Below are 49,855 nucleotides of genomic sequence, written 5' to 3'. Positions count from 1 at the left end.
CTACAGGCTAAGCAAGCTGGGGATACAACGAAATGAATTTTGAGAAAATATTATTTCTGTCCCACTCCCTAAAATCTATAGTTATTAGACTCTTAAAATAAATTACATAAAGATTTCGCTATATTAGTGTATGCTGCATCTTCCATTGGTGGATTGTGTAATCCAGCTCTCATATCTCGATAATAGCGTTGTAACGGACGATCCATTTCCAGACTTTTTGCACCAACAATTCTCATCGCTAAATCAACAACTTCTAACCCTTGGTTCATCACTAGCACTTTACTAGCAGATGTTTCATTCCATAAGTGTGGTTGATTTTCTGAATAATTATATCCTTTTGCGGTACTCCATAAAAAGTGACGTGCTGATAATAGTAAAGACTCCATTTTCCCAATGTTTTGTTGTACAGTTGGTAAATGGCTAATAGTTCCTTCTATACTATTTGGGCCATAACTCGTCGCAAAGTCTATGGCATAATTTCTTGCCGCCTGTGCAATTCCTAAATATGTACTTGGAATATGTAATATCCAGCCATTCGGTTGTGGCTTTCTTTTTGACTCTACGAAAAAGTCATTAGGTATCCATACATCATTCAATACTAAATCGTGACTTTCTGTAGCTCTCATACCTACCATATTCCAATTATCTGCAATTTCTACACCATCAAATTCTCTTGGTACTAAGAAAAAACCTACTTCCTGTAAATCATCTACATATGCAGCTACAATATAATGGGTCAATGCTTTACTCATTGATGTGAACGTTTTAACACCATTTAATAAGTAACCGTCATCTTGTTTTACTGCATGTGTCGCAGGTCTGCCTCCGCGAGTTGGGCTCCCTGTATCCGCTTCACTTACCGCTCGATTAACAAGAGCTCCATTTTCGATATCTTTTGCAAAGCGATTAAGCACGTCCTGGTTCCACATCGTTTGTTCATATATTTGACCTATAACACTTAAATGCCAACCAATAGATAATGCTGTTGCACCGTCAATAGCACCTAAATATGTTTGCAAAACAACCATATCTTCAATAGTGGCACCTTCTCCACCATATTCTACAGGTAGCGTTAGTAAACTATAACCTTCATTAACTAGCCATTCAATATTCTCATAAGGGAACCTAGACTGTTTATCATTCTCTGTTGCTCTTGCTTTAAACGTCTCTTCTATTGATTGAAATTTTTTTATCCATTTCTTTTGAATATCTGTATTAATCAGAACTGAATCGATCAATTATATCACCTGTTCATTGTCATTATTATTTAAACCTAGTTTATCACTCGACATTACAAATTGAAAGTTAACCACTTAAGGGATTATAAACACAAAAAGACTTAAGTCAATGAGATTAAATCTCTCAAAACTTAAGTCTTTTATGAATAAACGTTGATTACTTAATGTACTTCTCTAATTCAGCAATCAGTTTATTTATTTTGTCTCGTTGTTCATCTGTTACATAAACAATAACTATTCTTTCATCTTGTATGCTACGTTTTTTTGAAAGTAACTGTAAATCTTTTAACTTCTGTAATGCTTTAGTTAAGTAATAAGGTTTAAACTCTGAATACGTTGCAATTTCCTTTGAAGTTATTTCATTCGTTTTACTTCTCGCAATATAATTTAAAATATAAACCTCTTCATAATTTAAATTATATTTCTTTTTAGTATCTTTGAAGAACTTTTTAACTTGAAATGTTGCGTTAACTAAATCATTGATGTCTTTAATTTGTCCCATATTCTAAACCACTCCTCTGATGTACGTCTTGTTGCTACAAGGTTCATGTCTACTATTTATTACTTACCAAACATTTCTTATGCTATAAAATTTATTTTATAACATTTATGTATAATATTTCAATATTTTTATGAAATTCAAATGATATTAATTATCAATAACAAGTTACATCAATTAAATTATATATAATCAATTAGTCACTATAGGTATTTATTTGGAGATAAAAAAAGAGGACTGGGACAGAATTCTTTATAAAAATTCGTCGTCCCACCCTTACAAGAATGACCAGAACTGAGGAAAGCATGAATTAAGCGTCTTCTCATCTCAGTCAGCTACTGCGAATTTGCAAAATAGCAACATTATATTATTTATGTTAAAGACTCACATGTTTTTTAGCCTCAGCTAATTGTAATAATAATATAATTATAACAAGCGTTGCTTCCTTTAGAATCATAGTAACGTATTTTAGGTTTTATTCAACTTTTTGATTATTTAATTTTAGACTCCACATAATCAACGAATGCTTTAACGTCTTTAGTTTTGATTTGTTTCATTGGTACTTTTCCAATATTAAAAGTAAACAAAATACCTGTGCCATTAAAATGTATTTCTTCTATTTCATTATATGGGATATTTCTATAATAGAATTGACCATTCATATCTACATTCATAATTAATCTTTCAGAAGTAGCAATAAATGCTCCTTCAAATTCACTTTGGCCTTGAACATTATACTCAATGACACCTAATACTGAAGGGCCTTTTGACTCTGTTGGAAACAAATCGTTGGGATTCACATTATCTAGAATCATGAATTCATTCTCCTTACATATTATGATATTTTATTGTACTTCATTTGCTCTTGGAACTTATTGTAACATCTAATAAATAATTGATTTGTTTCATATGCTCGTGATTCAATAAATTTTACATTTACAATACGTTCATCTATCGAATTACGATACTTTTTTAAATACCCTTTTTGATAAAGATCATTAATAACCACGTTCATACATATTAAATATCGATATGACATTGCCTGAATTTCTTTTAATGAAATAACTTGTCGACTAGATAGTAACTTACCTAATAAAAACAATTCATCCAAACTCAAATTAGACTCCTTTGCTATATTTCGAACTTTGTAAAGTGCGTCAAAAATGGTTATAACATGCCCTAATTGATTGTATTGGGCTGTTATTTCTATTAAATAGTCAAAATTCTTCCCTTTTATCATTTCACTAACTTCCATAAACATAATGTTCAGTTTATCTTGACAGCTATTGGATGGGAGAAATAATATACGTCTTTGGTCATTATCATCACGTAATTTAGTGATCCATCCTAAATGATATAAATGCTCTAAATGATGTCGTAATTGTCTTTTTGAAATGGTTTGATAAGTGATTAACTCATCTATATAAATGCCTTGATGATGAACATGAAAATATTTAATGATTTCATACAATGTTTTTAATTGCTCAAATTTTAATTGGTAACTATACTTTAGCACCTCACCTACCGCTTTCATAAAAACAAGATAAAATAATAATGTTTCTAGCTTATTTTTATTCATCATAGCTATCACCTCATAGCACTATTTCAGGATTGGACGGTTAAGAGTTTCCATGCTAATTTGATAACAAATTGTCTAATCATAGCCCCATATTTTAAAACTGCATTTGAAACTATTGAATATATAACTCTATATTTACCCAATCTATTAAAGATAGACATTGACTTGATTTCTTAAATAAACAACATTATCTTTATAATTTATCAATTGAAAGGTCATGTTTACTTGTACTCAATCATCATGTTTGACTTATATCTATTATTATTCGGTTGAACTGTAATTATCTTTTGCTTCAGCAATTAATAATTGTGTTTCTTCATCTAATGGTATTTCTGATTGATTAAATGATTGATATTGATGCGATTGATTCTTAGTTCTGATTTGACCAGGTGTGGTGCCGTATTTTTTATTAAATAAAGCAATGAAATGTGGAAAATGGTTGAATCCATGCTTATATGCAATATCTTGTATTAAATGATTACTTTTTAAAATGTCTATCAAACATAATTTTAATCTAACATCATTAATATATTGTGTAATATTATGATAAGGTGTGTGATACTTGATGACTTTACTAAGTTCCTTGGCTGACATATTGAGTGCATTAGCCATATCTTGGCGACTTATCTTATTACTGTGCTGTTTAATAATATACTCATGTACTTTGTCAACTAAGGCATTATCTAGTTTGTAATGAGTGCGTTGATTTCTCTGCAAGTATCCTAATTCTACACATAAGTGTTTTACCAGCTTATCTTTTATTTGTAATTTATCTGACTTATTACTTTCAAAATCAAGTAAATTTAAAATAAAGGGTTCTAATTGTTTTCTTTCAATAGAGAGAAATTTATATCCATTAGACTTAATATAATCATCAGCATATTTCAAATAATCTTTGAATGCTATTTCAATACTAGCGATAATTGCTCCATCCTCATTCTCAATCGAGTAAATATCATTTAACATTACAAATAATAAATCTCTCTCTTTCATTTGAAACTTTTTTAAATTTAAAATTACTCTCCCTGACCCCTTTAGCCAATAGATTAATTTAATATTTGATTCCTTTTGACTACTTATCTTTATATTTTTTAAAAGCTTTACCGAAAAGTTATCAATCATACGAACGTCCTTTCACTTTATAATATATAAAGATATGACATAAACAGAAATAATAAATTATCCCCCATAACGCTAATAACTATTGCTGCATTAATAACGATTTTCTAATTAAACGCTTTTTTTGAATGCCTATCTTCATATATAATTGTATGTTTTATTTCGGTATTAGCAGTAGCAAACTTTTAACTAATTATATCATTTTATTATCTTATACAAATGTTTTTGTATATTTTTTATAATGTTTTTATGAATAATCCCCAATAAGAGCTTCTTTTATAGCATTTCAGAGTAATAATACAATTTAATTAATAGATCTTTTGTATATATATAATTTTAAAACAATACAAAAATAATGAATTCTATTAATTTTATATCAAATTTATTTTTGCTGTTACTTTACAAAAATGTTACAAGAAAATGAGTATCTTTTTCATATATTTTTTTAAACACTGTTATGACAACGTTTTTTAATATTACAAAAAATTACTTATTGTATTTAACTCAACACTATTTATTAGCAAAAAATTACAAAATGATAACAAAGCACACAAAATGATTTTTTTCTGATAAAGTATGTCTTGTCGTTAAGAAACTTATTAAAAACTGGACTCAAGGGTCATCAAATGACTATTAAATATAAAATATTAATTTAATTCTCAGGAGGAAATTTTACAATGAAAAAAATCGCTACTGCTACAATCGCTACTGCAGGAGTTGCAACTATCGCTATCGCTGGACATGGTCATGAGGCACATGCAGCAGAACAAGGATATAACCCAAATGATCCAACTTCATACAGCTACTCTTACACTATCGACCAACAAGGTAACTATCATTACACTTGGAAAGGTAACTGGAGCCCAAATCAAGTAAATCACTCTAGTCAATCTAATTATTCATACAACAACTATTCATATAATTACAATAACTATAATAACTACAACAACTACAGCAATAACACTCAATCATATAGTGCAAATAATCAACAAACTGGTGGTTTAGGTGCTAGTTACTCAACTTCAGATCGTAACATTAAAGTAACTACAACTACTGCTCCATCATCACAATCAACTGGCGTTTCAATTTCAAGAACTTCAAGTTCAGGTAGTAACTTATATACCGCTGGTCAATGTACATATTATGTATTTGATAGAGTTGGCGGTAAAATCGGTTCAACTTGGGGAAATGCTAATAACTGGGCAAGCGCTGCAGCTGCTTCAGGTTACACAGTAAACAATTCACCATCAGCTGGTGCTATTTTACAAACTTCACAAGGTGCATATGGTCACGTAGCATACGTTGAAAGTGTTGGAAGTGACGGTTCAGTTACAGTATCAGAAATGAACTATGGTCATGGTGCTGGTGTTGTTACTTCACGTACTATTTCAGCTAGCCAAGCTGCTTCATATAACTACATTCACTAATTTTATTAATAAGTATAAAAGCGATCCAAAAATGGATCGCTTTTTTGCGCTTACTTTCAGACTCAAAGATATATACATTAAACAACATGCATCTCCACTAGTTTAAAAATCTTATTATGAGATATAAATAGCCTCCTGCCGTATAATTAAAAACAAAAAAGATTGGAAAGTAATAATCAATACTTTCCAATCTTAATCTATTTCGAACAAATTCATTCTTTCTTGATTTGTTATATCTATTACTACATAATTGTTGATAATAAATTCGTTTGTCCATCGTTCATGGATCCAATTCTCGCTACAAAAATATCTTTGTAACGTTTTAACATACTTAAATACATCCTTTTCACAAATGATTAAACATATTTTTACGAATTTTTTACATAACTTTTGTTATCTAATTTTCTAATACCAATTCCAGTAAAGCCGTAAATAATTGCTAATACTGCACACAAGTAGCATGGAACTGTCCAAATAAAGAATTGATCTACTGATACTCCCAGTTGTTGTGTGTAGTATATGCCTGAAGTTCCCCATGGTATTAACGGCAACACCATCGTACTTGAATCTTCTAAAGTTCTTGATAAATTTGATTTATCTAAATTCCTACTAACAAACATGTCTTTCATTAAGACACCCACCATAATAATTACTATAGATGCTACACCAGCTGTAAATACTAACATTAAACAGCAAATGACTGTTATTAAGATAAGCGTTCCTACTGAATGTATACCTTTAGAAACCGTTTTTAACATGACATCTAAACATCCCGATACTTCAACAATACCTGCAAATGCATACCCACAAAATATTGTCACTAGTATTTCTGTCATACTCATCATTCCACCTTGTTCTAATAGGGATGTTGCATTGGTAGAAAGATTGGAATGTCCAGTCATCGCAGGTGTAAATCCATTAAACATAGCTTTAAAACCATCAACTATATTAAAATGATTATTTAATGTTCCAATAATAACTGCACTTAAACTTGATGCTAACATAGATGGTACAGTAGATACGTTACAAACTAAACATATGATTATGACTAATAACGGCACCCACACCCAAATATTTATATTATAGATACCATCAAGTTCATTCAGTAACTTATTAATTTGTTTCGTATTCACTGACCCTTTTGAAGTTAACCCTGCAAAGAACCAAACTATTAGTCCAATAATTGAAGCAGGTATCGTTGTCCACATCATTGATCTGATATGAGAAAAGATATTTACCTTAGTTACTAAAGCAGCTAAGTTAGTTGTATCTGATAATGGTGACATTTTATCACCAAAGACCGCACCTGCAATAATAGCACCTGCTGCCATACCCATATCGATATTCAACTGATGCGCAATTGATATCAACGCAATACCAGCTGTTGAAGCTGATCCCCAGGCTGTTCCAGTAGCTAAACTACAAATAGCCGATATTAAAAAGGCAGAAACTAAAAAATAATGTGGATTTAAAAACTTTAGACCGTAGTATATTAAAGCTGGAACAGTTCCAGAATACATCCAACTTCCAACTATTATACCTACAGCTAGTATAATAAATATTGCAGGCATAGCCGTCGTTAATCTTCGTGTAATCCCCTCTTCTAAATCTTTCCATTTTAAGCCTACTCGCCAAGCTATCAAAGCTGCATATGCAGATGATATGAGTAACAGTACCTGAATGGGAATATTAAATTTTATAAAGCCTATTGTCACGACAATAACCATAACGATAATTGTAGATATTGCTTCCAAAAATGATGGCTGTCTTTTCATACACATTCCTCTTTTCCTTTTAGTTAATTACCTCTTTTCATAGTTAGATGTGCATTTAATCATAAATAGAATGTTAATTAAAGATTCATTTTTAGTAATCTAAATTTGTTAATTATTCTAAACCAAGTTTTTCTAAACCAAGTTCTTCTACTTTTAGACCTTCATCGAAAAAGTCACGTTCTAAAATTGTTGATGCAATCATAATAACAGCATCTATATTAGGCGTTTCAACATCAATTGCACGCCCTAAACTTGACCACAGTACTAGTCCATATGCAATATCTTCAGTTAAATAACGATTTTGTACTGAATTAGGCCCTGGTATTTGAGAAAACACAGGACTTGTATTAAACAAACGATTTAATGGTTCATCTTCGTCTTTACGTTCTAAATAGCCTCTTTGAATACGTGCTTCTTTGGCTGTTAAAAGTTCAAATCCTAATTTACGCCCTAGTGTTAAACGTTCCAATTCAATTGCATGTAATAATCTTACTGTGTGCTTCGTAATACCTTCTTTATAGAGGGCAAATGAATCAGCATAATCAATTCTTCCTACATTTAATAACGTTGGACCAGGATGAACCTCTGGGTTTCCGTTTTCTAAATTTGTCTTCCATAGATTTTCTTCTTTAACAAGATACGGATATATTTGACTTACTTTTTCAAAGCTGTCACTAAGTTCCTTCTTATTATATGTAGAAAAGAATACTTTACGTACATTCAATGATAAGTCTACGCGTGCATTTTCAAAGTCAACGCGCGTACCGTAAGTAAGTGTATTAGCTTCAGCAAACTTCGGCTCTATCTCAATATGTTTATCTTCAAGTACATTAATAAATCGAATTGACGCCATGGCAGCTGCAATATTGAAGAAAATAAGTTGATCACTTGTTACATGCTCAGCCATAATTTCCGCATAGTATTCAATATATGATGATGGAATGATAACTTGAATTATCTCAGCATCTTTCAATACATATTCAATGTCATCACTTATGTCTGTAAATGGTACAAATGATTCTGTACCTTCATTATTAAAATCAAATCCACCCTTTTCTAATGCGTTATTAAATTTTTTAATGGATGAATTTCGACAATATAATTTCACATCATGTCCTTGATTTACCATATCTACTGCCGCTGTAACTGCACCGTTACCTGATCCTACTACCGCTATTTTCATAGTTATAACTTCCTTTCTTAATCAAATCAGCGTCTCTGCTTTTCATTTAAAAAATAAAGGGAGCAGGTTAGAAATCTAATAAATGTAAATAGATTTCTTTATATCCTCAAATACAACCATTTATTAAAATGATCATATTTAAGCCCCGCTCCCGGGCAAAGTTGGCTAGAATAAAAATATATCTTAAATCAACATTACTTCTATTCAGTCAGCTAATGCCAAATCCTAATAATGAGTTTTACTAATATCATTAGTAATCAATTTTTATACAACGCTAAACTATATCCTATTTTTCAAAAATTAAACACAACTCAATTATTTATATTAATTTTAAAATTAACTAATCTTTTTTAAGTAACTTTGTTATATTAATTATGAAACATAACTTTTTAATTGAGAGGAGTATTATTATGTCGGATTATTATGATCAATCACAAGACTCTACGGTAAAGAGAGATAATGAAGATGATGCCCGATTAATGTCTATGTTAATTTTCCTATTGGGGTTCTTCACTTCTGTAATAGGTCCAATTATTATTTGGGCTATCAAGCGTAATGAATCACGATTAGTTGATAAAGCTGGAAAGAATTACTTCAACATGCTTATTTCTTATTTAATTTGGAACTTTGTTGTTGGTATATGTATGGTACCTGTATTTTTCATATATATAGTTAATAATGAAGCAGCGATCATTATCGCTACAATATTATTATTTGTTCTTTCATTACTATTAATTGTACTTACTATCCTATATGTAGTTTTTCATATCGTTGCATGCGTTAAATATTTTGGTGGAAAAGAGTATGTAGTGCCTTTATCAATTCGTTTCTTCAAATAAGTTGTACAGCATCTAATATTACAAAGGGTTGTAACAATAATCATTTGTTAACACAAACTAAATATATGATTAATGTAGTATACATGCATAATTCAAGCTATATTACAGTACGTAACCTTGAACTACTCTTTATTACGGAGTTGTTCAAGGTTTTTGTATTTCATTTACGAAATCATAACATTGCACACAGTGCTAATAGAATCTGATAAAGTATGACTTGTCGTTGGGAGCGACAAAAAAATACAAATTCAAAGTCTATTCAACATATCGCTATTTTTAACCTATTGTTGAATACAAATTTTGGGAGGACTTTTTACTATGAAAAAAATATTACAATTTCAACTTTAACAGCAGGCATTGGTGTATCAGCATTAGGATTAAATGCTAACCATGCAGATGCTGCAGAATATATTCACAATTCAGCACCACAACATAATCAATTCGGACAACAAAGTCCACATGGTCAAAATATGCAATTTAGTCATCAACAAGGACAAGGTTATCAACAACCTCAATTTAATCAACAATCTTTCAACTATAATCAAAGCACTACAACTTCAACAACGTCAGATGAAAGTTCGTCATCTAGTAGTTCTTCTACAACTACTTCTTCTTCAACTCAAACTACATCTTCTACATCAGGTAATTTATACACAGCCGGCCAATGTACTTGGTATGTATATGACAGAGTTGGTGGTAAAATCGGTAGTACTTGGGGAAATGCTAATAACTGGGCGAGTGCAGCATCAGCATCAGGGTACACTGTAAATAATACTCCAGAAAAAGGTTCAATTCTTCAAACATCTGAAGGTTCTTATGGACATGTTGCGTATGTAGAAAGTGTTGGTACCGATGGTTCAGTAACTGTTTCTGAAATGAATTATTCTGGTGGACCATATGTCAAAGATACACGTACAATTTCAGCTAGCCAAGCTAGTTCTTATAACTACATCCATTTATCATAATTTTAAATAAAGCTTAAATGATGCTAATCATAAATATAGGATAACATTATACTATAGAGCTGCATTGTAAATTCACAGTAGCTAAATGGTTGAAAAGTCGCTTTAAATCAAGCTTTCTCAATTCTAATCATTCATGTAGGACTAGAGGCTGGGACAAAATAAAATGTCTCAGCCTACTTTATCATTTTGTCAGTAGCTGACTGATTTGAAAATGCGCTTGAATCAAGCTTTTTTCAAACCTAGTCATCCTTGCCTGGTAGGCGGGGCCCCAGCAAACAGAATTTCCTAAAGAAATTCTACAGGCTAAGCAAGCTGGGGTTACAACGAAATAAATTTTGAGAAAATATTATTTCTGTCCCAATCCGAAGTCCTTTTTAAGTTTTACAAATTGAATAAAAAGTAACGCTTTGAGAGAATAAGCATATTAGTCTTTATTTTATAAGGAGTGTGAAGGTATGCAATGGCTTAAAGTCATCTTAGCTGGCATAATTGAAGTTATTTGGGTAATTGGATTAAATAATGCCCATAATTTTGCAACTTGGTTATTTACATTAGTTTTTATTGCACTAAGCTTCTACTTGATGATTTCCGCCTCTAAACAACTTCCAGTCGGTACAGTTTATGCAGTATTTGTGGGAATAGGAGCTGCTGGTACAGTTATTGCAGATATGCTTTTCTTTGGAGAACCTTTTACAAAAATGAAAGTTGTATTACTGCTTCTGTTATTAGTTGGCATTATTGGACTTAAACTGTCAACGTATGACTCACCTAAGGGAGGAATGTAATATGTCATGGCTATATTTACTCATTGCAGGATTATTAGAGGTACTTGGTGTCATATGGTTAAACCAATATGCACGCTCAAAACAAAAATTTTATATTGTTTTAATGGCAATTACGTTTATTTTTAGTTTTAGTGTATTAAAATTAGCTATGACAACAATTCCAATGGGAACAGCATATGCTATATGGACTGGTATTGGCACAGCTGGAGGAGCTATTGTAGGAATGTTATTTTACAAAGAATCAACACATTTTAGCCGTATCATTTTTATTTTCTTGATACTCTTCTCTGTAATAGGCCTTAAAATGATTTAATAAAATTGTATGAATTACATTTGTATACGTTTTCTCCTTTTATTATACTTAAAGAGAGATTATTGATAAGGAGTGAGCTTAATGGTAAAAGTTTATATAGCAGGTGCAATTCCAGAAGTAGGATTAAATATACTTAAAGAACACTTTGAAGTAGAAATGTATGAAGGTGAAGGCATTATTGATAAAGAAACACTAATGGAAGGTGTCAAAGATGCTTCTGCGCTTATAAGCATTCTATCTACGAATGTTGATCAGGAAGTGATTGACAGTGCAAGTAACCTTAAAATCATTGCAAACTATGGTGCTGGCTTTAATAATGTAGATGTTAAATATGCACGTGAAAAAGATATTGATGTAACAAATACACCTAAAGCATCAACAGCCTCAACTGCTGAATTAACTTTCGGACTCGTTTTAGCAGTTGCTCGTCGCATAGTTGAAGGAGATAAATTATCTCGAACACAAGGTTTTGATGGATGGGCACCTTTATTCTTTAGAGGCCGTGAAGTGTCTGGCAAAACGATTGGCATAATCGGTTTAGGTGAAATTGGTAGTGCAGTAGCTAAGCGTGCTAAAGCTTTTGATATGGATATCTTATATACTGGTCCTCACCAAAAGAAAGAAAAAGAACGTGAAATTGGTGCAAAATATGTAGATCTAAATACCTTACTTGAAAATGCTGACTTCATCACAATCAATGCTGCTTATAATCCTGATTTACATCACATGATTGATACCGAACAATTTAAACTGATGAAATCTACAGCCTATTTAATTAATGCAGGTCGCGGTCCAATAGTTAATGAAGAAGCTTTAGTAAAAGCTTTAGAAGACAAAGAAATTGAAGGTGCTGCATTAGATGTATATGAATTTGAACCTGAAATTACAGAAGGTTTGAAATCACTAGATAATGTAGTTATCACACCTCATATTGGTAACGCAACATATGAAGCAAGAGATATGATGTCTAAAATCGTCGCAAATGATACGATTAAAAAGTTAAATGGTGAAACTCCACAGTTTATAGTTAATAAATAATTTATAATGTAAAAAAGACGGAAACTGAAAGAGACTACGAAGTATATTAATCATTAACTTATATGCTTAATTAGTCTTCAGTATCCGTCTTATTTTATTTATGCTTCGCTTTATACAGGAATTTAGTTTGTCCACTTAACAAACGTTTAGGTGTTCGTTTCATAACACTATTACGTAATGAAATAGCAAACGTTTTATCTTTTTGCGCTATTTTACCAATTTTTCTTGAGCGTTTGATAACTTTTGCAGTATGTTTAACTCTTAATTTATCATAACGTTTTAATGCTTTTTCTAAATCATATTCTTCTAAACAATTAACTAGTACAATCGCATCTTCCATAGCTTGTCCAGCACCTTGACCCATATTAGGCGTCGTTGCATGCGCTGCATCCCCTAACAATAGAATATGTTGATTTACAAATGATTTGAGTGGTTTCATATCATATAAATCATGCTTCAGAATACCTGTTTCACTTTGCTTATCTAAAATTTGTCGTACTGGCTCAGGATAATTATTAAAATATGCTTGTAGATGTGGTTTTTCAAACGATTGATATTTGGGATCCTTTTCAGACGCATTCATTGTGATAAACCAATAAGCTCGGTTGTTAATAAGTGGCACTATCCCTACTCGACCTCGTTTACCCCAATATTCACTAGCAATATCAATGTTATGTAGATCAGCATCATCCACTAAGCCACGAAAACACGTATACCCTTGATAAAGTATCTTCGCATTCGGATGAATAGCTTGTCTGACAACAGAATGAAGCCCGTCCGCACCTATACATAAATCAAAACTTTGACTTGCATGATTTGAAAAGTGAACCATCGTATGTTGTTCAACGTTTTCAACCTTAATAACATCATGGTCTGTATAAATGCATTGAGGATTAACATAAGATTGTATCAATTCAATCAAAGTTTGTCGCGCTAATGTTACATTCAACGTAGCCTCTTTTAGTTTTACTGCAGACAAAGTATTTCCTTTATCATCTAGTACATTCATTGCAGATAAGTTCTGGCCAGCATTTTTAATTCCTTTAGCTAGGTCATGTTTACCTAATTTCTTGATAACATTATCACCAATTCCTATACCTGCACCAACTTCACTTATATTTGATTGTCTTTCAAATATAGAAACGTCATGTCCTTTTTCTGAAAGAAGTGCGCCAGCGGTTAAACCACCTATACCTGCACCTATTATTGCAATTTTCATTTATTTACACCTCAATATTAAATTCACCTAAATTTTATCTTAACAGTATGTTGCAGTTGCAACTTATATTGTATATCACTCTATTAGCCAATCAGTTTAGAAGGCATAGAAGTTCTTTCGTACCTCATCTTTTTTTATACCAAATTGGTCATAATATGTTTGCATATACTTTGCGATTTTATCTGCCCATAAAATATCGCTTGCATACTGATGTTGGCCTGGACTTTTAGGATTCCACCTCATTTGATACAGCGTAATTTGATCATTATCAAAATAATTCGTTCTAATAAATTTAGCTCCACCAAGTATCGCTTTTCGTGGTGAAGTCCATGATGCTTCCTTAGCGTAACTCTTACCTGTATGAATAGCATTTTCATCGAAAGCACCGACTCCAAAAAAGTTGTAATAACGATTGTTACCTTCTTTAATACCACTGGCAAGTTTAGAGTTACCATTAGCAGTCTCCACACGTGCATGGCTTATTAAATAAATAATATTGACTTGATATTTGTCTTGAGCCTCTTTAAAAGCATCAGCTTGATTTTCAAGAATACCATTCCCTTGTAACATCTTTTTGACTTCTTGTTTTGACATAGGAACTTGTTGTGAAATATCCATGTATTTTAACTTATTATCGTCTCGAGTAATGCGCATTGCCCTCTCTATTTCTCGGCTATTTGCATTTACAAACTCACCATCTCTGTCTACTGTATTCAATACACTCGAATCTGTTTGTTTCTGAATTGCTTCTTGAAAGCTATAGTTGCGATCATTGTCCAACAGTTCTGAGTGATTAATTATTAATAATACTATGAAGACAATGATAATAATAAGCAACAGTAAGAATGGTAAACGCAAATGATTTAATTGCTTCATGTAGATGACAATCCTTTATAGCTATTTAAGATAAATAAAAATAAGTACTTATAATAACAATTAAGACTATAGCAAATGATATGTTGATGACTATCTTCATGCCAGTTCGATCTCGAAAAAGCACGTTAAATATAACTAAACTAATTGCTAATGACACAGCGAACATTGAAATCGCTAACACCATTTGCATCATAATTAAAAAAATAATTCCTAAAACAATAAAGACATTAGAAATAACTGTCATAATTTTAATCGCGTTTGGATGAATTGTTCTCACCCCTTCTTTAGTAATAATATATACTACACCTTACCATAATTTATGTAGAAAGTACTTATAAATCTTATTAAATAATGAAAGAAAGGAGCGAGACAGAATTCGATTTGAATTCATTATCCCACCCCTAAGGATGACTTGAACTAAGTAAGTTTAGTATAAGTGCCTTCTCAATTCAGTCATCTACTGCATATTTACTTTGTAGCCTTTGATTATTTAATTTGTACCAATCTTTTTATACATTAATGTATTATTTATCTTCTCTAGACATCCCTTTAAGCAAATTGAGCATATAAGTTAAGCTACGATTCATATCATCGTCTTTGAGTACGCCCATTAGACTACGAATACTTGTTTTAGCATTAGGATTTGCTTGATTTGCAACGTGCAATCCTTTATTTAATTTATTTAAGAATTGGCTTAACTCTTGAACATTAAGCTCACCTAACATAAAGACCATTGGTGCTAAATTTGTAATTAGACCCGCATATAAATCTTTGTTAAGTTCTGTCATAAATTTATTGATTATGACTTGACGTCCTCTAATGCCACCGTTCATTAAGTCAAGAATTTTAGCTTCATCTAATGCTTTTACTAAACGTATTGCTTTTAAAATACTATCTTTATTTTCTGCAATAGCATCTGTTACTTCATTGATACTCTCGATTTTAATTTGTTCTTCTGATTTCTCTAAACGTTTAATTTTAGTTATTCTTTCAGCCATTATTTATCCACCACATTTCCTGGGAAAACATAGTCAGGACGTTCCCATTTTTTCTGTACTTGGACACTATATTGCGGGTTACGTTTTTTATCGACACGGAAGTTTGTTGGATTTAATGGTGATTTACCTTTACGAGTCAATACTTCCATGCGACAACTAGTTCGTTTATAAGATGGTGTATCTGTATATTTATCTACATCACTATTAGTTAATTTATTGATAGCACCTAAATCACCATTTGACATTGCATCATTATTTAAAGGAATATAAATTTCTCTGCCTTTAACTCGATCAGTTACAGTTGCAATTAATGTTGCTTCACCCGTTTCTGAAATCAATCGTAATTCTGCACCTTCATGAATATCACGATCTTTAGCTAGCTCTGGAGAAATTTCTACAAATGCATTTGGCACTTTATACTTAATCATTTCAGTTTGATAAGTCATATTACCTTCATGGAAATGCTCTAGTAAACGACCGTTATTTACATGCAGGTCATAAACTTCATCTTCTTTAAAGAAATTGTCAAATGTTAATGGGAATAACTTAGCACGACCATTTTCAAAGTTAAAGCCATCCATATATAATGTTGGCTGGTCTGTACCATCTGGTGCTACAGGCCATTGAAGACTATTGAAACCTTGTAATCGTTCATAATTTACACCTGAATATGATGGTGTTAATCGTGCAATTTCATCCATGATTTCACTTGGATGTTTGTAATCCCAATCTGCGCCCATGCGTTGTGCGATTAATTGGAAGATTTCCCAGTCTGGTTTAGAATCGCCTAGCGGTTGTAATGCTTTATTAATACGTTGAATTCGGCGTTCTGTATTCGTGAATGTACCATCTTTTTCTAATGATGGACTAGCTGGTAAGACGACATCTGCATATGTTGCTGTAAAAGTTAGGAATTCATCTTGAACAACTAAGAAGTCTACTTTTTCTAATGCGGATTGAACAAAATTAATATTAGAATCAACAATACCTGTATCTTCACCGTATAAGTATAATGACTGAATATCTCCATTATGGATACCTTCCATCATTTGGTGATTATCGCGTCCAGGTGTTGGATTTAATTCTACACCATATTCTTTTTCAAATTTTGCTCTCACTTCATCATCAGCTATTTTTTGATAACCTGGGAATTGATCTGGCATACTTCCCATATCACTTGCGCCTTGTACATTATTATGACCACGTAATGGATAAGCACCTGAACCTGGTTTTCTATAGTTACCTGTCACGAGCAATAAGTTTGAGATAGCTGTACTTGTATCACTACCGATGTCTTGTTGTGTAACACCCATTGCCCAACAAATTGACATTGATTCAGCTTTTGCAGCTTCTTCTGCAAAGCTAATGATTTGTTCTTTAGGAATACCTGTTGTTTCTTCTGCAAAATCCATAGTGAACAATTCTAATGATTTATAGTAATCTTCATAATTATCGACCCAATCATTCAAGAAAGCTTTATCGTGTAAATCGTTGTCAATGATATATTTAGTAGCTGCACCTAACCAAACTAAATCAGTTCCTGGCTTAGGTTGATAGAATGCATCTGCACGCTCAGCCATTTCATGTTTTCTAATATCGAATACATGCATCTTTTGTCCGAATAACTTTTGTGCACGTTTCATTCTAGATGCAATAACTGGATGCGCTTCAGCTGTATTTGTACCGATTAAAACAGTCATAGCAGCTCTCTCAAGGTCTTCAATTGAACCAGAGTCACCACCGTGACCAACAGTTCTAAATAGACCTTTCGTTGCTGGTGCTTGGCAATATCTTGAACAGTTATCAACGTTGTTAGATCCAAAGACTTGTCGTGAAAGTTTTTGCATTAAATATGATTCTTCATTAGTACCTTTAGAAGATGCGATAAATGCTAAATGATCGCCACCATATTCATTTTTGATTCGCTTAAAGTTAGTTTCAATAACATCTAAAGCTTCATCCCATTCAACTTCATGGAATTCTCCATCTTTTCTAACTAGAGGTTTCGTTAAACGTTGGTCTGAGTTAATGTGACCCCAAGAGAATTTACCTTTAACACATGTAGCAATTTTGTTTGCTGGAGAATCATGTGATGGTTGAACTTTTAGCACTTCTCTGTCTTTAGTCCATACATCAAATGAACAACCTACACCACAATATGTACAAACTGTTTTCGTTTTCTTAATGCGTTCTTTACGCATTTCCGCTTCTGAATCAGAAACTGCAAATAGTAATCCATCACCTGGTTCAGCCTTTTTAGTTAAATCAATCATTGCAGCAAGTGAACCTGGTTCAGTATCTGTCATGTAACCAGCATTACCTTCCATATTCACTTCCATCATGGCATTACAAGGACATACAGTTGCACATTGTCCACACGATACACATGATGATTCATTAATAGGAACATCATTATCCCAGATAACTCTAGGATGCTCACGATTCCAATCAATTGAAATTGTTTCATTTACTTCGATATCCTGACACGCTTCTACACAACGACCACAAAGAATACATTGGTCTGGGTCATATCGATAGAATGGACCATAGTCTTTTTCATATGGTTTCGTTTTGTATTCGTATGATTGTTCTTCTAATCCCCATGCGTCCATAGCGTTATGTATTTCACAATCACCGTTATTGTAATCACATACTGTACAATACAGCATATGTTTTTCTAAAATGCGATCTAAAGCTTCCTTTTGGCTAGCTTTAACATCATTATTCTGAGTATTAACTGTCATGGGTCGATCTACAACAGTACTACACGCACGTTCAATTTTGCCATCAATTTCAACCATACATGTATCACATGTTTGAATTGGTCCCATTGATTCGTTATAACAAATTGAAGGTACGAAAGTATCACGAGATTTTATAAACTCGAGTAAACTTGTTCCAGGTTCTACAAGATAATCAGTGCCATCAAGCGTGACGATTAAATGTTCTTGCATACTTTCCACCCCATCTATATAAATTTTCCGTAAAATGACTTTTGCTACTTAACTATTCTATTTCAATACCCCACATATATTGAACATAGAATTACATTAATTGTATTACTTATTTCATTAAATGTTAAGCGTTTCATTAATTTTTGCAATTTTAAAAGAATTAAATATACATTGTGTTTCAAATGTAAAAAAACTAACTTTAATGCAGATACAATTTAAAAAAATAAAAACAGAGATAGGACTGAAATGATTTCTCTCTCATTGTCCTACCTCTATAAAAATCCTAGTAATAACAGCTAAAGTAAAAACGTCTATTGCATTAAAAATTTAATTTTGTAAATTATTATTCAATATTTCTGTGGCACTTTGCTTTGAATCGTCATTAGCTATGAAATACCACAATCCATCGTCTTGAATACCACCCTGACCTTCTAATTGATGTCGGTTTACAGTTGTATTAGCATTTTTATAATTCTTTCTAATATCATTCATGTCACTCAATGTTAAATCGGTTTTAACATTTTTCTGGATCTGATTAATTAATGATGGAAAATGCGTGAGCGCTGAAGTACTTGTCATCTTATTAGCCATTGCTTGAAGGATAAGTTGTTGTCGTTCTTGACGACCAAAATCTCCTCCAGCACCTTCCTCTTTACGACTACGCATGAAGGCCATTGCAGTATCTCCATCCACATGAGTTGATTGACCTTTTACAAATTTAGTTCCTTTAGTGGTGAAAGTATCATTACTAGTAACATTCACACCGCCCAAAGCATCAATCATATCATGTAACCCATCCATATCAACTGTCGCATAATGATCAATAGGAACATTCATTAATTTTTCTAATGATTTAACAGCCATCGTTGGTCCACCATAAGCATATGCATGATTAATCTTCTCAGTCGTGCCTTTACCTACAATTTCAGCTTGTGTATCACGAGGTACACTTACAATTTCTGTAGTTTGTTTCTTAGGGTTAATAGAAAGAAGCATAATTGTGTCACTTCTTTCACCGTCATTCTCACTTTTACGTTGAGCATTTGAGTCTACACCAAATAATGCAATAGTAAATGGATCACCGTTTGACAAACTTACATTTTTCGATCTCAATTCTGAATATTGTCTGTTTAAAGAATTATGAATCTTACCACTTGTAATAAAAATACTAGCTACTACAAAAATTGACGCAACTATTGCTAAAACAACTAATATTCCTATAAACCATGTAATTATTTTAACGGGCAGGCTCATTCGTCTATGCGTTTTACGCATCCTACCACTCCTATTCTGTTTTATGAATTAATATAATTATTATATATTAAAATGATTAACTTTCTATACGACTTAAGAAGTAACTTTTCATAAAACAGCTATCAATATTATTAAATATGATACCCGCCATTTCGATTAATAATAGCTAGTATATCTTTGTAACATCCGTGATTACTAATAATGAATGGGCCACTCTTAGCAAAGTCTAACGGTTCGCCATTTAATTGAGTCATTTTCAAATTTAATTCTTTCGCAAATAAAAATTGCGCTGCAATGTCCCATGGCTTTGGGTTTGTATTAATGTGAGCACCAAATTGTCCTTTAATCACTCTTACTGAATCTAAACCACATGAACCAATATTTCTCACACTGAACGAAGCATCGTATAATGCTTTGCTTGTATCATCATTTATATATTGAGTCCCAAAAGAGATAATAGCGTCTTGCAATTTTAAGTCATTAGGTGCCACCAATTGTTGCCCATTAACAAATGCACCTTCACCCGCTATTGCTTTATATAATTTATCGTGAGGATAATCATATATATAAGAAAGTTTAGGTTCTCCATCAACAAAATATGCGATGATAATACAATAGTCTTCTTGCTGTTTTACTAAATTAGCTGTACCGTCAATTGGATCCATAATCCATAAATGCCCTTCATATGGCCGAATCATGCTATTATCTTTTTCTTCACCTAATAATTGGTGACTTGGAAAGTGTTCAGCTAAATACGCTTCAAATTTATTTTGAAGTTGTTTATCTACATTTGTAACTAAATCAAATCGATTTATTTTAGTGTCAGTAATCATATCTGTTATCAAATTGGGAATAACATCATCGAGATATTTTAACCAATCCATGATATGCGCATCTATATTATGAAGTTTGTTTTGCATGATTTCACCTCAACTATCTATTTCACTTTATTGTATCTTACTGCTCATATTTGTCATAGGAATTTTTAAATGAAGACACAAAAAATCGGCTAGTCATCTGCTAGCCGACAAATAGAAAGGAAAGTAAGTAATAAATATTGAAGATGTTTCGATGTAACTTGAACGATTCACAACAAGCTATCTGTTATATAGCTTCTACCCCTTTGTTTGAATTCGTTCTCCCCTGTTACAAATATTATAATAGCATAAAACATTTAATTTTGTAAGCGTTTTCCCAATAAAAAATGTTTACTTTTACACGCATAATCTACTAAAGTACTGAAAATGTCTTCATACGCAGTGTTATGTTATAATTAATGTAATATGTAATGGTTATAGGTGGTGTTTATGTTGAAGAAATTAGATCGCCAGAATCAAATTATTTCATTAATACAACAAGGTCATACAATGAATGCATCTGAATTGGCGCAACACTTAAATGTTTCTGTTCGTACAATTAGTCGTGACATTGTCGATTTAGAAAATCAAGGTGTCCAAATATATGCTCATAAAGGCAAAAATGGTGGATATCAGATTCAAAAATCTGAAGATAAAATAAAATTAAATTTTACTGAACAGCAGCTATTATCTCTGTATCTTACCTTAATAGAAAGCCAATCCTATTCAACATTACCATACACCAATGAGATTCAATCTATCATTAATCAGATTATCAATATTCCTAATACTCGTGTTCGTAAATCACTAAACCAAATGACTAACTTAATTAAGTTTGAAGATACAGAACAAATAACATTACCCCATCTATTTGCAGACATTTTAATTTATAGTTCTGAACGAAATGTTATGTTGATTGACTTTATTGATAATCAAGACACTATTGCCGAGAATGTCATATTCATTGGTTTACTATGTCGTAATGGCGAGTGGCTATCAATTATTTATGAAATCGGTTTAGGAAGAACAAGAGAATTACCAGTACTTGATATTTATGACATTTCTTATTCCTTTGAAAAGACCATTAAAACTTATGACATATCTATCGATAATTATACCCAATTTTAAAATCCAATCGAGACGACTGAATAATTTTCTCGATTGGTTCTCCTCATTCATACCTCTTCTACAATTTAATATCTTCAAGGAGTTGCATTGAATATGCTTCAATCCACAATAATGCGTCAACAACTCATAATTTTACTCACTCACGTTGAAAAAATAAGGTATTACTATTTAATGGACAATCGATTTTTAAATAGAGAAATAGAAGCGTATAACACATCCATTAAAAATTTTACTGACAGTTTACCGTTAACCCTTCAAAACAGTACTAATAACTCCAAGTCTAAATTCTCGATGCAATCAGATCAATTCTATTATAAATTATTAAATGATCTATCATTAAAACCACTACACGAATTCCATCAAGGGACGATATTAGTTGATTTACAACAACGTCAAGACCAATTGCATCAAACATTAGTTTATTTGTTAAATGAATATAAGTAAGTGAACCTCGTATATCACATTTGCAATTTCAATATCTAATCCTTAATTTTTTTAATAGCATAATAAACGCTTCAACTATCTCCTTCACTTCAACTAATTACCCAAGTCGCTTAAGCAATTAATTATAAAAATTATATAATATATATGTAAATTGTAATAGAAAACGTGAAACGCTATAATTGTAAGTGATTACAGTAATTAGGAGGATTCATATGCTAGGTTTCTCAGTCTATTTAGGTCAACCATTAAACAAATCATACATATTAAATATGGTTGACCTCGGTTACGACGTTATTTTCACATCACTACAAATACCTGAGGAAAACGATCAAACTAAATTGACATATTTGGGAGAATTATGCCAATTGCTAAAAGATGAATCGGTAACCTACATTATTGATATAAATCCATCATTACTGAATCAGAATGTTTATCGTTTTTTCGATCAATTTTCTAATGGAAACTTTGTTATTAGAATTGATGATCATTTTAATTATGATTTAATTAAAGATTTGTTTCATCATAATTTACAGTGTTGTCTAAATGCCAGTACTATCACTACTGAAATTTTGGATACACTTTATAATCAAAAATCATTACCTAAAGTCTATTTTTGTCATAACTATTATCCCAGACCTGATACAGGTTTAGCTTTAAACCTTTTTGAAGAACGGAATAACCTCATTAGAAAATATGATGAGCACGCCTTAATTATGGCTTTTATTTCTGGAACTACATTAAGAGGTCCATTGTATAAAGGACTTCCTACCATTGAACAACATAGACACATGACATTACTTCAATCTGCACATTCACTATTAAAATATAACTTGGATTATATTCTTATTGGTGATACTGCAATCAACTATGCAGAAGCAGTTGCATTACAGCAGATGATTTATCACCGTCATTTCAAACTTCGTCTATCTTATTTTGACAAATCATATGAACAACTCATTTTCAAACAACATACATCTCGTTTGGATGCACCTGAGAATGTAATACGCTCCAAGTATTCTAGATTAACTAAAATAAATATTCCTCCAACCAATAACTTCAATTATTATCGCTATAAGGGAGACGTCACGGTTGATAATTCACTTAATCAACGTTACGAAGGTGAGCTACAAGTGATTAAAACAGATTTGCCTAATCATAAGGCGATTAATCATGTAGCAACGATATGTGATGAAGATAAAGTCGTTATTGATTTAATACAACCTGGTGACACATTTGAATTTATTACTGAAAAGGAGAAACGCTAATGGAACATTTAACTACTGAAAGCAGAAACACACAAACAATGCATTTAGATGAAATGTCGATTTTAGATGCTTTAAAAACAATGAATAAAGAAGATCAACTAGTAGCTAAAGCAATTGAACCTATTTTACCCCAGTTAAACAGAGTAATCGAACAAACAATTACGCGTTTTCGAGATGGTGGACGTCTAATATATATAGGAGCTGGTACAAGTGGTCGTTTAGGTGTATTAGATGCAGCTGAATGTGTTCCAACTTTCAATACGCATCCTAATGAAGTAATTGGCTTAATTGCTGGAGGGCAGCAAGCTATGACTGAAGCGATTGAAGGTGCTGAAGATAACTATGAAATGGGAATGACTGATTTGAAAACAATCCATTTAAATGAAAAAGATGTCGTTATTGGTATTTCGGCAAGTGGTCGCACACCTTATGTTAAAGGGGCATTAACATATGCAAATGAAATAAGTGCACTGACTGTTGCCCTCTCTTGCAATACGAATAGTGACATTAGTACTGTCGCTTCCCATGCACTTGAAGTCAATGTTGGTCCAGAAGTATTAGCAGGGTCTACTCGCTTAAAGTCAGGTACCGCTCAAAAGCTTGTGCTTAATATGATATCAACAATGACTATGATTGGTGTTGGTAAAGTTTATGATAACTTGATGGTCGATTTAAAAGCGACAAATTACAAACTTGAACAACGTTCCATACATATTATCGAAGAGATTTGTGGCTTAACTTTTAAAGAAGCTCAAGAACTCTATATAAAAGCCGACAATGATATTAAAATTGCAATCGTTATGAATTTATGTAACACAACTAAAAGCGATGCTCAATCAAGACTCGTAAATAATAATGGCATTGTAAAAAAAGCAATTCAATCTTAAGGAGGCAATGATATGAATAAGGAACAACAATTGGCCCATCACATCTTAGATGCGGTTGGTGGCATTGATAATGTGGACAACATTATCCATTGTATGACACGTGTGCGCCTAAAAATTAACGATGAGACACAAGTTGATTATCCTAAACTTAAAAACATAGAAGGCGTGCTCGGAGTCGTACAAGATGAGCGACTTCAAATTGTAGTCGGACCTGGAACAGTAAATAAAGTATCCGCAGAAATGGTAAAGCTAAGTGGTGTTCAATTAGGTGAAGATATCCCCCATCGTAGCAACACGTCAAATATTAAAAATCAAGCACAACAAAATAAACGTGAATTCCAACAAAAGCGTAAACAAAGTAAAATGAATACAATTTTAAAGTCAATTGCTAATATTTTCATACCTCTCATACCCGCATTTATAGGAGCTGGACTTATTGGTGGTATTGCAGCTGTATTAAATAACTTTATAACTGCTGGTACCATTTCATCTGATTGGGTAAAACAACTTGTGGCCGTATTAAATGTCATCAAAGATGGCATGTTAGCCTATTTAGCTATTTTCACTGGTTTTAATGCAGCAAAAGTATTCGGTGCAACACCAGGTTTAGGTGGTGTTATTGGGGGTACGACTTTATTAACAGGTATTACTGAAGATAATCCAATTAAAAATGTATTTACTGGTGAACCCTTAATAGCTGGACAAGGTGGCATTATAGGAGTGATCTTAGCGGTATGGTTATTAAGTATAATTGAGAAAAAACTACATAAAATAGTTCCCGATGCTATAGATATTATAATGACACCAACAATTTCATTACTTATCATAGGATTACTAACCATATTCTTCTTTATGCCTATAGCTGGATTTATTTCTGATGGATTAGTAGGCGTAGTGAATTGGGTTATTGGTGTAGGTGGCATATTTAGCGGATTTATTATAGGTGCATTTTTCTTACCACTGGTTATGTTAGGATTGCATCATATTTTTACCCCAATACACATTGAATTAATAAATCAGTCAGGTGCAACATATTTGTTACCTATTGCTGCTATGGCTGGTGCTGGCCAAGTTGGGGCTGCATTAGCACTTTGGGTAAGATGTAAAAACAATACTACTTTAAGAAATGCAATTAAAGGTGCGTTACCAGTCGGATTCTTAGGAATTGGAGAACCGCTTATTTACGGTGTTACCTTACCGTTAGGTCGTCCATTCATCACAGCATGTCTTGGTGGTGGCATCGGTGGTGCAGTTATAGGTGGCATTGGTCATATAGGTGCCACTGCTATTGGACCTAGTGGCATTTCATTATTACCGTTAATTGGCCATCAAAAATATTTAGGTTACATCATAGGATTATTATCTGCGTACCTAGCTGGCTTTATTTTCACATACTTCTTCGGTACGACTAAAGAAATGAGAAACTTAAACAAACTAGGTGATTAGATGACAAACATTTTATATTTAATCGACGAAAATTATGCTTCATTTTCTAAAAATGAAAAGAAATTATCACGATTTATATTAAACTCACCACATAAAGTTATTAGCATGTCGAATCAAGAGATTGCTAAAGAACTTGAAATGAGTGTTTCAACGTTAAATCGATACAGCCAAAAATTGATCAATCAAAGTTTTCATGAAGTTAGATCACAACTTGCGATGTTATTTCCAAAACAACAAAAACCTTATAAGATAGAATTGCTTAACAATGAATCGGTAGATACTTTAAAAAAGAAACTTTATCATCGTGCAGAAGAAGCACTTCAAAAAAGTTCTACATTTGCAGATAACACAACGATTGATAACATATGCCAACATTTTAAACGTGCAAATAACATCTTTATCTTTGGTTATGGTGCATCATATGTCTGTGCGACAGATTTATATCAAAAATTATCTCGAATTGGGCTCAATGTCCAACTCGTTCAAGAAACTCATTTATTCACAACCATGTTGTCTACGCATGATAAAGAAGATTGCGTTGTATTTATAACTAATAATGGCGATCAAAGTGAACTTCGTGCAATGGTGAAAGTTGTGTCGGATTATAATATCCCTATTATTACAATTTCAAGTTCAGAGCATAATCACGTAGCTCAGCATTCTGACATTGTTCTGACATATGGACATTCAGACGAAAATGAATTACGTATGGGTGCGACAACTTCTTTATTTGCTCAAATGTTTACCATTGATGTTCTTTTCTATCGTTATATCGCACTGAACTATGAATCGTCATTAGACTTCATCACACAATCTAAAATGGCTCTTGATAATTATCGAAAATACCTATCTAATGTGGAATTTAAACATTAAGATTCCTATTAAAAATCAAGACATATAGAAGGTAATGAATATGAACAAGGTTTATTATTCTTCTTTTAACCTAAGTTATTCACAGTTAATCTGTTATTAAGTAATAACTCTCACAAAAAGAGGTTGAGACAACGTTATTGTCTCAACCTCTTTTAAACATGAATCAAAGTACTTTGTGCCTTAGTTTAGTTTGAATAATGTGTTGATGATTTATTTAGTATTCTATTTAACTTTTCGGAATCCATCATTTTTATGATGTCCGCGAACGAAGTAGTATACAGTTACCGCAGCTAAGAAGATAATACCAATCACTACAGAAATAACTGTTTCTTTGTTAAATAACATTCCTACTAATACGACTAATAAGAATAAAATCGTAATTGCACTTGCAAATGTACCGCCAGGCATCTTAAATGGATGTCCTTCAACTTTTTCAGGATGTAATTTTCTGAATCGAATATGACTAATTAAAATCATAAACCAAGGAATCATACCCGGTAAAATAGATGCACTATAAACATATACGAAAATACTATCTGCACCTTTAATGAATAAAGGAAGAATAACGTTTAATAATGCACCAACTAAGATACCTAAAGCAATGGCTAATACTGGGTAGAATGGTACACCATTTTTCATTACTCTTGTAAAGATTTTAGGCATTTGACCTTTTTGTGCTAATGTAAAAATCATACGACTTGCACTAAAGATACCTGAGTTACATCCAGATAATGCTGCTGTTAATACAACGAAGTTAATTAATCCTGCTGCAAATGTGATACCAATTTTTGCAAATGTAGCTACGAATGGGCTTCCTATTTCACCTAATTGGTTCCAAGGATAGATAGAAACAATTACGAAAATCGCTCCAATGTAGAAAATCAAAATACGCCAGATAACACCATTTACCGCACTTTTGATATTTTTCTGTGGATCTTTAGTTTCACCAGCAGTAATACCAATTAATTCTACACCTTGGTAAGAACCAATAACGATTGATAATGCAAAGAAGAAACCTACAAATCCATTTGGCATAAATCCACCATGAGACCATAAATTAGAGATACCAATCGCATGGCCACCATTACCAATACCGAAGAATATTAAACCAAAACCTGCAATGATCATTAATACAATCGTTACAACCTTAATCATTGCAAACCAGAATTCAAATTCACCGAATGCTTTTACTGAAGTCAAGTTAGCTGCTAGTAATAATAGTACTGCAACCACACCAGGAATCCATTGAGGTAAGTTCGGGAACCAATAGTTCATATATTCACCGACTGCAATAACTTCACTCATACCTACTACAATCCATTGGAATATATTACTCCATGCCGTCATATAACCTGCAGCAGGGTGAATGTAATCACTTGCAAATGTTGCGAAAGATCCAGTAGTTGGATTTAAATAAATCATTTCTCCCATTGCTCTCATGATTAAGAATAAAAAGATACCTGCAATTAAGTACGCAAAAATAACTGATGGACCAGTCCATTTAATTGTACTAGTTGCTCCCATAAATAAACCAACACCGATAGTACCGCCAAGTGCGATCATTCTAATCTGACGTGCACTTAGCCCCCTATGTAATTCATTGTTATCCATTAAAATAACCCCATCTCTATTAAATCTAAGGTTCGAATACTTTTGTCTTTCAGAAAACCCTCTTTTGCTTTCCTTCTTTTCCCTTAAAAGTTTCTTTACCTTAATGAAGTCATTATACTATAATTTGACAAAATTAAAACATAAATCTTACAATTTTTTGAAATCGCTTCCATTACTGTTATAATTACTCTTTTCAAATTTTAAAAAACATTGATTTTAAACGTTTTCATTAATAAAAACGAGTTACTTTTTACAATGTTTTTCATTGAAACATTTCACTTTTGCAAATAGAAATCATTTTATACTATTGCATATAATCAGTTCGATAGAAATGTATTGCTTAATGTTTCGTAAAAAATCGATTTAGAGTGTGATATACTTTTGATAGATTTTTACTGTTAGGTAAAAGGAGAATTAATGAATGCAGTCATTATTAAAAAAGAGCGTTAAAATTTCTATAATATTTGGCATTGTCTTCTTCCTATTAAATTATTTCAGTGCCAAGCATGATACAGTTAATCCACTAATAATAAGAACGATTATCGCAACTCTAACATTTTTCTTATTATATTTAGCTATATTTACAATTTTCAATTCAGATGAACGCAAACTTAAATTTGGCATTACGTTACCCATCTCTTTAATTGTTTGCTTAATTATAGGTGGAATCTTTTTTACACTTGAAATTGGAATTATTGCAGGGCTTATCATTGGCCTAGTAGCCGGTTTTATTTGGGAATGGATTGACAAACGAAATGGAGGTACAAATTAATGTCTGTCACAATAGGAATTATATTAATAATTGTCTTACTTATTCTTAGTTTAGTGCCAAATTACAAAGCGATGCAACAAGCTAAATCGCAAGGACAGAAATCAACCCGTTTTACAATTATGGTAGGTATTGATTTAATCCTCATCGTATTATTAGTTGTTACAATCATACTAAAATTATTTATTAACTAAACTCATATGATTTTCAGGCATTAAAAAAAGAGATGGAAATGGGTAGGAACATTAAATGATGTTTCTACCCATTTCTATCTCTTTTTTTAACTATATTGCGTAATCTATATTCTTCCTTGTAATAATAAGTAGTAACCGATTGTAGCTAAAAGTAAATAAATCATTGTTCCAACTAAGAAAGAACGCATTTGAACTTTAAATGGTATATTTTTACTAAATATTGGACCTAATACTAAATTTCCTATGCCGATTATAATAGGACCTGCTAAAAAGAATAGGATAACTTGCCACGACATATGTTTACTCCTTCTTTAGCTCAAAGAAATGATTTTTAATTTCCTCAAAGCTTAAATCTTTACCTACAAAATTTATAGTCGAAAAATCTTGTTCTTCTGTCATCTCGTTAGTATTAATTATTACATCCAATCCAGCATTCATAGCACCTGTTGCTCCATTAGCTGAATCCTCTATGGCTAAGCAATGGGCTGGTGAATAATTTAAACGTTGAACAGCTGTTAGATAAAGTTCTGGATCAGGTTTAACCGCTCCAACATCTTCTCTACCAACAATAACATCGACATACTCATTGATACCCAACGCATTTATTGTAGGCATAATTTCTTCTCTATAACTACTTGTTGCAATCGCCATAGGTATGTGTCGTTGTTTCAAATATTTCATTAATGAAGAAACTGTATCAATAATGTCGAGTTCATGGCTCGTATCATAATGCTCATCATATATTTTTTGTTTCTTTTCTAAACCAATCTGTTGCTCAATATAGTCATGTAACCCTTGAGCGTGTCCCCCTATATGGCTTCGATAAAACTCCAGGGAAACAGACTTCACACCATGAAAGGCAAGATGTTTGTTAATAATGTCGTATAGGTGTTTTTCTGTATCTATAATTGTACCGTCGAAATCAAATACTACAGCTTTATACATAAGTTTGCTCCTTTAATAACTACAATTATTGCTAATTTTATCATATGAATATTTGATTTTCACACTTCACTAATGAAATTACCAAACACATTTTAACTAATAAACAATCAACATTTTCATATTTATTTCATGTTAATTATCGTTACGTTTATATTACAAAATAATTAAACCGAAGTTCATTCAAAAGTCCTAGTGATAATATCAAAAAAGAGTGATACAATCAGTGTGTATAAAAGAACGGTGTGCTTTATTAGAGAACTTTAAAGCTAAATGCTTTTTACATACGTTAAATAAATATAGGAGGTCATTGCATGTTGTTAGACAAATTTGAAACTTACATTATCAACATTGTAGGTTTAAAATCTAGATCAATTCGAAAACATTTAATCAAAGTCTGTAAAGACGTTAAATTTTGCGATTCATTTCAATATTCAATAATCAAACACGACGATATACCAGTTTTAGAAGTTAGCTTACCGAAGCAACAACTTCCATATTTCATTAGTTTTTTAAGTTTTTACCAATTTTCAATTTATCAGATTTTATCTCCTAAACGATTAAATACGCTATTAGATACTGAACAAACATATCAAGCTTCTAAACGTTTCGACTTAGCAATTGATGGCCTCCAAGATGCATTCATAAAAGATAAAGTCATTGATATTATGACTTATTTCTCAAATAATTATGAAATTAAATATACTTTAAATAACAACTGTGCAAGCGTATGTTGTGCACCTGAAACGTTTAGTAAATTACTACAAACTATTGCATGTAGAAATATTGATATTCTTTCAGCATCTTATAAAACACGTGCGATGCATAAAGCAAATATATCTTAGTAAAATTCGTGAGATTTTATTAAAAAATATTTTAAGTTATATAGTTAATTTACACTAGTTTACAGAACAGAGGGAATGGGACAGAAATAATATTTTCTCAAAATTTATTTCGTTGTATCCCCAACTTGCTTAGCTTGTAGAATTTCTTTAAGAAATTCTCTTTGTTGGGGCCCCGCCTACCAGGCAAGGATGACTAGGTTTGAAAAAAGCTTGATTCAAGCGCATTTTCAAATCAGTCAGCTACTGACAAAATGATAAAGTAGGCTGAGACATTTTATTTTGTCCCAGCTTTTTTGTTTTTTAATTCTGTTCAAGCAATATCACGCTCAACAAAAGTTTCTGGTATTGTGATCAGTATAAAGCTAAGTTGGACAAGTTACTAAGTATATTAAGCATTGTATATGAAAAAGCCAGTAGATGAATAAATACTAATTCACTTACTGGCTATATTGATTAATTATTTTTTATCATTATCATCATAAACTAAATGTTCAAATGCTTCACGTACTTGGGGTACAGTCATTCCAACAACGACTTGTACATTTTTACCGCTTTTAACTAATCCGTGCGACATTTGTTCATGAGTGAAATATCCACTATCTTCAACTTTTGTTTCATCATTAACTGTTAGACGTAAACGTGTTGTACAATTAGTAACGTCTTTAATATTTTCTTTTCCGCCTAAACCTTCTAAATAATAATGTGCTTTCGCTTCATATTCATTGCTAGGTTGGAATCCAGAATTGTCAGTACTTCCATCGCCTTTTTTCTCTTTATAATCTTTTTTAGAGAATAATTTAACTTCTTCTTCAGCTCGACGTCCTGGTAATGGAATATCAAATTTCAAGATTAAGTATCTGAATACAACGAAATAGATACCTGAGAATATCAATCCTATAACAACTTGAGCTACATAAGTTAGCCAGTGATTTTGTCCTAAAGGAATCCAGTTCGTCGCGATGAAATCAAGTAATCCACCGCCCATGTTACCAACAACACCGAAACCATACATAATTGTATCCATTGTCGCTGCTAATAATGCATGTATAACAAATAAGTAAGGTGCGATAAATAAGAATGTAAATTCTAAAGGTTCAGTAATACCAACAACTACCGCAGTTAATGTAGCTGGTACTAATAACGCAGCAACTTTTTTACGATTGGCTTTAGGTGTTGTAGAATACATTGCTAATGCGATACCGATAGCACCAAAAACTTTACCGTTACCTTGTAGCATGAAACCGTAATGGAATTGTTCTTTTAACGGTTTACTGCTTTCAGCAAATTCATTTAAATGTCTAAACCACTCTGCTTTAAGTCCGTCTTTTGCAACAACCGGACCTACTTCAATTGGTGCATAGATGAAGTGATGTAAACCAGTCGGTATTAACACACGTTCTAAGAAATGATACAACCAAACACCGATGTAGCCTGATGCGATAATGAAATGTTGCATTGATTCAATACCATTTTGTATTGTTGGCCAAACGACACAAGTAATTGCAGCTATAGGCAACATAACGAAGAATGAAATGGTTACAACAAATGTTAAACCTTGGAATACACCTAACATCTCTGGTAATTTTTTACTATAGAAACGATTATGTATCCATGTCACAATGGCAGAAATAATGATACCACCTAAAATATTAGTATCTAAAGTTTCAATACCAGCAATCGCTTTTAATCCAGTTACATTTTCTACACCTTTTTCTAAATTAGCACCAAATGTATGTGGCCATTGCGTTAAAATAGCGTTGATAAAGGTATTAAACATTAAATAGCCCATTAATGCAGCTAAAGCCGCATGACCAGGGGCCTTCTTAGCTAGAGATAAAGGCAATCCAACCACAAATACGATTTCCATATGATTGAAGATAACCCAACCACCTGATTCAATTACAGACCAAAATTTAAACCAAAATGTATGATCATTTGCTAATCCACCCATGATGGTAGGATTTTTAAATAATGTTGCAAAACCTAATACTATCCCAAAGAATGCAAACATTAATACAGGAACAATCATTGCACTCCCAAAACGTTTAATAGCGTTCATAATCTAACCCCCAAATCTTTCTATGTAGTACTTAAATATATCGTACATATAAAAGCGTTTTCTTAATATCTATTATAGTAAACGCTTACACTTATACAATGACGTTGACCGATTTTGAAATAATTTTGTATAATCAGTTTATGTTTTCTATACATGAAAATATTTTCAGGAAGAATAAGAGGTGTCTTTGTGCTACTAGATGAAAAAGTAAATGCCAATTTTGACAAGTTAAATGATAATGACCTACAAATTGCACACTTTGTAAACACGCACGTAAATCAATGTAAAACTTTGAAGATACACGAACTTTCACAATACACTCATGCATCTAACGCTACCATTCATAGATTTACACGAAAGTTAGGATTTGATGGTTATAGTGACTTTAAATCCTATTTAAAATTTGAAAGTGAACATTTAAGTCAACTACCTAAAGATTCGATGGATGCTTTTAAACAAGAAATAGAGACAACATTTAGCTATTTAGATCGTATTGATTATAATTTGATTACCGATAAACTTAACCAGGCGTCTACCGTCTACTTATATGGTACTGGTCGTGCACAGAAAAATGTTGCGGACGAAGCTCAGCGAATATTATTAACGATGCATAAAAATATTATCGTGTTACATGACGTTCATGAGTTGAAAATGGTACTGAATCGTTCTATTGATGAAGATTTATTCTTTATTATTTCTCTATCTGGTGAGAGTCACCAACTCACAGACGTTACAAATCTACTTCAATTACGCCAAAAATATTTTATCTCAGTTACAACAATGAAAGATAATTCATTAGCCCAAAAAGCGAGCTATAATGTTTATGTATCAAGTAATACTTTCTATTTATACGATGATACAGACTACTCAAGTTTTATTAGTTATCATATCTTCTTTGAAACATTAATCAGAAAATATAATGAACGTAAAGAGAAAGGTGAACTCAGTTAATCTTTATCACAACTAAATAGCGGTACTGATTAATTATTAACACATCAAAACCCCAACAAGGAGATTGTCTTTGTAAAATGTCCTTGTTGGGGTTTCCACCCTAGTAAGAATGACTAGATATTTGGTAATTAATATTGATATCAAATTTTCTCAGTTTAGACTGCTAACGTGAATTCACGCAAAAGCCTAAGTTTTTATTTTAATAGATTATTGTCTTCTACATATTGTTTAAGTATTTGATGCATTTTATCAAACATCAATTCTAAACCGTGAACAGTAGAATCGTGATATTCCTTTTTCTTTTGTTTGTATTCTAATGTTGTTAAGCGTCGTTCACGTTCAACTAATGACTGATAAAAGAAAAACATTTGTGTGCCACCGTTTTCACGCTCTTCAAATTCAACTTCAATGACATCCTCTTGATCACTTAATTCAGGCATACCAATTGTCATTTTTATATACTCATTGTCAACGAGTTCTTGATACGTACCTTGAATAATATTTTGACGGCCATTACGTGAATCAACTATGCGATATGAGCCACCTTCAGTCATATCTACATCAATTGACTTATTCGTACGTTGAGATGTCATAAACCACTGTTTTAATAAGTCAGCATCCGTCCAAGCTTGATATACTAATTCTGGTGAGTATTTTAATAAACGTTCGATATGAATTTCAACATGTTCATTCTCAACATTATACTTTGCCACTTGTTTCACCTACTTTCACTCTTATATCTATTTTAACGCATTTCAATACAGTTCCAAACTTTGAACTATTAAAATGTTTTATTATTTTAATTTTTCTTATTAAACATGCTAATTATAAGTCTATTATTGTTATTTGTCTTTACTTTAAGATTTAGCTTTAACACGAGGGTATCTTAATATAATAGCTATAATACCGCATATCCCTAATAAAAATGAATAAATGCAGTAGTGCATTACACTAAATGGTGATATACTTGCAACGCCAGCTGCAGCTATCACTTGTGGGCTATAAGGTAAAAAGCCTTGAAAGCATCCTGCAAATATATCTAATAAACTTGCAGATTTACGTGGATCAACATCATATTCATCTGCAATATTTTTTGCTAATGGACCTGACATAATAATTGAAATTGTATTATTAGCTGTTGCAATGTCAGCTGCGCTCACTAAACCAGCAATACCAAATTCAGCACCACGTTTAGTTGTAACTTTAGAACGAACAAAATTTAATAACCATTCAATTCCACCATTATGTTGAATAATTCCAACTAAACCACCAATTAACACTGCTATGATTGCAATGTCTTCCATACCTAGAATACCCTGTGATACTGCATTTAGTAATCCTTTCCAACCAAAAGAACCATCAAATAAGCCAATAGTACCTGATAATAACGTACCACCGATTAACACAATGATTACATTTACCCCTACGAGCGCTAATACTAATACTAGTACATAAGGGATTACCTTAATTAAATTATAGTCATAGCTTTTAGAGTGATCTATTGAGATACCGTTAGTAAGGAAGAATAAGACAATAATTGTTAATATTGCTCCAGGTAGTACAATCCAAAAATTCACTTTAAATTTATCTTTCATTCTTGTTTTTTGAGTTCGAACAGCAGCTATGGTAGTATCTGAAATCATCGATAAATTATCGCCAAACATAGCACCACCTACAACAGTACCCATTGCTAACGCTGCTGGAATATCAGTTGCCTGTGCAAATCCAAATCCAACAGGTGCTAATGCAGCAACTGTACCTACAGAGGTACCCATTGAAATTGACACAAACATACAAATTACAAATAATCCAACGATGATTAAATTTTGAGGTATCAATGATAAACCTAGATTTACTGTTGATTCAACACCACCCATTTTTTCAGTGGTAGTTGAGAAAGCACCAGCCAATATAAATATAAATACCATTAAAATGATATTGGAATGACCTGCTCCTTTTGTAAACACTTCAACTTTGTTAGCAAATGTTTCTTTCCTATTCATTATTAAAGCAACGATAACAGTAATCGTGATAGCTACATTTAAAGGCATATTAGTGAAATCACCTGTAATGGTACCTACACCTAAAAACAATGCAATAAATAATACTAATGGAAGTAACGCCCATGCATTGCCTTTTCTTTGTTCCTCCATACTAAACCTACTTTCCTTTTTAAAAATAATTTTATTATTAAAGTTACAAGATTACTGTCATAACGTCAATAAAGTTTTATGAAAATTACATATTAAAGCTATAAATAATGTCTTAATCATCAATTAGTTGGACGCTCAATTGTAAATTGCTCACCTAATTTAGCGTAATCATTACCTGCTAAACGGGCTACTGGTTTTAATTGTTTAGCATCAATTTTACTATCACCAAAATACATATCATCTTGTATGTGGTACTTAACAATTTTTTCCAATAATTAAATCAGCACCATCATCTTCAGAGCCTAATAAAATCATTTGTTCAAGTTGACATTCAAATCTAATTTTAGCTTCTTTTATAGCTGGAATATCAATCACATCAGATGAGATAGTATTGAGTTCTGTTAAATCAAGTTCATTATCTTTAGGATTGATAGATGCAGCGGTCTTATTAATTTCCTCAACATTATCTTCATCTGTAACATGCACAACAAATGATTGGCCGTTTTCTATATTAATTGCCGTATCTTTACGCTTTCCTCCTGCTCTCTGTGCCGAAATAGCAATCATAGGTGGCGCATTATTAACTATATTAAAAAAACTAAATGGCGCAGCATTTACATGTCCTTCGATATCAGAAGATGTAACAAATGCTATTGGTCTTGGTATGATTGAACCACTTAATAGTTTATAATTTTGGATATCTGATAGTTGATTAGGATCAATGTGTTTCACTGTAATCCACTCCTTTCAATACAAAAACGCAAGAGTCTTTATTGAAACCCTTGCGTTGGATTTATACTCTGAGATATTTAATTGATTTGGATGCCACCTGTGACCCCAAAAACTTGACCAGTCGTATAACTTGAATCCTCTGAAGCAAGTAAGACATATGTGCCTGAAAGCTCTACAGGTTGACCGGCTCTACCTAATGGCGTATCTTGACCAAATTGAGGAATCACTGATTGTGGTTGACCACCTGTTATTTGAAGTGGAGACCAAAATGGACCAGGTGCTACACAATTAACGCGAATACCCTGCTCCCCTAATTGCTCAGAGAAACTTTTTGTTAATGAAATAATCGCTGCTTTTGATGCTGCATAATCATGAATCAATGGATTTGGATTATAACCTTGAACGGATGATGTTGTAGTGATTGACGCACCAGGTTGTAAATAATCCAATGCTTTTTGAACTGTCCAGAATACTGGATATACGTTTGTTTCAAACGTTTCTTTAAAAGATTGTGTATCGAACTCTTCTAATTTATCGTGATACTGTTGATGGCCTGCTACTAATGTTACATTGTCTAAACCACCTAATTCGTTATACGCTTGTTCAACTAAATCATAGTTAAATTGTTCATCACGAATATCTCCAGGTATTAATACAGCTTTACGTCCTGCTTTTTCAATGACAGCTTTAACTTCTTGAGCATCTTGTTCTTCACTTGGAAGATAGTTAATTGCAACGTCTGCCCCTTCTTTGGCATATGCAATCGCTGCTGCACGTCCTATTGCTGAGTCTCCTCCTGTTACAAGCATTTTATAATCTAACAATCGGTTATGACCTTCATACGATGTTTCACCACAGTCAGGTTGTGGTGTTAGTTCAGATTGAAGTCCAGGTAGTTCTTGTTCTTGTTTTTCATAATCAGATGTTTTAAATTTTGTTCTTGGATCTTGTGCACCCATTATTTACTCATCTCCTAAAACATGTTTAATGTCTGTTTACCCGTTCATCATGCTTTTTAAATCACATTTTAAAAATTGTAATATTGCTACACAAATCAAACTCTTAAATGAAGCATCGATTATTCATTAAATGCTGTGTCGTCAAGCAATTGATAAATCAACGTTATAAAGTACTCAGGGACTTTCTCAAGTATACGCTCATCTGGATCAAACTTTGGATGATGTAAATCGTATTTACTATTAGAACCAATAAACGCAAATACCCCTGGATGGTTAGCTAGTAAACCAGAAAAATCTTCGCCAATAGTATAGGGATTCTCTAATTCTATGATTTGATAACCTACTTTTTGAGCAGCTTTCTTAGCTTGGTCAGTTAAGTATTCATCATTAAAAACTGTTCCTGGCAGCTTAGTATATATAACTTCTATATCGACATTGAACAATCTCTCTAATCCTTTAGCAATTTCTTTAAATCGTTGTTCTATATAATTTTGAACCTCTGGCTTAAATGAGCGCACTGTACCTTGGACATATGCTTGGTCAGCAATCACATTCCATGTATTCCCAGACGATACTTCTCCAATAGTTACTACAGCACTATCAAAAGCTGATATATTTCGACTTACAATCGTTTGTAAACTTGTTATTAATTGACCAAGTACCATGACTGGATCATTACCTTGTTCTGGTTTAGCAGCATGTGCACCTTTACCGTGAATTTTAAATTCAAAACGGTCTACTGCCGAAGTAATTGGTCCAGATTTAATTGCAAATTCTCCAATATTTAAAGTTGGATAATTATGGAAACCTAATATAGCTTTAACATCGTCTAATACATCTGTCTCTGCAATCGCTTTGGCACCATATCCCGTTTCTTCTGCAGGTTGAAATATAAATTTCACGCGACCTTTAAGTTTATTTTCTTGTTCTTTTAAATTTGTAGCAATGGCTAGAATGCTTGCCATATGAATATCATGACCACACGCATGCATCACACCTTCATTTGTTGAGGTGAATTCATGTTCAACTTGCTCTGTAATTGGCAAAGCATCTATGTCTGTACGAACAGCAATACAAGGTTCACCATGTCCTATTTCAGCTATAAGCCCTGTTTCTAAAGGATAATCTATTATTTTTATATCATAAGCTTGTAATATACGTTTTAATCGCTTAGTTGTTTCATATTCTTTCTGAGATACTTCAGGAAATTTGTGAAATGTTCGTCTCCATTTAACAAAATCATTGTAAGTTGTCATAGCGATGCTCTTCCTTTCTTTGTAAAAATAAAGTGAACGACATAATAAATAAGTGTGCCTATAACGACACCTATAGCTAAATTGTGTGACATTAACATTAAAATAATCGTTATGAATATTACGATACTATGCTTTATAGGTGCTTCTTTTAAATGTTTAAACGTACGTCTATCAAATGTATTCATTGATATTGTAATTAATACCGAAGCCAACACTGCCATAGGAATAAAACCTACAATCGGACCTAAAATAACGACGCATGAGAGAAGAAATAATCCTGTAACGAATGTGGCTAATCGCGTAGTAGCACCCATTTTAAAATTAAATTTTGATTGACCTACTAAGGCGCTTGAACCATATCCACCTAATAACCCGACAAACAAATTAGCTAACCCTTGACCAATAACTTCTCGGTCTTTATTGGAGTGACTTTGTGTAATTACATCCATCATTTCATTTGTAAGATTTGTTTGTACTACGCAAATAATAGACATGGTTAATGCATATAAAGTAATAATACTTAATGCATGTATGTTTAAAAGTTCTGTATAAACAGAAATTTTAGGAAAGGTAAGTCGAATTTCTGCTAAATCGTGGACTAATTGAACATTCGGTTTAAGAAAATAACTAGCTAAAGTCACGACGATTATAGCTATAAGCGGAGCTGGCATAAATCGAATAAATGTTGAAGATAAATAAATTATTAGAAATGTAGCGATTGCTACTAAATAAGTCGCAGTAGTTATACCAAAAATATATTTTATTTGCGTTGTAAGTAATAGAATGCCCAATGCATTCATAAATCCAATAACAACAGTATCTGGAATATGATTAAGGATCTTATCTATGTGACACACGCCAAAGATAATTAGAATGATGCCCATTATAAGCGTGGCCATAATTAAGTAATGAATATTGTATTGTTCTACTAGTGGTGCATCTACTATCGAAATACCACTACTTGGTCCAGACACCATACTTATTCGTTCTCCAAGAAAGCTAATGAATAACATCATTAATCCACAACTCATTAACCCTATCGTAGGACTGATATGAACAATAAACGAGAAGGCTATAGCTACAGGGAGTAATGCTAAACCCATTAAGATACCTGCCATTATATTTTGCGAGATATCTCCAAGCCATTGCTGCTTATAACTTAACCGCTTCATCACCATCCATTACCTTCCTAATTATTTATATCGTAACATAATTGTCAAACTTTTCTATCAATTAAAAGTAATTAAAAAAGTAGAACAGAATTCAACGCGAATTCAATGTTCTACTCATTCATGTTTGAATTTAATTTTAAAGATTATCGTTATCTTCTAATTTCAGAGTCATATACGACAATTTAATTCTACTTTTTAAACTAGGAAATGGTGAATTAAATTCGCCGCTAACTTTGACGTACGATTATCAACATCATAGTCTGGGTTAGTTTCTGCAATACTAATTGATGATACCTTATCGCTTAATATTACACGCTTACTTATTTCAAATACGGAATGAGGATATAATCCTAATACACTAGATGAACTTACACCAGGCGCAAACGCACTGTCAATAACATCCATACATATGGTAAACATAATCGTATCATGGTCATGAATAAATCTTTCTATTTTATCTTTAATGGTCGGTGACACTTGATGTAAAAGTTCGTCCGCATACACATAAATAATATTATTATCTTTTGCATAATCATATAACGCACGCGTATTACCACCTTGAGCCAAGCCTAAAACTAGATAATCGACATTTTCATCATTATCTAATATTTCTCGGAACATAGTGCCGGATGTAGGTGGCTCATCAGGACGTGTGTCAAAATGAGCATCAATATTGATAATTCCAATTGAAGCATCTGAATAGACTTCTCTAGTAGCCAAATATTGTGCATATGCAATATCATGACCACCTCCAATTAAAAAAGCCTGTTTATGTTGCTTAATAACTTTAGCAGACAATTGTGCCATCTCTTGTTGCGTTTCTCTAAGATGATTACTTGTATGTTCAACATTACCGTAATCAATCAACATTTCGCACTCACTTAAATCTGGAAGTTTCGCGAATTCATGTTTTATGATATCTGGTCCCTTTCTTGATCCGATTCTACCTTTATTATTTTCAACACCTTTATCAACGGCATATCCTAAGAGACCAACACCTGTCTTATCACTTACGTTTTCCATATTTTCCAAATTAGCGAACTTTACTGTTTGAAAATGTCTAAACTGTTTAGGATCTGTTTCACTATCCAAACGACCAGTCCATAGTTTTGGATTACCCTGTGTATACATTATATTGCCCCCTATTTATTTACTCTATAGCATTATCTTACATCATAACGAGATTTATCATTACCATTTGTTTATATTTATGATTACCCTTTTCAAATTAATTTAAGACATTAAAAATTGTTTTCAATCATATAAAAATAATTCAAGACTATTACATTTTAATGATATTTAAAATGGACAATTTATTTATGGCCTTGTAATATGTATAATATTAAAGAAAAAGTTTTTACGGTTACCCTAATGGAGGTTACATAAATGAAGACGAATCGTATATCAGGATTTCAATGGGCGTTAACTATCTTCGTATTCTTCGTTGTCACGATGGCGCTATCATTAATCCTACGAGATTTTCAAGCATCAGTAGGTATTAAACGTTTTGTATTTGATATTACTGATCTTGCACCGTTTATCGCAGCAATTGTTTGTATTATTGCATTTAAAGATAAACGTACTCAATTAGCTGGATTAAAATTTTCAGTTGATATTAGAGTCATTGAACGTATATTACTAGCATTGATTTTACCGCTAGTTATTTTCATGATTGGCATGTTTAGTTTTAACACATTTGCCGATAGTTTTATTTTATTACAAGCAACTGATTTATCTGTATCAGTTCCTACAATTATTATTGGTCATATTTTAATGGCATTTTTTGCGGAGTTTGGATTCCGTTCTTATTTACAAAATATTGTAGAAAATAAAGTTAATACATTTTTCGCTTCAATCATTGTCGGTTTAATTTATTCTATATGGGCCGCTAATACGACATATGGAATGGAATATGCGGGATACCATTTCCTTTATACTTTCATGTTCTCAATTATTATTGGTGAACTCATACGTGCAACTAAAGGACGTACGATATATATCGCTCTCGTATTCCATGCAACAATGTCATTTGCACAAGTATTTTTATTTAGTGAAGAAACTGGCGACCTATTCTCAATGAAAGTTATCGCATTAAGTACGACGTTAGTAGGCATTGTCTTTATCATTTTAAGTTTAATTATTAGATTTATTGTTTATAAAACAACTAATCGTTCACTTGATGATGTTGAACCTAATAATTATTTAGACCATATGAATGATGACGATACATCTACTTCAAATGAAACAAAGTCTGAAGATCATGAACATAACGATAAAAAAGACAGCTTCACTGAGAGTCAACTTAATGAAGATCATGTTGAACATAAATCACAGTCTGAGAATCAAACTGATTCTTCAAATGAAAAACTTAAAGAGAACATATCTTATAAAGAAGATAGACGTTCATCTGTAGTTGATGATGCTAAGGATGAAATAGATCAAATGAGAGATACATCTAGTCATAAAACTGAGAAGTAAAGCTTATATTACGCCTTCTTTTGAAGGCTAAGTGCACATACAAACAGCCAGAAAATGAATTTTTCTAAGTTCATTTTCCGGCTTATTTTTATTTATTTAAGTTAGATTTGTTTATGATTTTAACGCCATCTTGTGTACCTACTATAACTTGATCAGTTATATTTAAAAAATATCCAGTTTCTAAGACACCTGTTAGATGAATTAAATACTCATGAAATTGATTTGGGTCTATCTGTTTATTTAACTGACAATCTAAAATGTAATTGCCATTATCCGTTATAAATGGAACATCATCACTCATTCGACGTTCGGTAATAACATCATCATAAGCTTCAATTTTTTTAGCGATATGGAACCAATTGAACTTATCCACCTCTACTGGCAGTTTGAAACTTTCACCTAAGTAATTTACTAGCTTGCTTTCATCTGCTAAAACTACAAAACGATGAGCCATTTCATCTATTACTTTTTCGCGAAATAGCGCTCCACCACCACCTTTAATTAAATTGAGATTAGCATCCACTTCATCAGCACCATCAATTGCTAAATTAACATGACCAACATCATTGATATCAACAACATTAATATCTAGTTTTTTTGCAATAAATGCACTTTTATTAGAAGTACACACGCCAGTAATATTTAATTGTTCTTTGTGAATTCTTTCAGCGAGCTTTGGAATAAGCAATTCAATGGTACTACCCGTTCCAATTCCTAGAACCATATTATTTTCAATTTGAGCTACAGCATCATCTACTGTCATGATTTTAAGTTCTTTAGAATCTTTCATTTAACTGTGACCCCTTTTCAAATATACTCACTCATTATTTTACATGACGATCATACAAATACCTAGTTCAATATCGGAAATTATTTTATCATTTTTCTTATATTTTAATTATTAATATAGTAGAATTTTTCTTAACACCTTAATTAAGGGGGCAATAAATATGATTTCAGTATGTGCAATTTCAGTAGGACAAATTAAACAATTAGATTACGGTCAAAAGAGAGAAATGTTGTCCGCTTTGAATAAATCTCCTATTTCTGAAACAATGTGGTTATCAAGAACTGGATTTGTTGAAGATGAACAGGCATATAAAGGCCATGGTGGTCCACATAAAGCAGTATGCTGTTTTAGCATATCTCATTATCAAATGTATAGAAATGATTTAAATACGATTCCTGATTACGCAATGTTTGGTGAAAATTTAACTTTGGAAAATTTAGATGAAGCAGACGTGTTCTTTGGAAATCAATATCGTTTAGGTGAAGCAATTTTAGAGGTATCTGAAATAAGAGAACCTTGTTGGAAAATTCAAACAAAGTACGGTATAAAAGACTTAGTTAAAAGAATGTCTACTAGTGGAAAAACAGGCTTCTATTTTCGAGTGTTACAAGAAGGATATGTAGATCAAGATGATGATTTAGAATTAATTCAGTTGGCAGATGAAGCAACTCGACTTTCTGTACAAGAGCTTAATGATATTTACTATAATGATCGTAAAAATGTATCTCGACTGAAGTATGCGCTACAAAATCCATATTTATCTGAAATGCGTTTAGCTAAATTACAAAAGTTATATGATAATGCAATGAAATAAATTCTATTTAGCATAGGATAAAGCGGGTAAATCATAATGACGATGTACCCGCTTTGATGCTTTTTTACTTTATTTTTCAGATATATGATAAGTTGTTTTAGAATAAAAATGCTCGTTAGGTTTTAAAATAGAGTTTGCTTTATTACCATACAAATTAATATCATTAGGTAAAAATTGTGTTTCTAGAGATATACCTGAGTGTGCTTTATAAATATTAAAATCACTATCCCAATCTTTCGTATCATTAAATGTATAAATGACAACGTTCGGCATAGATGATGTAACATCTAATTGAAACTCATCATTTTCAATGAAAAATTGTTGATTTCCAACATCAAAAGGGTGATCTAATCCATTTCTAGAACCAATTTGCTCTTTAAGTAGTTCATTATCAGAGTTAAAAATATCACTAAAAGATATACTATTTGTTTTAAAGATAGCTAACAAATCAATTGAATTAGTATTCTCAATAAGGTTGTTTCGATCAATTGGATACATATTTAATTGCTCACTCTTAATTTTATGATTATCTATAACATTATTGTCTCTATTCAAATTAAAATAAACATGATTAGTTGGATTAAATAATGTATCTTGATTTGTCTGTGCTCCATATTCTACTGTCCAACGGTGTTCGACGTCATAAGTATGTATCACTTTAATAGTCATATCCCCTGGATACCCATCTTCCATTGACTTTAGTTGAACTGTAAAAGTAACCTTAATATTCGTGATATTATCTTGAATGTCGTAATTAAAAAGTCTTTTATCTAAACCATTACTACCTCCATGAAGGTGATGTACATTATTATTAGCTTCTAATTGATATTCCTCATCGTTCAAATGAAATTTGGCATTTCCAATACGTCCAGCATAACGACCGATAGTAGCACCGAAATGATACGGATTTGATGGATAAAACTCATCCGCTTCAACTCTATTGCCTAATACAACGTTGTTATCATGGTACTTCCATGATACGATGCGTGCACCGAAATTTGTGAACACAATATTGGTTTCATCGTTGTCAATTTTAATTAAGTCAATACCATGTCTTTGCTTTTCTACTTCAACTATCATTACTTACGTCTCCCTCTTAAACACGCTTAATCAGGTTCTGCTCGGTAATATCATAACGCATACACCAATAATACAGATGCATGCTCCAATTAAATCGTACTTATCAGGTGCTTGTTTATCGACAATATATGCCCAAATTAAGCTCATTACAATAAACACGCCACCATAAACAGCATAAACACGACCGAAAGTTGGAAACGACTGGAACGTTGCAATGACACCATACATCATTAATATAACGCCACCTATAAATCCCAACCAACTTGATTGTCCTTCCCTTAACCACAACCAAATTAGATGGCCACCACCAATTTCACAGAGACCTGCTAATAAAAAGATAAAGATTGAATAGAGCATTGAAATGACCTCCAACTTGTAATAAAGTTATCCTCATTGTATCAATGCAATGATACCTTTATCTATTTAAATTTTAAGCACTGACTTTTTCACATACATATTGTTACACTTTTTTTATTAATATTCCATAGATTTTATATAAATTAAAAAATGAAAACGCTATCTATTAAAATTTTTAATAGACAGCGTTTGCGTAACACTTTTATTCATGAAGTGTGCTGCGAATTTGTTTGTTTTTAAGTTTGAGAATCAATAATTCAACGACAATGAATATGGTTGTAATAAAAGCAACCAATGGCATTTGTTGCATGATTAATTCGATGAATATATCAATGATACACACAATAGTTAATCCGATTGTTATCCAAATAAAATTAGTCGCATGTACTTTTAATATGACTAATTTCTGTTGTTCATCTGCATATCTATAATTTGGGATTAAATTTATTACACCTTTAGGTGACGCACCACAATTCTCTAAGGTAGGTGTATCCATTTCTGTATATTTAATTCGTTTATCATCAAATATGCATAATGCGACAACTACACCTACTCCTAAAATAAGCCAACTCGGTTCAAACACCCATTCATAGTTACTTGTATGATTAATGTTCGGTGTTACTATGTTAGCGATGAGAACCAAATAAACTATCCACAGAATAAGATAAACAATTCTTTTTAATTTAGAATGACGATTTAGTTTTGATTTATCGCTAAAGTCATGTACATAAATATGAATATCATCAACTGTTTCTGAATGAATTGTTAATTTACAAACAATAACAATTAAAAGTAATAAACTACCGATAAAAAATGGTGAAAGAAATTGCCGTTGCAAGTCGTTAAACATTGCAAAAGCAATGATAGCACATAAGAAATTTAAACTTAAAATGCCAAGTTTAACTTGCAATGTAATTTTTTCTACTTGCAAAGCTTCATCCTTTTTAGTCATTCTCTACCTCCCAGAATAAATCATTCAAAGTAACACCTAGCGTCTTAGCTATATTAATACATAGTTTTAATGACGGATTATACTTATCATTCTCTATCATGTTAATGGTTTGACGTGATACTCCAACTGATCGTGCAAGTTCTAATTGCGAAATCTTCTTTGCACCACGATAAACTTTAACTTTATTCATATCTCCACACTTCTTTCAACATCCCATATTATTCATCATAACGATATAATGCCAATATCGTCAAATATATATGACACTTATATTTAAGTCTTTAAATTCTTGGTTAATTTCAATTATAATTGCAATCATAATATATTTTAATTGTGTTATACCAGTCTAAGCTTCAGCTTTAATTATCAGTTATTAAATTTTCAAGAGGAAGAAGGTGTTCATGTGGATTTTGTATCAAGACCAACGACTGAAACCGCTAAAGCGCTATTAGGTGTCAAAGTCATGTATGAAGACGAATTTCAAACGTATAGTGGCTATATTGTTGAAACAGAAGCTTATTTAGGTTTTATAGATCGAGCAGCTCATGGATTTGGAGGTAAGCAAACGCCTAAAGTGACTTCACTTTATAAAAGAGGCGGCACCATTTACGGACATGTGATGCACACACATCTATTAGTGAATTTCGTAACTCAAAACGAAGGTGTCCCTGAAGGAGTACTGATTCGAGCTATTGAACCTTTAGATGGCATAGAAATGATGAAACATAATCGTAATAAGTCAAGATATGAATTAACAAATGGACCCGGAAAATGGACAAAAGCGTTTAATATACCTAGAGCAATTGATGGTGCCACATTAAATGATTGTCGCTTATCCATTGATACTAAACACCGTAAATACCCTAGGGATATTGTTGAAAGTGCTAGAATTGGAATACCGAATAAAGGCGACTGGACTAATAAACCGCTACGATACACAGTTAAAGGTAATCCATTTGTTTCACATATACGTAAATCAGACTGCCTAAATCCAGATGAAACTTGGAAATAAAGAAAAAAGACATTCTAGAAATTTTAATCCTAAGAATGGGCCTTTATTACTATTTCTAAATTGTTTAATATCAACAAATCTATTTTCATAGATATTACAAATTAATATTCCAATTAGTTTTTTATCTTTTTATAACATTATTAAAATTTCGTATTATATAAAAACCATTATACCTATCCTAGAAATCTATAATTTTTATATGTATAATGTTATACATGGGGATTTATAGCGCTTACAAGAAGTGCTATTTAAAATTTTTTAACTCGTTTATAAAGGGGGCTATATAAATGGAAATAGATGCGGTCACAACACTATGTCTTGCCTGTCTTTTATTTTTACTAGGTGAATTCATCGTCAATCACGTTTCATTTTTACAAAGAATTTGTATACCACCTCCCGTTATAGGAGGATTATTATTTGCAATTCTAGTTGCAGTCTTAGATACCTTAAATATTATTCAAATTAAATTAGATGCTAGCTTTATTCAAGATTTCTTCATGATGGTATTCTTCACTACTATTGGATTAGGTGCATCTTTTAAATTATTTAAAATTGGTGGGAAAGTTTTAATACTTTACTTTGTATGCTGTGCATTTCTGGCAATATGTCAAAATTTCATTGGTATCTCATTAGCTAAAGTATTACATATTAAACCATTGTTAGGTTTAACAGCTGGTTCAATGTCAATGGAAGGTGGACATGGGAATGCAGCGGCTTATGGTAAAACGCTTGAAGAAAGTTTTAATATTGATTCAGCTATTACTGCTGCACTTGCAGCAGCAACTTTAGGCTTAGTATTTGGTGGATTAGTTGGTGGACCATTAGTAAAGGCACTCATTAAACGCTATAACCTAAAACCTGAAAACAGCGATGATTCGTTTAAAGATTATAGTAAAGTAGAATCTAATGAAGTGCTACATCGTAAATATCAACCTACACAAGTATTTTTTCTACAATTAACAATTATTGCACTGTGCATGTCATTAGGTACATGGATAGGTGATCAATTTTCTAATTTAACTGGTCAAAGTTTACCTATGTATGTAGGATCAATGTTTGTAGCAGTTGCAATTCGAAATGTATCGGAATATGCGAACATACAACTCATCGATTTAAAACTGATTGATCAAATTGGTGATGTAGCTCTAGGCTTATTCTTATCACTAGCACTGATGAGTATTCAACTTACTCAAGTGTATTCACTTGCATTACCTCTTATCGCTATCGTTTTAGTTCAAGTCGTATTTATATCATTATTTGCATTCTTTATACTATTTAGAGTGCTTGGTAAAGACTATGATGCTGCTGTTATGGCTGGTGGATTTATAGGTCATGGTTTAGGGGCTACACCAAACGCGATGGCAAATTTAGATGTAATTACTAAAAAATATGGTAGTTCACCAAAATCATATCTTGTCGTTCCTATAGTTGGAGCCTTCTTAATTGACTTAGCAGGTGTACCTATCGTTATGGGCTTTATGAATATTTTTGGAAACTAAAGTTTTATATTATGCATTATAAAAAAGCAAGTTGGGAGTCCAAACTCTCAACTTGCTTTCTTTGTATAATTTATTAATGCGAATTATGGTTGAATAACCTATTCAATATTACCCTCTATGAATGTCTAAACCGCGTTGTTCAATCCATGACATTAACTTATGATCGAAAACGAACTTACTTTGTTTTAATTCACTAATATCTCTTGCATTTAACATTGTCATAATTGATTTCGTATGTTCAATAAATGACTCAACATACTCAATCGTTG

General features: G+C 32.2%; 50 protein-coding genes and 1 pseudogene (1 of these 51 only partly in view). 20 read left to right on the top strand and 31 right to left on the bottom strand.

Features of this window, described 5'->3' with window-relative positions:
- Window positions 1-92: 92 nt before the first annotated feature.
- The 5 genes from HMPREF2737_RS09660 to HMPREF2737_RS09640 all read right to left on the bottom strand — a co-directional run bounded on the left by HMPREF2737_RS09660 (window position 93) and on the right by HMPREF2737_RS09640 (window position 4,438).
- Window positions 93-1,235 (bottom strand): acyl-CoA dehydrogenase family protein, encoded by a 1,143-nt coding sequence (locus HMPREF2737_RS09660; protein ID WP_176743854.1) that lies wholly within the window; start codon window positions 1,233-1,235, stop codon window positions 93-95.
- 160 nt (window positions 1,236-1,395) lie between these two features.
- The gene (locus tag HMPREF2737_RS09655) at window positions 1,396-1,740 is read right to left on the bottom strand and encodes a transcriptional regulator, SarA/Rot family (protein WP_037549844.1); all 345 of its coding nucleotides are present in this window, start codon (window positions 1,738-1,740) and stop codon (window positions 1,396-1,398) included.
- A 488-nt stretch (window positions 1,741-2,228) separates the two neighbouring features.
- The gene (locus tag HMPREF2737_RS09650; protein WP_037549846.1) at window positions 2,229-2,552 is read right to left on the bottom strand and encodes a PH domain-containing protein; all 324 of its coding nucleotides are present in this window, start codon (window positions 2,550-2,552) and stop codon (window positions 2,229-2,231) included.
- 20 nt (window positions 2,553-2,572) lie between these two features.
- On the bottom strand, window positions 2,573-3,319 hold the full coding sequence (locus HMPREF2737_RS09645) for a transcriptional regulator, SarA/Rot family (RefSeq protein ID WP_229664794.1): 747 nt from the start codon (window positions 3,317-3,319) through the stop codon (window positions 2,573-2,575).
- A 258-nt stretch (window positions 3,320-3,577) separates the two neighbouring features.
- Complete coding sequence (locus tag HMPREF2737_RS09640; RefSeq protein ID WP_037549850.1) at window positions 3,578-4,438, bottom strand: AraC family transcriptional regulator; 861 nt, start codon at window positions 4,436-4,438, stop codon at window positions 3,578-3,580.
- 674 nt (window positions 4,439-5,112) lie between these two features.
- On the opposite strand from HMPREF2737_RS09640, the gene HMPREF2737_RS09635 reads away from it, so the two are divergent.
- The gene (locus HMPREF2737_RS09635; RefSeq protein ID WP_037549852.1) at window positions 5,113-5,862 is read left to right on the top strand and encodes a CHAP domain-containing protein; all 750 of its coding nucleotides are present in this window, start codon (window positions 5,113-5,115) and stop codon (window positions 5,860-5,862) included.
- A 368-nt stretch (window positions 5,863-6,230) separates the two neighbouring features.
- Here HMPREF2737_RS09635 and nhaC read toward each other — a convergent pair whose 3' ends face one another.
- Together nhaC and HMPREF2737_RS09625 are read right to left on the bottom strand one after the other, a co-directional pair.
- A complete protein-coding gene (gene nhaC, locus HMPREF2737_RS09630; RefSeq protein ID WP_037549854.1) occupies window positions 6,231-7,637 on the bottom strand; it encodes a Na+/H+ antiporter NhaC in 1,407 nt (468 codons plus the stop codon).
- 112 nt (window positions 7,638-7,749) lie between these two features.
- Window positions 7,750-8,820, bottom strand: coding sequence for an NAD/NADP-dependent octopine/nopaline dehydrogenase family protein (locus HMPREF2737_RS09625; protein WP_037549856.1), 1,071 nt, complete (start codon window positions 8,818-8,820; stop codon window positions 7,750-7,752).
- A gap of 410 nt (window positions 8,821-9,230) precedes the next feature.
- On the opposite strand from HMPREF2737_RS09625, the gene HMPREF2737_RS09620 reads away from it, so the two are divergent.
- The 5 genes from HMPREF2737_RS09620 to HMPREF2737_RS09600 all read left to right on the top strand — a co-directional run bounded on the left by HMPREF2737_RS09620 (window position 9,231) and on the right by HMPREF2737_RS09600 (window position 12,760).
- Window positions 9,231-9,659, top strand: a complete 429-nt coding sequence (locus HMPREF2737_RS09620) for a DUF4870 domain-containing protein (RefSeq protein WP_037549858.1) — start codon at window positions 9,231-9,233, stop codon at window positions 9,657-9,659.
- Between the two features lie 212 nt (window positions 9,660-9,871).
- Window positions 9,872-10,624 (top strand): CHAP domain-containing protein, encoded by a 753-nt coding sequence (locus HMPREF2737_RS09615; RefSeq protein ID WP_229664795.1) that lies wholly within the window; start codon window positions 9,872-9,874, stop codon window positions 10,622-10,624.
- Between the two features lie 455 nt (window positions 10,625-11,079).
- Window positions 11,080-11,409, top strand: coding sequence for a DMT family transporter (locus HMPREF2737_RS09610; RefSeq protein WP_037549865.1), 330 nt, complete (start codon window positions 11,080-11,082; stop codon window positions 11,407-11,409).
- Window position 11,410: 1 nt separating this feature from the next.
- Window positions 11,411-11,722: a DMT family transporter gene (locus HMPREF2737_RS09605; RefSeq protein WP_037549867.1), complete on the top strand. Its 312-nt coding sequence runs from the start codon at window positions 11,411-11,413 to the stop codon at window positions 11,720-11,722.
- An 81-nt stretch (window positions 11,723-11,803) separates the two neighbouring features.
- Window positions 11,804-12,760 carry a 2-hydroxyacid dehydrogenase family protein gene (locus HMPREF2737_RS09600; protein WP_037549869.1) on the top strand — a complete coding sequence of 319 codons (957 nt, stop codon included), beginning with the start codon at window positions 11,804-11,806 and terminating at the stop codon, window positions 12,758-12,760.
- A 94-nt stretch (window positions 12,761-12,854) separates the two neighbouring features.
- Here the strand turns inward: HMPREF2737_RS09600 and HMPREF2737_RS09595 are convergent, their stop codons facing one another.
- The 7 genes from HMPREF2737_RS09595 to HMPREF2737_RS09565 all read right to left on the bottom strand — a co-directional run bounded on the left by HMPREF2737_RS09595 (window position 12,855) and on the right by HMPREF2737_RS09565 (window position 20,984).
- Entirely contained in the window at window positions 12,855-13,979 is a 1,125-nt protein-coding gene (locus HMPREF2737_RS09595) for an FAD-dependent monooxygenase (RefSeq protein WP_037549871.1), read from the bottom strand.
- Between the two features lie 96 nt (window positions 13,980-14,075).
- A complete protein-coding gene (locus tag HMPREF2737_RS09590; RefSeq protein WP_037549873.1) occupies window positions 14,076-14,855 on the bottom strand; it encodes an N-acetylglucosaminidase in 780 nt (259 codons plus the stop codon).
- Between the two features lie 25 nt (window positions 14,856-14,880).
- Window positions 14,881-15,099 carry a hypothetical protein gene (locus HMPREF2737_RS09585; RefSeq protein WP_037549895.1) on the bottom strand — a complete coding sequence of 73 codons (219 nt, stop codon included), beginning with the start codon at window positions 15,097-15,099 and terminating at the stop codon, window positions 14,881-14,883.
- Window positions 15,100-15,379: 280 nt separating this feature from the next.
- Window positions 15,380-15,853, bottom strand: coding sequence for a helical membrane plugin domain-containing protein (locus HMPREF2737_RS09580; protein ID WP_037535920.1), 474 nt, complete (start codon window positions 15,851-15,853; stop codon window positions 15,380-15,382).
- Complete coding sequence (fdhF, locus tag HMPREF2737_RS09575; protein ID WP_037549875.1) at window positions 15,853-18,807, bottom strand: formate dehydrogenase subunit alpha; 2,955 nt, start codon at window positions 18,805-18,807, stop codon at window positions 15,853-15,855. The genes HMPREF2737_RS09580 and fdhF overlap by 1 nt, the downstream gene beginning before the upstream one ends.
- A 327-nt stretch (window positions 18,808-19,134) precedes the next feature.
- Window positions 19,135-20,082, bottom strand: a complete 948-nt coding sequence (locus HMPREF2737_RS09570; RefSeq protein WP_037549877.1) for an LCP family glycopolymer transferase — start codon at window positions 20,080-20,082, stop codon at window positions 19,135-19,137.
- A 110-nt stretch (window positions 20,083-20,192) separates the two neighbouring features.
- The gene (locus HMPREF2737_RS09565; protein WP_370741161.1) at window positions 20,193-20,984 is read right to left on the bottom strand and encodes an inositol monophosphatase family protein; all 792 of its coding nucleotides are present in this window, start codon (window positions 20,982-20,984) and stop codon (window positions 20,193-20,195) included.
- A 387-nt stretch (window positions 20,985-21,371) separates the two neighbouring features.
- On the opposite strand from HMPREF2737_RS09565, the gene HMPREF2737_RS09560 reads away from it, so the two are divergent.
- From HMPREF2737_RS09560 to HMPREF2737_RS09535, 6 genes are all read left to right on the top strand, one after another.
- The gene (locus HMPREF2737_RS09560) at window positions 21,372-22,046 is read left to right on the top strand and encodes a helix-turn-helix transcriptional regulator (RefSeq protein WP_176743846.1); all 675 of its coding nucleotides are present in this window, start codon (window positions 21,372-21,374) and stop codon (window positions 22,044-22,046) included.
- Between the two features lie 93 nt (window positions 22,047-22,139).
- On the top strand, window positions 22,140-22,490 hold the full coding sequence (locus tag HMPREF2737_RS09555; protein WP_037549883.1) for a hypothetical protein: 351 nt from the start codon (window positions 22,140-22,142) through the stop codon (window positions 22,488-22,490).
- A 212-nt stretch (window positions 22,491-22,702) separates the two neighbouring features.
- Window positions 22,703-23,755 carry a MupG family TIM beta-alpha barrel fold protein gene (locus HMPREF2737_RS09550; RefSeq protein ID WP_037549886.1) on the top strand — a complete coding sequence of 351 codons (1,053 nt, stop codon included), beginning with the start codon at window positions 22,703-22,705 and terminating at the stop codon, window positions 23,753-23,755.
- Complete coding sequence (gene murQ, locus HMPREF2737_RS09545; protein ID WP_037549887.1) at window positions 23,755-24,642, top strand: N-acetylmuramic acid 6-phosphate etherase; 888 nt, start codon at window positions 23,755-23,757, stop codon at window positions 24,640-24,642. Before HMPREF2737_RS09550 ends, murQ begins: the two co-directional genes overlap by 1 nt.
- Before the next feature lie 12 nt (window positions 24,643-24,654).
- Window positions 24,655-26,088 (top strand): PTS transporter subunit EIIC, encoded by a 1,434-nt coding sequence (locus tag HMPREF2737_RS09540; RefSeq protein WP_037549888.1) that lies wholly within the window; start codon window positions 24,655-24,657, stop codon window positions 26,086-26,088.
- Entirely contained in the window at window positions 26,089-26,961 is an 873-nt protein-coding gene (locus HMPREF2737_RS09535; protein ID WP_037549889.1) for a MurR/RpiR family transcriptional regulator, read from the top strand.
- Window positions 26,962-27,183: 222 nt separating this feature from the next.
- On the opposite strand, the gene HMPREF2737_RS09530 is transcribed toward HMPREF2737_RS09535, so the two are convergent.
- Window positions 27,184-28,572, bottom strand: a complete 1,389-nt coding sequence (locus tag HMPREF2737_RS09530; protein ID WP_037549890.1) for an amino acid permease — start codon at window positions 28,570-28,572, stop codon at window positions 27,184-27,186.
- Window positions 28,573-28,993: 421 nt separating this feature from the next.
- Here HMPREF2737_RS09530 and HMPREF2737_RS09525 point away from each other — a divergent pair, with 421 nt between their 5' ends.
- Together HMPREF2737_RS09525 and HMPREF2737_RS09520 are read left to right on the top strand one after the other, a co-directional pair.
- Window positions 28,994-29,344 (top strand): hypothetical protein, encoded by a 351-nt coding sequence (locus HMPREF2737_RS09525; protein ID WP_037549891.1) that lies wholly within the window; start codon window positions 28,994-28,996, stop codon window positions 29,342-29,344.
- Window positions 29,344-29,535 (top strand): hypothetical protein, encoded by a 192-nt coding sequence (locus tag HMPREF2737_RS09520; protein ID WP_011275061.1) that lies wholly within the window; start codon window positions 29,344-29,346, stop codon window positions 29,533-29,535. Before HMPREF2737_RS09525 ends, HMPREF2737_RS09520 begins: the two co-directional genes overlap by 1 nt.
- A 104-nt stretch (window positions 29,536-29,639) precedes the next feature.
- Here HMPREF2737_RS09520 and HMPREF2737_RS09515 read toward each other — a convergent pair whose 3' ends face one another.
- Window positions 29,640-29,831 (bottom strand): membrane protein, encoded by a 192-nt coding sequence (locus HMPREF2737_RS09515; protein WP_037549892.1) that lies wholly within the window; start codon window positions 29,829-29,831, stop codon window positions 29,640-29,642.
- A gap of 4 nt (window positions 29,832-29,835) precedes the next feature.
- Window positions 29,836-30,480, bottom strand: a complete 645-nt coding sequence (locus tag HMPREF2737_RS09510) for an HAD family hydrolase (protein ID WP_037549893.1) — start codon at window positions 30,478-30,480, stop codon at window positions 29,836-29,838.
- Window positions 30,481-30,791: 311 nt separating this feature from the next.
- Here HMPREF2737_RS09510 and HMPREF2737_RS09505 point away from each other — a divergent pair, with 311 nt between their 5' ends.
- Window positions 30,792-31,322 (top strand): hypothetical protein, encoded by a 531-nt coding sequence (locus tag HMPREF2737_RS09505; RefSeq protein WP_037549894.1) that lies wholly within the window; start codon window positions 30,792-30,794, stop codon window positions 31,320-31,322.
- A gap of 457 nt (window positions 31,323-31,779) precedes the next feature.
- Here HMPREF2737_RS09505 and HMPREF2737_RS09500 read toward each other — a convergent pair whose 3' ends face one another.
- Complete coding sequence (locus HMPREF2737_RS09500; protein ID WP_037549896.1) at window positions 31,780-33,381, bottom strand: alpha-glucoside-specific PTS transporter subunit IIBC; 1,602 nt, start codon at window positions 33,379-33,381, stop codon at window positions 31,780-31,782.
- A gap of 189 nt (window positions 33,382-33,570) precedes the next feature.
- Here HMPREF2737_RS09500 and HMPREF2737_RS09495 point away from each other — a divergent pair, with 189 nt between their 5' ends.
- Window positions 33,571-34,332 (top strand): MurR/RpiR family transcriptional regulator, encoded by a 762-nt coding sequence (locus HMPREF2737_RS09495; RefSeq protein ID WP_037549897.1) that lies wholly within the window; start codon window positions 33,571-33,573, stop codon window positions 34,330-34,332.
- 194 nt (window positions 34,333-34,526) lie between these two features.
- Here the strand turns inward: HMPREF2737_RS09495 and HMPREF2737_RS09490 are convergent, their stop codons facing one another.
- The 7 genes and pseudogenes from HMPREF2737_RS09490 to hutG form a co-directional block, all read right to left on the bottom strand.
- Window positions 34,527-35,045, bottom strand: coding sequence for an SRPBCC family protein (locus HMPREF2737_RS09490; RefSeq protein ID WP_037550016.1), 519 nt, complete (start codon window positions 35,043-35,045; stop codon window positions 34,527-34,529).
- Between the two features lie 144 nt (window positions 35,046-35,189).
- The gene (locus tag HMPREF2737_RS09485) at window positions 35,190-36,485 is read right to left on the bottom strand and encodes a Na+/H+ antiporter NhaC family protein (RefSeq protein ID WP_037549899.1); all 1,296 of its coding nucleotides are present in this window, start codon (window positions 36,483-36,485) and stop codon (window positions 35,190-35,192) included.
- A 119-nt stretch (window positions 36,486-36,604) separates the two neighbouring features.
- Window positions 36,605-37,217 (bottom strand): annotated as a pseudogene (locus HMPREF2737_RS09480) (flavin reductase family protein).
- 77 nt (window positions 37,218-37,294) lie between these two features.
- A complete protein-coding gene (locus tag HMPREF2737_RS09475; protein ID WP_037549901.1) occupies window positions 37,295-38,176 on the bottom strand; it encodes an SDR family oxidoreductase in 882 nt (293 codons plus the stop codon).
- A 119-nt stretch (window positions 38,177-38,295) separates the two neighbouring features.
- The gene (locus tag HMPREF2737_RS09470) at window positions 38,296-39,432 is read right to left on the bottom strand and encodes an amidohydrolase (RefSeq protein ID WP_037549903.1); all 1,137 of its coding nucleotides are present in this window, start codon (window positions 39,430-39,432) and stop codon (window positions 38,296-38,298) included.
- On the bottom strand, window positions 39,429-40,610 hold the full coding sequence (locus HMPREF2737_RS09465; RefSeq protein ID WP_176743845.1) for a SulP family inorganic anion transporter: 1,182 nt from the start codon (window positions 40,608-40,610) through the stop codon (window positions 39,429-39,431). Before HMPREF2737_RS09465 ends, HMPREF2737_RS09470 begins: the two co-directional genes overlap by 4 nt.
- A 189-nt stretch (window positions 40,611-40,799) precedes the next feature.
- A complete protein-coding gene (gene hutG / locus HMPREF2737_RS09460; RefSeq protein ID WP_037549906.1) occupies window positions 40,800-41,735 on the bottom strand; it encodes a formimidoylglutamase in 936 nt (311 codons plus the stop codon).
- 255 nt (window positions 41,736-41,990) lie between these two features.
- Between hutG and HMPREF2737_RS09455 the strand changes: the two genes are divergently transcribed.
- A complete protein-coding gene (locus HMPREF2737_RS09455) occupies window positions 41,991-43,082 on the top strand; it encodes a peptidoglycan release complex CPBP-like subunit SdpC (RefSeq protein WP_037549910.1) in 1,092 nt (363 codons plus the stop codon).
- Window positions 43,083-43,170: 88 nt separating this feature from the next.
- Here HMPREF2737_RS09455 and HMPREF2737_RS09450 read toward each other — a convergent pair whose 3' ends face one another.
- Window positions 43,171-43,872 (bottom strand): ribose 5-phosphate isomerase A, encoded by a 702-nt coding sequence (locus HMPREF2737_RS09450; RefSeq protein ID WP_037549913.1) that lies wholly within the window; start codon window positions 43,870-43,872, stop codon window positions 43,171-43,173.
- Between the two features lie 160 nt (window positions 43,873-44,032).
- Between HMPREF2737_RS09450 and HMPREF2737_RS09445 the strand changes: the two genes are divergently transcribed.
- Entirely contained in the window at window positions 44,033-44,686 is a 654-nt protein-coding gene (locus HMPREF2737_RS09445; RefSeq protein ID WP_070650059.1) for an MOSC domain-containing protein, read from the top strand.
- 69 nt (window positions 44,687-44,755) lie between these two features.
- Here HMPREF2737_RS09445 and HMPREF2737_RS09440 read toward each other — a convergent pair whose 3' ends face one another.
- The 4 genes from HMPREF2737_RS09440 to HMPREF2737_RS09425 all read right to left on the bottom strand — a co-directional run bounded on the left by HMPREF2737_RS09440 (window position 44,756) and on the right by HMPREF2737_RS09425 (window position 47,265).
- Window positions 44,756-45,766 (bottom strand): aldose epimerase family protein, encoded by a 1,011-nt coding sequence (locus HMPREF2737_RS09440; RefSeq protein WP_037549919.1) that lies wholly within the window; start codon window positions 45,764-45,766, stop codon window positions 44,756-44,758.
- A 30-nt stretch (window positions 45,767-45,796) separates the two neighbouring features.
- Window positions 45,797-46,123, bottom strand: coding sequence for a YnfA family protein (locus HMPREF2737_RS09435; RefSeq protein WP_037549922.1), 327 nt, complete (start codon window positions 46,121-46,123; stop codon window positions 45,797-45,799).
- Between the two features lie 202 nt (window positions 46,124-46,325).
- Entirely contained in the window at window positions 46,326-47,075 is a 750-nt protein-coding gene (locus HMPREF2737_RS09430; RefSeq protein WP_037549924.1) for a hypothetical protein, read from the bottom strand.
- A complete protein-coding gene (locus HMPREF2737_RS09425) occupies window positions 47,068-47,265 on the bottom strand; it encodes a helix-turn-helix transcriptional regulator (RefSeq protein WP_037535858.1) in 198 nt (65 codons plus the stop codon). Before HMPREF2737_RS09425 ends, HMPREF2737_RS09430 begins: the two co-directional genes overlap by 8 nt.
- Before the next feature lie 213 nt (window positions 47,266-47,478).
- Between HMPREF2737_RS09425 and HMPREF2737_RS09420 the strand changes: the two genes are divergently transcribed.
- Both HMPREF2737_RS09420 and gltS read left to right on the top strand, forming a co-directional pair.
- The gene (locus HMPREF2737_RS09420; protein ID WP_037549926.1) at window positions 47,479-48,087 is read left to right on the top strand and encodes a DNA-3-methyladenine glycosylase; all 609 of its coding nucleotides are present in this window, start codon (window positions 47,479-47,481) and stop codon (window positions 48,085-48,087) included.
- Window positions 48,088-48,374: 287 nt separating this feature from the next.
- Window positions 48,375-49,586, top strand: a complete 1,212-nt coding sequence (gene gltS / locus HMPREF2737_RS09415) for a sodium/glutamate symporter (protein WP_037549929.1) — start codon at window positions 48,375-48,377, stop codon at window positions 49,584-49,586.
- A 108-nt stretch (window positions 49,587-49,694) separates the two neighbouring features.
- Here gltS and fni read toward each other — a convergent pair whose 3' ends face one another.
- On the bottom strand, window positions 49,695-49,855 hold the 3' end of the coding sequence (gene fni / locus HMPREF2737_RS09410; protein WP_037549931.1) for a type 2 isopentenyl-diphosphate Delta-isomerase. 889 nt of this gene lie beyond the right edge of the window; only the last 161 of its 1,050 coding nucleotides appear in the window; its start codon lies beyond the right edge, outside the window; it ends in the stop codon at window positions 49,695-49,697.

Origin of the sequence: Staphylococcus sp. HMSC069D12, assembly GCF_001810405.1 — a bacterium.
Lineage (GTDB): Bacteria > Bacillota > Bacilli > Staphylococcales > Staphylococcaceae > Staphylococcus > Staphylococcus haemolyticus.
This window is presented reverse-complemented; position numbering and strand designations above follow the sequence as displayed.

What these genes read in the sequence shown, in the direction of transcription:
- HMPREF2737_RS09655 (WP_037549844.1), bottom strand. Translation starts at nt 1,740, where the DNA reads ATGGGACAAATTAAAGACATCAATGATTTAGTTAACGCAACATTTCAA.
- HMPREF2737_RS09650 (WP_037549846.1), bottom strand. Translation starts at nt 2,552, where the DNA reads ATGATTCTAGATAATGTGAATCCCAACGATTTGTTTCCAACAGAGTCA.
- HMPREF2737_RS09645 (WP_229664794.1), bottom strand. Translation starts at nt 3,319, where the DNA reads ATGATGAATAAAAATAAGCTAGAAACATTATTATTTTATCTTGTTTTT.
- HMPREF2737_RS09640 (WP_037549850.1), bottom strand. Translation starts at nt 4,438, where the DNA reads ATGATTGATAACTTTTCGGTAAAGCTTTTAAAAAATATAAAGATAAGT.
- HMPREF2737_RS09635 (WP_037549852.1), top strand. Translation starts at nt 5,113, where the DNA reads ATGAAAAAAATCGCTACTGCTACAATCGCTACTGCAGGAGTTGCAACT.
- nhaC (WP_037549854.1), bottom strand. Translation starts at nt 7,637, where the DNA reads ATGAAAAGACAGCCATCATTTTTGGAAGCAATATCTACAATTATCGTT.
- HMPREF2737_RS09625 (WP_037549856.1), bottom strand. Translation starts at nt 8,820, where the DNA reads ATGAAAATAGCGGTAGTAGGATCAGGTAACGGTGCAGTTACAGCGGCA.
- HMPREF2737_RS09620 (WP_037549858.1), top strand. Translation starts at nt 9,231, where the DNA reads ATGTCGGATTATTATGATCAATCACAAGACTCTACGGTAAAGAGAGAT.
- HMPREF2737_RS09615 (WP_229664795.1), top strand. Translation starts at nt 9,872, where the DNA reads ATGACTTGTCGTTGGGAGCGACAAAAAAATACAAATTCAAAGTCTATT.
- HMPREF2737_RS09610 (WP_037549865.1), top strand. Translation starts at nt 11,080, where the DNA reads ATGCAATGGCTTAAAGTCATCTTAGCTGGCATAATTGAAGTTATTTGG.
- HMPREF2737_RS09605 (WP_037549867.1), top strand. Translation starts at nt 11,411, where the DNA reads ATGTCATGGCTATATTTACTCATTGCAGGATTATTAGAGGTACTTGGT.
- HMPREF2737_RS09600 (WP_037549869.1), top strand. Translation starts at nt 11,804, where the DNA reads ATGGTAAAAGTTTATATAGCAGGTGCAATTCCAGAAGTAGGATTAAAT.
- HMPREF2737_RS09595 (WP_037549871.1), bottom strand. Translation starts at nt 13,979, where the DNA reads ATGAAAATTGCAATAATAGGTGCAGGTATAGGTGGTTTAACCGCTGGC.
- HMPREF2737_RS09590 (WP_037549873.1), bottom strand. Translation starts at nt 14,855, where the DNA reads ATGAAGCAATTAAATCATTTGCGTTTACCATTCTTACTGTTGCTTATT.
- HMPREF2737_RS09585 (WP_037549895.1), bottom strand. Translation starts at nt 15,099, where the DNA reads ATGACAGTTATTTCTAATGTCTTTATTGTTTTAGGAATTATTTTTTTA.
- HMPREF2737_RS09580 (WP_037535920.1), bottom strand. Translation starts at nt 15,853, where the DNA reads ATGGCTGAAAGAATAACTAAAATTAAACGTTTAGAGAAATCAGAAGAA.
- fdhF (WP_037549875.1), bottom strand. Translation starts at nt 18,807, where the DNA reads ATGCAAGAACATTTAATCGTCACGCTTGATGGCACTGATTATCTTGTA.
- HMPREF2737_RS09570 (WP_037549877.1), bottom strand. Translation starts at nt 20,082, where the DNA reads ATGCGTAAAACGCATAGACGAATGAGCCTGCCCGTTAAAATAATTACA.
- HMPREF2737_RS09555 (WP_037549883.1), top strand. Translation starts at nt 22,140, where the DNA reads ATGCTTCAATCCACAATAATGCGTCAACAACTCATAATTTTACTCACT.
- HMPREF2737_RS09550 (WP_037549886.1), top strand. Translation starts at nt 22,703, where the DNA reads ATGCTAGGTTTCTCAGTCTATTTAGGTCAACCATTAAACAAATCATAC.
- murQ (WP_037549887.1), top strand. Translation starts at nt 23,755, where the DNA reads ATGGAACATTTAACTACTGAAAGCAGAAACACACAAACAATGCATTTA.
- HMPREF2737_RS09540 (WP_037549888.1), top strand. Translation starts at nt 24,655, where the DNA reads ATGAATAAGGAACAACAATTGGCCCATCACATCTTAGATGCGGTTGGT.
- HMPREF2737_RS09535 (WP_037549889.1), top strand. Translation starts at nt 26,089, where the DNA reads ATGACAAACATTTTATATTTAATCGACGAAAATTATGCTTCATTTTCT.
- HMPREF2737_RS09530 (WP_037549890.1), bottom strand. Translation starts at nt 28,572, where the DNA reads ATGGATAACAATGAATTACATAGGGGGCTAAGTGCACGTCAGATTAGA.
- HMPREF2737_RS09525 (WP_037549891.1), top strand. Translation starts at nt 28,994, where the DNA reads ATGCAGTCATTATTAAAAAAGAGCGTTAAAATTTCTATAATATTTGGC.
- HMPREF2737_RS09520 (WP_011275061.1), top strand. Translation starts at nt 29,344, where the DNA reads ATGTCTGTCACAATAGGAATTATATTAATAATTGTCTTACTTATTCTT.
- HMPREF2737_RS09515 (WP_037549892.1), bottom strand. Translation starts at nt 29,831, where the DNA reads ATGTCGTGGCAAGTTATCCTATTCTTTTTAGCAGGTCCTATTATAATC.
- HMPREF2737_RS09510 (WP_037549893.1), bottom strand. Translation starts at nt 30,480, where the DNA reads ATGTATAAAGCTGTAGTATTTGATTTCGACGGTACAATTATAGATACA.
- HMPREF2737_RS09505 (WP_037549894.1), top strand. Translation starts at nt 30,792, where the DNA reads ATGTTGTTAGACAAATTTGAAACTTACATTATCAACATTGTAGGTTTA.
- HMPREF2737_RS09500 (WP_037549896.1), bottom strand. Translation starts at nt 33,381, where the DNA reads ATGAACGCTATTAAACGTTTTGGGAGTGCAATGATTGTTCCTGTATTA.
- HMPREF2737_RS09485 (WP_037549899.1), bottom strand. Translation starts at nt 36,485, where the DNA reads ATGGAGGAACAAAGAAAAGGCAATGCATGGGCGTTACTTCCATTAGTA.
- HMPREF2737_RS09475 (WP_037549901.1), bottom strand. Translation starts at nt 38,176, where the DNA reads ATGGGTGCACAAGATCCAAGAACAAAATTTAAAACATCTGATTATGAA.
- HMPREF2737_RS09470 (WP_037549903.1), bottom strand. Translation starts at nt 39,432, where the DNA reads ATGACAACTTACAATGATTTTGTTAAATGGAGACGAACATTTCACAAA.
- HMPREF2737_RS09465 (WP_176743845.1), bottom strand. Translation starts at nt 40,610, where the DNA reads ATGGTGATGAAGCGGTTAAGTTATAAGCAGCAATGGCTTGGAGATATC.
- hutG (WP_037549906.1), bottom strand. Translation starts at nt 41,735, where the DNA reads ATGTATACACAGGGTAATCCAAAACTATGGACTGGTCGTTTGGATAGT.
- HMPREF2737_RS09455 (WP_037549910.1), top strand. Translation starts at nt 41,991, where the DNA reads ATGAAGACGAATCGTATATCAGGATTTCAATGGGCGTTAACTATCTTC.
- HMPREF2737_RS09450 (WP_037549913.1), bottom strand. Translation starts at nt 43,872, where the DNA reads ATGAAAGATTCTAAAGAACTTAAAATCATGACAGTAGATGATGCTGTA.
- HMPREF2737_RS09445 (WP_070650059.1), top strand. Translation starts at nt 44,033, where the DNA reads ATGATTTCAGTATGTGCAATTTCAGTAGGACAAATTAAACAATTAGAT.
- HMPREF2737_RS09440 (WP_037549919.1), bottom strand. Translation starts at nt 45,766, where the DNA reads ATGATAGTTGAAGTAGAAAAGCAAAGACATGGTATTGACTTAATTAAA.
- HMPREF2737_RS09435 (WP_037549922.1), bottom strand. Translation starts at nt 46,123, where the DNA reads ATGCTCTATTCAATCTTTATCTTTTTATTAGCAGGTCTCTGTGAAATT.
- HMPREF2737_RS09430 (WP_037549924.1), bottom strand. Translation starts at nt 47,075, where the DNA reads ATGACTAAAAAGGATGAAGCTTTGCAAGTAGAAAAAATTACATTGCAA.
- HMPREF2737_RS09425 (WP_037535858.1), bottom strand. Translation starts at nt 47,265, where the DNA reads ATGAATAAAGTTAAAGTTTATCGTGGTGCAAAGAAGATTTCGCAATTA.
- gltS (WP_037549929.1), top strand. Translation starts at nt 48,375, where the DNA reads ATGGAAATAGATGCGGTCACAACACTATGTCTTGCCTGTCTTTTATTT.